Origin of the sequence: Vibrio splendidus, from assembly GCF_003345295.1 — a bacterium.
GTDB lineage: Bacteria > Pseudomonadota > Gammaproteobacteria > Enterobacterales > Vibrionaceae > Vibrio > Vibrio splendidus_K.
Genome location: NZ_CP031055.1, coordinates 3,458,622 through 3,516,292 on the forward strand (window position 1 = coordinate 3,458,622; position 57,671 = coordinate 3,516,292).

The 57,671-nt window shown below is 44.3% G+C and carries 46 protein-coding genes, 17 tRNA genes and 1 pseudogene (2 of these 64 cut by a window edge); 46 read left to right on the top strand and 18 right to left on the bottom strand.

What is annotated here, in order from left to right; translation table 11 throughout:
* From DUN60_RS15615 to wecA (DUN60_RS15650), 8 genes are all read left to right on the top strand, one after another.
* A protein-coding gene (locus DUN60_RS15615) for an O-antigen ligase family protein (protein WP_162808226.1) crosses the window boundary here: on the top strand, positions 1–844 show its 3' portion. 278 nt of this gene lie to the left of the window's left edge; 844 of the gene's 1,122 nt are visible here — the last part of the coding sequence; its start codon lies beyond the left edge, outside the window; the stop codon is at positions 842–844.
* Complete coding sequence (locus DUN60_RS15620) at positions 810–1,790, top strand: WaaS/CpsH family glycosyltransferase (RefSeq protein ID WP_114634265.1); 981 nt, start codon at positions 810–812, stop codon at positions 1,788–1,790. The genes DUN60_RS15615 and DUN60_RS15620 overlap by 35 nt, the downstream gene beginning before the upstream one ends.
* A gap of 79 nt (positions 1,791–1,869) precedes the next feature.
* Positions 1,870–2,991 carry a glycosyltransferase gene (locus tag DUN60_RS15625; RefSeq protein WP_114634266.1) on the top strand — a complete coding sequence of 374 codons (1,122 nt, stop codon included), beginning with the start codon at positions 1,870–1,872 and terminating at the stop codon, positions 2,989–2,991.
* Between the two features lie 10 nt (positions 2,992–3,001).
* A complete protein-coding gene (locus DUN60_RS15630) occupies positions 3,002–4,039 on the top strand; it encodes a polysaccharide biosynthesis protein (RefSeq protein WP_114634267.1) in 1,038 nt (345 codons plus the stop codon).
* Complete coding sequence (wbjC, locus tag DUN60_RS15635; protein WP_114634268.1) at positions 4,040–5,143, top strand: UDP-2-acetamido-2,6-beta-L-arabino-hexul-4-ose reductase; 1,104 nt, start codon at positions 4,040–4,042, stop codon at positions 5,141–5,143.
* 17 nt (positions 5,144–5,160) lie between these two features.
* Positions 5,161–6,291 carry a non-hydrolyzing UDP-N-acetylglucosamine 2-epimerase gene (wecB, locus tag DUN60_RS15640; RefSeq protein WP_114634269.1) on the top strand — a complete coding sequence of 377 codons (1,131 nt, stop codon included), beginning with the start codon at positions 5,161–5,163 and terminating at the stop codon, positions 6,289–6,291.
* Positions 6,291–7,493: a glycosyltransferase family 4 protein gene (locus tag DUN60_RS15645; protein ID WP_114634270.1), complete on the top strand. Its 1,203-nt coding sequence runs from the start codon at positions 6,291–6,293 to the stop codon at positions 7,491–7,493. The genes wecB and DUN60_RS15645 overlap by 1 nt, the downstream gene beginning before the upstream one ends.
* A 276-nt stretch (positions 7,494–7,769) precedes the next feature.
* Positions 7,770–8,849: a UDP-N-acetylglucosamine--undecaprenyl-phosphate N-acetylglucosaminephosphotransferase gene (gene wecA, locus DUN60_RS15650; RefSeq protein WP_114634271.1), complete on the top strand. Its 1,080-nt coding sequence runs from the start codon at positions 7,770–7,772 to the stop codon at positions 8,847–8,849.
* 296 nt (positions 8,850–9,145) lie between these two features.
* Here wecA (DUN60_RS15650) and wecA (DUN60_RS15655) read toward each other — a convergent pair whose 3' ends face one another.
* Entirely contained in the window at positions 9,146–10,210 is a 1,065-nt protein-coding gene (wecA, locus tag DUN60_RS15655) for a UDP-N-acetylglucosamine--undecaprenyl-phosphate N-acetylglucosaminephosphotransferase (protein WP_114634329.1), read from the bottom strand.
* A 351-nt stretch (positions 10,211–10,561) separates the two neighbouring features.
* Between wecA (DUN60_RS15655) and gpmM the strand changes: the two genes are divergently transcribed.
* Positions 10,562–12,094 (top strand): 2,3-bisphosphoglycerate-independent phosphoglycerate mutase, encoded by a 1,533-nt coding sequence (gpmM, locus tag DUN60_RS15660; protein WP_114634272.1) that lies wholly within the window; start codon positions 10,562–10,564, stop codon positions 12,092–12,094.
* 444 nt (positions 12,095–12,538) lie between these two features.
* A pseudogene (locus tag DUN60_RS15670) lies at positions 12,539–13,106 on the top strand (hypothetical protein).
* 93 nt (positions 13,107–13,199) lie between these two features.
* Here the strand turns inward: DUN60_RS15670 and DUN60_RS15675 are convergent.
* A complete protein-coding gene (locus DUN60_RS15675) occupies positions 13,200–13,679 on the bottom strand; it encodes a methylated-DNA--[protein]-cysteine S-methyltransferase (RefSeq protein ID WP_114634274.1) in 480 nt (159 codons plus the stop codon).
* Between the two features lie 119 nt (positions 13,680–13,798).
* Positions 13,799–15,142 (bottom strand): MATE family efflux transporter, encoded by a 1,344-nt coding sequence (locus tag DUN60_RS15680; protein ID WP_114634275.1) that lies wholly within the window; start codon positions 15,140–15,142, stop codon positions 13,799–13,801.
* Positions 15,143–15,498: 356 nt separating this feature from the next.
* On the opposite strand from DUN60_RS15680, the gene DUN60_RS15685 reads away from it, so the two are divergent.
* From DUN60_RS15685 to DUN60_RS15700, 4 genes are all read left to right on the top strand, one after another.
* Positions 15,499–15,789: a co-chaperone GroES gene (locus DUN60_RS15685; protein WP_004733324.1), complete on the top strand. Its 291-nt coding sequence runs from the start codon at positions 15,499–15,501 to the stop codon at positions 15,787–15,789.
* Positions 15,790–15,840: 51 nt separating this feature from the next.
* Complete coding sequence (gene groL / locus DUN60_RS15690; protein WP_017079119.1) at positions 15,841–17,487, top strand: chaperonin GroEL; 1,647 nt, start codon at positions 15,841–15,843, stop codon at positions 17,485–17,487.
* A gap of 425 nt (positions 17,488–17,912) precedes the next feature.
* Positions 17,913–18,470, top strand: coding sequence for a VC2662 family protein (locus DUN60_RS15695; protein WP_004733330.1), 558 nt, complete (start codon positions 17,913–17,915; stop codon positions 18,468–18,470).
* Positions 18,471–18,753: 283 nt separating this feature from the next.
* Complete coding sequence (locus tag DUN60_RS15700) at positions 18,754–20,232, top strand: sensor domain-containing diguanylate cyclase (RefSeq protein ID WP_114634276.1); 1,479 nt, start codon at positions 18,754–18,756, stop codon at positions 20,230–20,232.
* 141 nt (positions 20,233–20,373) lie between these two features.
* On the opposite strand, the gene DUN60_RS15705 is transcribed toward DUN60_RS15700, so the two are convergent.
* The 3 genes from DUN60_RS15705 to epmB form a co-directional block, all read right to left on the bottom strand.
* Positions 20,374–20,862 carry an MgtC/SapB family protein gene (locus DUN60_RS15705; protein ID WP_017076347.1) on the bottom strand — a complete coding sequence of 163 codons (489 nt, stop codon included), beginning with the start codon at positions 20,860–20,862 and terminating at the stop codon, positions 20,374–20,376.
* 105 nt (positions 20,863–20,967) lie between these two features.
* Complete coding sequence (locus tag DUN60_RS15710; RefSeq protein ID WP_279627914.1) at positions 20,968–21,438, bottom strand: MSHA biogenesis protein MshA; 471 nt, start codon at positions 21,436–21,438, stop codon at positions 20,968–20,970.
* A 61-nt stretch (positions 21,439–21,499) separates the two neighbouring features.
* Positions 21,500–22,522 carry an EF-P beta-lysylation protein EpmB gene (gene epmB, locus DUN60_RS15715; RefSeq protein ID WP_114634278.1) on the bottom strand — a complete coding sequence of 341 codons (1,023 nt, stop codon included), beginning with the start codon at positions 22,520–22,522 and terminating at the stop codon, positions 21,500–21,502.
* A gap of 33 nt (positions 22,523–22,555) precedes the next feature.
* Here epmB and efp point away from each other — a divergent pair, with 33 nt between their 5' ends.
* A complete protein-coding gene (efp, locus tag DUN60_RS15720; protein WP_004733338.1) occupies positions 22,556–23,122 on the top strand; it encodes an elongation factor P in 567 nt (188 codons plus the stop codon).
* 381 nt (positions 23,123–23,503) lie between these two features.
* Here efp and frdD read toward each other — a convergent pair whose 3' ends face one another.
* Genes frdD through frdA form a run of 4 tightly spaced genes read right to left on the bottom strand, consistent with a single transcriptional unit; the run spans position 23,504 to position 26,865 of the window.
* Complete coding sequence (frdD, locus tag DUN60_RS15725) at positions 23,504–23,881, bottom strand: fumarate reductase subunit FrdD (protein WP_009847918.1); 378 nt, start codon at positions 23,879–23,881, stop codon at positions 23,504–23,506.
* 11 nt (positions 23,882–23,892) lie between these two features.
* Complete coding sequence (gene frdC, locus DUN60_RS15730) at positions 23,893–24,276, bottom strand: fumarate reductase subunit FrdC (protein ID WP_017076351.1); 384 nt, start codon at positions 24,274–24,276, stop codon at positions 23,893–23,895.
* Position 24,277: 1 nt separating this feature from the next.
* The gene (locus DUN60_RS15735) at positions 24,278–25,042 is read right to left on the bottom strand and encodes a succinate dehydrogenase/fumarate reductase iron-sulfur subunit (RefSeq protein ID WP_114634279.1); all 765 of its coding nucleotides are present in this window, start codon (positions 25,040–25,042) and stop codon (positions 24,278–24,280) included.
* Entirely contained in the window at positions 25,042–26,865 is a 1,824-nt protein-coding gene (frdA, locus tag DUN60_RS15740; RefSeq protein WP_004733344.1) for a fumarate reductase (quinol) flavoprotein subunit, read from the bottom strand. Before frdA ends, DUN60_RS15735 begins: the two co-directional genes overlap by 1 nt.
* 501 nt (positions 26,866–27,366) lie before the next feature.
* Between frdA and epmA the strand changes: the two genes are divergently transcribed.
* Positions 27,367–28,338, top strand: a complete 972-nt coding sequence (epmA, locus tag DUN60_RS15745; RefSeq protein ID WP_114634280.1) for an elongation factor P--(R)-beta-lysine ligase — start codon at positions 27,367–27,369, stop codon at positions 28,336–28,338.
* A gap of 33 nt (positions 28,339–28,371) precedes the next feature.
* On the opposite strand, the gene DUN60_RS15750 is transcribed toward epmA, so the two are convergent.
* The 5 genes from DUN60_RS15750 to rsgA all read right to left on the bottom strand — a co-directional run bounded on the left by DUN60_RS15750 (position 28,372) and on the right by rsgA (position 35,376).
* Entirely contained in the window at positions 28,372–29,259 is an 888-nt protein-coding gene (locus DUN60_RS15750; protein ID WP_114634281.1) for a DMT family transporter, read from the bottom strand.
* Positions 29,260–29,435: 176 nt separating this feature from the next.
* A complete protein-coding gene (locus tag DUN60_RS15755; protein WP_114634282.1) occupies positions 29,436–31,316 on the bottom strand; it encodes a methyl-accepting chemotaxis protein in 1,881 nt (626 codons plus the stop codon).
* 254 nt (positions 31,317–31,570) lie between these two features.
* Positions 31,571–32,986, bottom strand: a complete 1,416-nt coding sequence (locus tag DUN60_RS15760; RefSeq protein WP_004733348.1) for an SLC13 family permease — start codon at positions 32,984–32,986, stop codon at positions 31,571–31,573.
* Positions 32,987–33,283: 297 nt separating this feature from the next.
* Entirely contained in the window at positions 33,284–34,195 is a 912-nt protein-coding gene (gene asd / locus DUN60_RS15765) for an archaetidylserine decarboxylase (RefSeq protein WP_114634283.1), read from the bottom strand.
* Positions 34,196–34,320: 125 nt separating this feature from the next.
* Positions 34,321–35,376, bottom strand: coding sequence for a small ribosomal subunit biogenesis GTPase RsgA (gene rsgA, locus DUN60_RS15770; protein ID WP_004733350.1), 1,056 nt, complete (start codon positions 35,374–35,376; stop codon positions 34,321–34,323).
* 149 nt (positions 35,377–35,525) lie between these two features.
* Here rsgA and orn point away from each other — a divergent pair, with 149 nt between their 5' ends.
* The 18 genes from orn (at position 35,526) to DUN60_RS15860 (ending at position 38,661) form a co-directional block, all read left to right on the top strand.
* Positions 35,526–36,071, top strand: a complete 546-nt coding sequence (gene orn / locus DUN60_RS15775) for an oligoribonuclease (RefSeq protein WP_004733351.1) — start codon at positions 35,526–35,528, stop codon at positions 36,069–36,071.
* A 179-nt stretch (positions 36,072–36,250) separates the two neighbouring features.
* Positions 36,251–36,326: transfer RNA gene (locus tag DUN60_RS15780), tRNA-Gly, on the top strand.
* Positions 36,327–36,386: 60 nt separating this feature from the next.
* Positions 36,387–36,463, top strand: a tRNA-Met gene (locus tag DUN60_RS15785).
* Between the two features lie 55 nt (positions 36,464–36,518).
* A tRNA-Gly gene (locus DUN60_RS15790) sits at positions 36,519–36,594 on the top strand.
* Between the two features lie 121 nt (positions 36,595–36,715).
* A tRNA-Met gene (locus tag DUN60_RS15795) sits at positions 36,716–36,792 on the top strand.
* 75 nt (positions 36,793–36,867) lie between these two features.
* Positions 36,868–36,943: transfer RNA gene (locus DUN60_RS15800), tRNA-Gly, on the top strand.
* Positions 36,944–37,003: 60 nt separating this feature from the next.
* Positions 37,004–37,080, top strand: a tRNA-Met gene (locus DUN60_RS15805).
* Between the two features lie 75 nt (positions 37,081–37,155).
* A tRNA-Gly gene (locus DUN60_RS15810) sits at positions 37,156–37,231 on the top strand.
* Positions 37,232–37,291: 60 nt separating this feature from the next.
* Positions 37,292–37,368, top strand: a tRNA-Met gene (locus tag DUN60_RS15815).
* 77 nt (positions 37,369–37,445) lie between these two features.
* Positions 37,446–37,521 (top strand) — tRNA-Gly (locus DUN60_RS15820).
* Positions 37,522–37,581: 60 nt separating this feature from the next.
* Positions 37,582–37,658: transfer RNA gene (locus tag DUN60_RS15825), tRNA-Met, on the top strand.
* Positions 37,659–37,717: 59 nt separating this feature from the next.
* Positions 37,718–37,793: transfer RNA gene (locus DUN60_RS15830), tRNA-Gly, on the top strand.
* Between the two features lie 87 nt (positions 37,794–37,880).
* Positions 37,881–37,957: transfer RNA gene (locus DUN60_RS15835), tRNA-Met, on the top strand.
* 77 nt (positions 37,958–38,034) lie between these two features.
* A tRNA-Gly gene (locus DUN60_RS15840) sits at positions 38,035–38,110 on the top strand.
* A 51-nt stretch (positions 38,111–38,161) separates the two neighbouring features.
* Positions 38,162–38,238 (top strand) — tRNA-Met (locus tag DUN60_RS15845).
* A 56-nt stretch (positions 38,239–38,294) separates the two neighbouring features.
* Positions 38,295–38,370: transfer RNA gene (locus tag DUN60_RS15850), tRNA-Gly, on the top strand.
* 61 nt (positions 38,371–38,431) lie between these two features.
* A tRNA-Met gene (locus tag DUN60_RS15855) sits at positions 38,432–38,508 on the top strand.
* A gap of 77 nt (positions 38,509–38,585) precedes the next feature.
* Positions 38,586–38,661 (top strand) — tRNA-Gly (locus tag DUN60_RS15860).
* A gap of 631 nt (positions 38,662–39,292) precedes the next feature.
* Here DUN60_RS15860 and queG read toward each other — a convergent pair.
* Positions 39,293–40,435, bottom strand: coding sequence for a tRNA epoxyqueuosine(34) reductase QueG (gene queG / locus DUN60_RS15865; RefSeq protein ID WP_114634284.1), 1,143 nt, complete (start codon positions 40,433–40,435; stop codon positions 39,293–39,295).
* Positions 40,436–40,682: 247 nt separating this feature from the next.
* On the opposite strand from queG, the gene tsaE reads away from it, so the two are divergent.
* The 8 genes from tsaE to hflC all read left to right on the top strand — a co-directional run bounded on the left by tsaE (position 40,683) and on the right by hflC (position 50,260).
* Entirely contained in the window at positions 40,683–41,147 is a 465-nt protein-coding gene (gene tsaE, locus DUN60_RS15870) for a tRNA (adenosine(37)-N6)-threonylcarbamoyltransferase complex ATPase subunit type 1 TsaE (protein ID WP_004735870.1), read from the top strand.
* On the top strand, positions 41,141–42,862 hold the full coding sequence (locus DUN60_RS15875) for an N-acetylmuramoyl-L-alanine amidase (protein WP_114634285.1): 1,722 nt from the start codon (positions 41,141–41,143) through the stop codon (positions 42,860–42,862). The genes tsaE and DUN60_RS15875 overlap by 7 nt, the downstream gene beginning before the upstream one ends.
* A 51-nt stretch (positions 42,863–42,913) precedes the next feature.
* Positions 42,914–45,208, top strand: a complete 2,295-nt coding sequence (mutL, locus tag DUN60_RS15880) for a DNA mismatch repair endonuclease MutL (protein ID WP_114634286.1) — start codon at positions 42,914–42,916, stop codon at positions 45,206–45,208.
* Positions 45,209–45,305: 97 nt separating this feature from the next.
* Positions 45,306–46,238 carry a tRNA (adenosine(37)-N6)-dimethylallyltransferase MiaA gene (gene miaA / locus DUN60_RS15885; protein ID WP_054548395.1) on the top strand — a complete coding sequence of 311 codons (933 nt, stop codon included), beginning with the start codon at positions 45,306–45,308 and terminating at the stop codon, positions 46,236–46,238.
* 193 nt (positions 46,239–46,431) lie between these two features.
* The gene (gene hfq / locus DUN60_RS15890) at positions 46,432–46,698 is read left to right on the top strand and encodes an RNA chaperone Hfq (protein WP_004735866.1); all 267 of its coding nucleotides are present in this window, start codon (positions 46,432–46,434) and stop codon (positions 46,696–46,698) included.
* Between the two features lie 44 nt (positions 46,699–46,742).
* A complete protein-coding gene (hflX, locus tag DUN60_RS15895) occupies positions 46,743–48,050 on the top strand; it encodes a ribosome rescue GTPase HflX (protein WP_004735864.1) in 1,308 nt (435 codons plus the stop codon).
* A 27-nt stretch (positions 48,051–48,077) separates the two neighbouring features.
* Entirely contained in the window at positions 48,078–49,280 is a 1,203-nt protein-coding gene (gene hflK / locus DUN60_RS15900) for an FtsH protease activity modulator HflK (protein ID WP_017078236.1), read from the top strand.
* A 2-nt stretch (positions 49,281–49,282) separates the two neighbouring features.
* A complete protein-coding gene (gene hflC / locus DUN60_RS15905) occupies positions 49,283–50,260 on the top strand; it encodes a protease modulator HflC (protein WP_054548394.1) in 978 nt (325 codons plus the stop codon).
* Positions 50,261–50,448: 188 nt separating this feature from the next.
* Here hflC and DUN60_RS15910 read toward each other — a convergent pair whose 3' ends face one another.
* Positions 50,449–50,637 carry a DUF2065 domain-containing protein gene (locus tag DUN60_RS15910; RefSeq protein WP_026012244.1) on the bottom strand — a complete coding sequence of 63 codons (189 nt, stop codon included), beginning with the start codon at positions 50,635–50,637 and terminating at the stop codon, positions 50,449–50,451.
* Positions 50,638–50,809: 172 nt separating this feature from the next.
* On the opposite strand from DUN60_RS15910, the gene DUN60_RS15915 reads away from it, so the two are divergent.
* Both DUN60_RS15915 and motX read left to right on the top strand, forming a co-directional pair.
* Positions 50,810–52,126, top strand: a complete 1,317-nt coding sequence (locus DUN60_RS15915) for an adenylosuccinate synthase (RefSeq protein WP_017078237.1) — start codon at positions 50,810–50,812, stop codon at positions 52,124–52,126.
* A gap of 332 nt (positions 52,127–52,458) precedes the next feature.
* The gene (gene motX / locus DUN60_RS15925; protein WP_004735859.1) at positions 52,459–53,094 is read left to right on the top strand and encodes a flagellar protein MotX; all 636 of its coding nucleotides are present in this window, start codon (positions 52,459–52,461) and stop codon (positions 53,092–53,094) included.
* A gap of 154 nt (positions 53,095–53,248) precedes the next feature.
* On the opposite strand, the gene DUN60_RS15930 is transcribed toward motX, so the two are convergent.
* Positions 53,249–54,658, bottom strand: a complete 1,410-nt coding sequence (locus DUN60_RS15930; RefSeq protein WP_114634330.1) for an amidohydrolase — start codon at positions 54,656–54,658, stop codon at positions 53,249–53,251.
* A 248-nt stretch (positions 54,659–54,906) separates the two neighbouring features.
* Between DUN60_RS15930 and rnr the strand changes: the two genes are divergently transcribed.
* Positions 54,907–57,405 (top strand): ribonuclease R, encoded by a 2,499-nt coding sequence (gene rnr / locus DUN60_RS15935; protein WP_114634287.1) that lies wholly within the window; start codon positions 54,907–54,909, stop codon positions 57,403–57,405.
* 156 nt (positions 57,406–57,561) lie between these two features.
* Positions 57,562–57,671, top strand: partial view of a 23S rRNA (guanosine(2251)-2'-O)-methyltransferase RlmB gene (rlmB, locus tag DUN60_RS15940; protein WP_004735856.1) — the beginning only. Its footprint extends 631 nt past the window's final position; the window shows 110 of its 741 coding nt (coding positions 1–110); its start codon is at positions 57,562–57,564; its stop codon lies beyond the right edge, outside the window.

Here is a 57,671-nt window from a genome sequence, read left to right on the forward strand (position 1 = left end):
TGAATCTAGATATAGTATTTTAGAATATATTTCTCAGATTATTTTTGTTTTTAGTTGCCTTTCGCTAGTTTTACTTACACTTAGGTATACCTTTGGTACAGACTTTTTGCCTATGTATCAAGTTGGTTTGGTTAAAACTAGTTTTTTATCTACCTATTTTGGTACAGATATTGGTTTTTCCAACGTAGTAAGAAATTCTTCTATTTTTTACGAACCGGGTTTGTTTTCCGTAATGTTATCCTTTTCTTTCTATTACTTTTTCACTAAAGAAGGGTTTTCCAATAGGTGTAAATTACTCTATATTTCCGCTATCTCGACGATATCTCCTGTAGGTTTTTTACTCATCAGTTTATTATTGATTGTTTTCTATTGGAATAGAAGTATTATATTAAGAGTGTTGGTTATCGTTTCTTCTGCGTTTGTAGTGTGGTTTGTAATAGAATTTTATTATATTAAGTTAGATAGTGTTTCTTTTTTATATAGAGTCGAAGATATTAAAGTTGGATTAAAAGTTTTCATCGATAATGTTTTTTTTGGTGTTGGAATATTTAATGATAATTTAATAAGTGAACACTTCTTAAATAGATATGGAAACACTAGAAGTAGCAGCAACGGATTACTAACTCTATTATATCAAACAGGTATTATTTACTCTGTTATATACTTTTATTTTATATGCAGGTCTGTCAAGTGTTATTTTTCAAATGGTTATTTTTTAGCTTTGGTATTGATTACCTTTATTTTGATATTTCAACCAATACAATACTCAAACTTGTTAATATTGCTGTTTATTATGGGGCATTTTATAGATGATAAAAAAAAGTATTCTTCTGATCGCGCCTAGTACTTATGGATTTTATAGTCATATAAAGGTAGCGCTTTCAAAACTTAATTTTGATGTACATTTTATTGATGAAAGTATTTATCCTAGTCGTTCGTTGATTGGTAAAATAATGTTGAAGTTGCCTAGGGGAGTTCAAGAACGATTACATTCAGTTTTTCTCTATAGAAAAATTAAAAAAATTGAGTGCGATTTTGTGATTGTAATTCGTGGTGAGTATATTACATCAGATTTAATTGAATTAATGAAAGATATTTATTCACAGTCGAAGTTTATTATGTATCAATGGGATTTCAAAAAAAACCTACCACTTTTAAGCGATCAGATACCTTATTTTGATATTATTTACAGTTTTGACAAGAACGATAGCGATAAATACTCATTCAAACATAAACCACTTTTTTATAATTCTTTTCACGAGCAAGCTGCTATATCTAACGAGAGATACCTTTTTAATTTTATTGGGACTGACCACTCTGATAGAAATGAGGTATTATCTCGATTCTTGCGAGAAAATGAAGTATGTCCAGGGAAGGTTTTCCTACATCTTTATCGCCCGATAAGGTCCATTATTTTAAATTCTATTAAAATGCCTGCATTCCTTTTTAATCGAGATCTTAGTATTTATAAATACTATCCGCTAAGTGAGATTGAAACAATTCGAGCTATGTCTGAATCTAAGATCATAATTGATATTACGCAACCTGGGCAGGGTGGATTGACGATGAGAACTCTTGAGGCTTTAGGGTTAAGAAAAAAGCTTGTGACAACGAATAGAGACATTGTAAATTATGATTTTTATCACCCTAATAATATCTATATTATTGATCGAGACAACTTAAAGGTTCCTGAATCATTTATAGATGACGATTATGTAGAGTTAAATGAGGATGTATATGATCGTTATCATGTTGATAGTTGGGTGAAAGAATTTGTAGAAACTAACTAAAGAAGTAATTAGTTGCCTCAGTTAATCAATAAGATTAACTGAGGCATGATGTAAAAACGATAGTAGGTATATGTAATACGTGAAAATATTAATTAATGCATCGAATCTCCATGTTGGTGGTGGAGTTCAGGTCGCAGCATCATTCGTTAATGAACTATCGCTAATTTTAGCTAAGAAAGAATCATTAGGAAATAAATACTTCTCTGTAGATATAATAGCATCAACTTCAGTTAATAATAGTTTAGGTATTAGCTTCAACTCAAGATGTTTTGATGAGTATAGTGTTTTGGACTCATATGGTTTTAATATAAATAAGAATATAAAGTTAATTTTTAAGCGTGATTATGATGTGGTGTTTAATGTATTTGGTCCTGTGTATTACAATTTTAGTCGAACCCAAGTTGTTACTGGTTTTGCACAAGCTTGGATCGCCTATCCAAATAATTTAGCTTATAATAAAGTCGACTTGTTTACTAAATTAAGATTAAAACTGTCATTTATAATTAAAGAACTATATTTTAAAAGAAGCAACAAATTGATAGTTGAAGCTAGCCATATTAAAACTGCATTAGTTAATAAAGGGTATTCTGGGAAAAATATCGAAGTAGTTCCCAATGCTGTATCTTCTTTATATGATGATAAAAACGTATGGAAAAGTATAGATTTTAATAAAACTGAAAAGTTTACTCTGGGTTTTTTGGGTAGAAACTATTCACATAAAAATATTGCTATACTTAAAGAAGTAAATACGATTTTGAATTGTGAATTTAATGTGGAATGTGATTTTATATTTACATTTTCAAGTGAGGAGATGTTAAGTGCTGGATTTGAAGAATTGAGTAACTTTAAATCTGTTGGAGAATTACATGTTGAGCAGTGCCCTAATTTTTACAAAATTATTGATGCATTGATATTTCCAAGTTTGTTAGAGTGTTTTTCATCAACACCTGTAGAGGCGATGATGATGGACACGTTAGTGATTGCTTCAGACTTACCTTTTGTGACAGAAGTTTGTAAAGATAGCGCTCGTTATTTTGATCCAACAGACCCGAGAAGTATAGCGGTTGAAGTAGTTAACGCAATTAACGAACCACATTTAAATTTAGAACTAGTCGAAAAAGCAAGAAGTTATGTTGCTCAACAGTTTACAGCTAAAGAAAGAGCTTGTAACTATCTCAGTATTTTATTAAATAGTAAATAGGTTTGATTGTATGTTTGAAAATAAAGTTTTATTGTTAACTGGCGGTACTGGTTCATTTGGTAATGCAGTGTTGGATCGGTTTTTAGAAACAAATATTAGAGAGATTCGTATATTTTCTCGAGATGAAAAGAAACAAGACGATATGCGAAAGAAATATAATTCATCGAAACTGAAGTTTTATATCGGAGACGTCCGAGACTCACAAAGTATCAACAATGCAATGCGCGGTGTGGATTACGTATATCATGCAGCGGCTCTCAAACAAGTGCCTTCTTGTGAGTTTTATCCTTTAGAAGCCGTAAAAACAAATGTTTTGGGTACTGAAAATGTTTTGGAAGCTGCGATTCAAAATAACGTAGAGCGTGTGGTTTGCCTGAGCACCGATAAAGCTGTATACCCAATTAACGCCATGGGCATTTCTAAGGCGATGATGGAAAAAGTGATTGTTGCAAAGAGTCGCAATTTAGAGCATACGAACACAACGATTTGTGCTACTCGCTATGGTAACGTAATGGCGTCTCGTGGTTCGGTAATTCCACTGTTTCTTCGCCAAGTCTTTAGCGGTGAACCAATTACGATTACAGACCCAAGCATGACTCGTTTTATGATGACACTTGATGATGCGGTAGATCTAGTGATTCACGCCTTTGAACACGGCTCTAACGGTGATATTTTCGTCCAAAAAGCACCCGCAGCCACGATTCAAACACTGGTAAATGCATTGTTAAAAGTTTCTGAGAAGCCTGAACACACTGTCAACGTAATTGGTACTCGTCACGGCGAGAAGTTGTATGAAGCACTTTGCAGTCGCGAAGAGATGTTCGTCGCTCAAGACCAAGGCCAATACTACCGTATCCCGTCGGACAATCGTGACTTGAACTATTCGAAGTTCAATGAGGAAGGTGAACAAGACCTGTCGGCGGTTGAAGATTACAATTCTCATAACACTGACCGTCTGGATACAGATGGCATGGTTGAACTGCTGCGCAAACTGAGTTTCATCCGTGACATTGAAGCGGGTAGCACCGTCGTACCAGAGGGCGTATAAATGAACATTGTAGTTACTGGCGCACAAGGATTTATTGGTAAAAACCTGTGTGTGATGTTGTCAGAAAAAGGATATGACTCTGTTATTCAGATTGATCGAGACACTCCACAAGATGACATTAAAAGGGCACTTGAAAGTGCCGATTTTGTTTACCACCTAGCGGGAATCAATCGCCCTACAAATCAGTCTGAGTTTTCTACAGGTAACGCGGACTTTACCAAATTTGTGGTGAATGAATTAAAAGCTAATGGTCGTAATACGCCCATTATGCTGAGCTCTTCTATACAAGCTAGTTTGGATAACGCTTATGGCGCGAGTAAAGCGCAAGCGGAGGCCTTGTTAGCTGATTATGGTAAAGACACTGATGCGGGTACTTTCATTTATCGTTTCCCTAATGTCTTTGGTAAATGGTGTCGACCAAACTACAACTCATTTGTGGCGACGTTCTGTCACAACATCGTGAACGGCATTGAGATCAACATCCACGACCCTAGTGCTCCAGTCACCTTGGTATATATTGATGACGTGTGTCAGGCGTTAATTACCCTACTCGAAGGCAATGTAGATAGTGGCTTGAAACAAGTTCCGGTGGAATACAACACAACAGTAGGTGAAATTGCCAATCTTCTTAACGCATTCAAAGAGAGTCGCGACAATCTAATCACTGAGCATGTGGGCACAGGCTTAACTCGCGCGTTGTACTCGACTTATTTGAGTTATTTCGAACCGTCTAAATTCCACTACACTTTACCGAAATACGGCGATGAGCGTGGTGTATTCTGTGAAATGCTTAAGACGAAAGAGTCGGGTCAATTCTCATTCTTTACGGCTCACAAAGGCATAACACGTGGTGGTCATTATCATCATTCTAAGAATGAGAAGTTTTTGGTGATTAAAGGTGAGGCCATATTCAAATTTGAGCATGTTGTCACTGGTGAGCGATACGAACTAGCTGTTAACTCTGATGAAGCGACGGTGGTAGAAACGGTACCGGGTTGGAGTCATGACATCACCAACACAGGTGAAGAAGAGTTGATAGTGATGCTGTGGGCGAACGAGATATTCGATAGAGAAGCCCCGGACACGATAGCTAAACCACTGTAATGATTAAGAGAACTATAATGAAGAAATTAAAAGTTATGTCGGTAGTGGGGACCCGTCCTGAGATTATCCGGTTGTCACGTGTATTGGCTAAACTCGATGAGCATTGCGAACACATTTTGGTTCATACTGGTCAAAACTACGATTATGAACTCAATGAAGTTTTCTTCAACGACCTTGGTGTCCGTAAGCCAGATTATTTTTTGAATGCAGCTGGTAAAAATGCAGCAGTGACGATCGGACAAGTCATCATCAAAGTCGATGAAGTATTGGAAGAGGTGGAGCCTAGTGCAATGCTTGTGCTTGGTGATACTAATTCATGCATCTCGGCTATTCCTGCTAAACGTCGTAAGATCCCTATCTTTCATATGGAAGCGGGTAACCGTTGTTTTGACCAACGTGTGCCGGAAGAAACGAATAGAAAGATAGTTGACCACACTGCTGATATCAACCTGACGTACAGCACGATTGCACGAGATTACCTCATTGCGGAAGGTCTGCCTGCGGACCGAGTGATCAAAACGGGTAGTCCTATGTTTGAGGTTCTGAACCATTATATGCCTGAAATCGATGGTTCAGATGTACTTGAACGTTTAGATTTAGAAAAAGGCCAATTCTTCGTAGTTAGCGCACACCGTGAAGAAAATGTGGATTCACCAAAACAGTTGCTGAAACTTGCAGATACGCTGAACACAGTAGCTGAGAAATATAATCTTCCTGTTATTGTGTCGACTCACCCTCGAACGCGTAATCGCATTGAAGCACAAGGGCTAGAGTTCCATCCTAACATTCAACTTCTTAAGCCTCTTGGCTTCCATGATTATAACCATCTGCAAAAGAACGCTAAAGCGGTTCTTTCTGATAGTGGAACAATCAATGAAGAAGCTTCGATCATGAACTTTCCTGCATTGAACTTACGTGAAGCGCACGAACGTCCTGAGGGTATGGAAGAAGCATTTGTCATGATGGTTGGCCTTGATGTTGAACGAGTGTTACAAGGTTTGGCTATATTAGAGTCTCAACCGACGGGTGATGAGCGCTTGCTAAGAGAAGTTTACGATTACTCAATGCCGAACGTCTCCGATAAAGTAGTTCGCATCGTTCATTCTTATACTGACTATGTTAAGCGTGTTGTCTGGAAAGAGTACTAATGAGACTCGCGTTAATCGTTGACGATTATTTGCCCCACAGTACACGTGTTGGGTCAAAGATGATGCATGAACTTGCTCTAGAGTTAATAGCGCAAGGGCATGAAGTCACGGTTGTCACCCCTCACTTTGATAAGGATATGCCAACTCTTATTGAAGAACAATTTGATGGGGTTGCAGTTTGGCGCTTTCTTTCTGGTCAAATAAAGGATGTGCCTAAGGTTAAACGAGCCATCAATGAAACATTGCTTTCCCACAAGGCTTGGAGTGCTATTCAAGGTAAAGTCGGTAAAGATACATTTGATGGGGTTGTTTACTATTCTCCCTCAATTTTTTTCGGGTCATTAGCATCAAAACTGAAAAAGCGCTGCAAGTGTTATAGTTATCTCGTTTTACGTGATTTCTTTCCTCAATGGGCTATTGACTCGGGTTTGATGAAAGAAGGTTCTTTAATTGAGCGTTACTTTAGGTTTTTTGAATCTTTTTCTTATCGCCAAGCCGATACCATTGGCGTTATGTCGGAAAAAAATCTAGAGATATTCAATTCTAATACTGAGTTGCGCTATCCAACCACCATACTGCGAAATTGGGCCAACCTCTCCCCTCATTACCTTCCAGGTAAGGTAAGCAACTTGAGAGAACGATTAGGATTGAATGACGAAGTCATTTATTTTTATGGTGGTAACATCGGTCACGCTCAAGATATGGCGAACTTGATGCGCCTAGCTAAAAGTATGCAATGCTTCGATAAAGCACACTTTCTTTTTCTAGGACAGGGTGATGAAGTCAAGTTAGTGAATGACTTAATGAAAGAGTGGGATTTAACCAATTGCTCTTATCTCCCTTCTGTTTCTCAAGATGAGTTCAAAGATATTCTAGCTCAAGTCGATGTCGGACTCTTTTCTTTATCTGCCCAGCACAGTGCTCATAATTTCCCTGGCAAGCTACTAGGGTATATGGTTCAGTCATTGCCCATCTTAGGTAGTGTGAATAAAGGGAACGACTTAATGGATTTAGTGAATGCAAATCATGCCGGGTTGATTAGTGTTAATGGCGACGATGGTGTTTTCTTTGAAAATGCGAGCAAACTACAAAGTGATGTAGAGTTAAGAAAGAGTATCGGAGATTCAGGCTATCAGTTACTGAAGAAAGAATTTGCAGTAGGGAACATAGCGCGTTCAATCGTTGAGTCGTTGAGTCGTTGAGTCGTTGAGTCTTTCCCAATAGTCTTATGTAAAAGAGAGGATCCTTCGCGATCCTCTTTTTTATAATAAAAACGACAACTTAGTTGGGTGTCCGTCTCAGTGCTGAGACGAAATTGAGACGGTTTACTTTATGTTGATCCTTCCCAATAGGTGAGGACTCTTGGCTTACTAGGGAGCGCTGCCTTCTTTCAGTACCACGCAAGTTCAAAACAGCTTACCATTCATAGCTACTCAATAATAACGGAAATAAAATAACAACTAAAAAGGTTTAACCCCATGTCACTGTTTGAATACGTTATCGAACTCTCTATGTTTTTCTTTCTCTCCTTTTCGGTGTTGTACTGCATGCGTAAAGTGGGCTATGTCATTGGCTTGGTCGATAAACCGAATACCAGAAAACATCATGAAGGTGTGGTTCCTTTGGTGGGTGGGATCTCTCTCTGCATTACCGTGTTGTACTTCCTTTACGTGAATGCGGATGAATTCAAGAGGGTTGAGATAGCCGCAGCGTGTTTGACGGTATTGGTATTGATTGGGGTGGCCGACGACCGTTTTGACATCAGTTTTAAGCTCCGAATGGGCGTTCAAGCTATCTTAGCTTTGGTCATCATGAACTATACGGGGTTAACCCTCTCTCATGTAGGTAATGTGTTCGGATTGGGTGTGCTGGATTTCCCTATAGTGGTCGATAGCATTGTTACTGTCATTGCCGTGATCGGTGCCATTAACGCCTTTAACATGGTCGATGGTATTGATGGGCTATTGGGTGGTTTGAGCATGGTGGTCTTTGCATCGTTAGGTGTGGTGTTCTTCGCTTATGAACTCGAGTTTTATACCTTTTTTATGGCAGTGATGGTGGTGATTCTATTGCCCTTCGTTCTGTTCAATTTGGGTTATTTTGGCAAATTGCGTAAAGTGTTTATGGGCGATGCCGGTAGCATGATGATCGGCTTCATTGTCATCTGGGTTTTAATTGGAGGGACACAGTCTGAAGAGGGGCCTTATATTATTCGCCCTGTAACAGCCTTATGGTTAATCGCAGTGCCTTTGATTGATATGATGGCCATTATGATCCGTCGGATTCGTAAAGGGCACTCTCCATTCAAACCCGACCGTGAGCATTTTCACCACATTATGCAACGCATCGGTTTTACACCGCGTGAGTCTTTAGTAGTGATTTGCTTGGTGCAGTTGGTCTATTCTACTTTGGGCCTCTTAGGCGAATACTTCCAAGTGCCTGAATATGTTATGTTCTACACCATTGTGGCGTGTTTCTTATTCCACACTTACGCGATGACGCACTCGTTTAAGATGGCGAAGATAGTAAGAAAGTGGAAGAAGCTAGAAGCGAAATAGTTTGATGTGTCGTTAACGGACGGGTCTACTATCGCAGTACTTAGCTGGTTAAATTATAGAGTTATAGAGTTATAGAGTTATAGAGTTATAGAGTTATAGAGTTATAGAGTTATAGAGTTATAGAGTTATATCAGTTAAGTCACAATAGTTTAGACTAAGACAAACATAAAAAAAGGGCCCAATTTCATATCGAGATTGGGCCCTTTTTTCGTTTAGCTTGAGAAGTTTTAGATGTGAGCGCTTTTGCTCTGAATCATCTTCACTTGAAACCTAAGCCATTAATACACTTCTAATTATTAGTACACTTTCTCAGGAAGGTTACGATAACTTCTAATCCAACTTGTGATGCGCCAAACATAGCTCATGGCTACAGTGTATGAAGCAAAACACATCATAAACAGGATGAACATGGTCGATTCAGCTATCTCTAGGAACTCTCCGTAGATACCGAAGCCTGCAAAGCTACTTGCGATAGCACAAATGATGGCGAGCGTTTGTCGTGATGTAAAACCAAGACGCTGGAAGATGTGGTGTAGGTGTTCACGGTCAGGCTTGAAAGGGGAGTCACCGCGGCGCACGCGTCGGAACATGATCGCAGTCATATCCATCAGTGGCACTGCAATCAACCACAGTGCAGTTATTGGTCTCATCATAGCTTCTGATGGATCTTGGCTTGCGCCCAGCAGTAACCAAATCACAGTAAAGCCAATCATCATGCTGCCAGCATCCCCCATGAAAACTCTACGCTCTCGTCCAAGAATACCAAGATTCATTAAGATATAGGGAATAGTCGCGGCAATGAATACAGCACACAAGTAAGCTAAGCCGTGTTGACTGTCGATTTTGAGCAAAATGGCGATACCCGCAAAGGTCACAATCGCAAGGCCACCCAACAGGCCATCAATGCCATCGACCATATTGAACGCATTGATAGCACCAATCACAGCAAGTACCGTAACTACAGGGCTAAGAAACCCTAAGTGCAGTTCTCCGGTTCCAAAGAGGTTACCAATGTGCTCTAGTCGGATATCGGCGAAATACATCATGCAAATGGAGAGGATCGCTTGAACCACAAGGCGAATCTTGAAACTGATATCGAATTTGTCATCAAGAGCGCCGATAAAAATCAGCGCGGCGATAGAGGCTAAAAAGAGCTGGCTATGGGGGATCACATCGGAGTGCGTGAGGATAAACTGGCCTATCGATAAACTGATAGCGATACCGCCGACAAGTGGGATAGCGCCCTTGTGCAGCTTTCTTTCATTGGGTTTATCTACTAAGCCGATGACTTTTGCTACTTTTCGCATTAAAAAGAGTGAGGAAAAGGAGAAGAAACCAACAAATGATAGCTCTAATAACATGATGAACTCTAGCCAATTTTTTGTATGAAGTTTAATTGCGTGCATCTTACGTTAAAAGTATCAATATGTACACTCAGTTGAGTATGTTTTGTTCGTTGTTTTTTGAGTGTGACATTTGGTTTTAGTATGCAATTTAATGTTAATTAAGAATGGTGGCTACGCTGCTTTAGTCAATATTATTGCTTAGTCTTTGTAGGTGCCTTAAACACAAAATGACGCTTTTTTTCACATTCGATTATCCTACCTGCGCCCTTTCTTGATCTTCCACTACAGTTTTGACTGTAAACTGTAGTAAAATTACGCTAATTTGTTTTTATACCGATTTATTTTGAATTGAACGAGGTCAGTCCTATGTCAGCTAAGAAGCCAATGGCTCTAGTGATCCTTGACGGTTACGGTTACCGTGAAGACAACCAAGACAACGCTATCGCGAACGCTAATACACCCGTATTAGACGGTCTTATTGCTAACCAACCTAACACGCTAATCTCGGCTTCTGGCTTAGATGTAGGCCTACCAGATGGCCAAATGGGTAACTCCGAAGTGGGTCACACCAACATCGGTGCGGGTCGCGTGGTATACCAAGATTTAACGCGCATTACTAAATCAATCGCAGACGGCGAATTCGGTCAAACTGAAGCGCTAGTAAATGCTGTAGATAAAGCGGTTAAAGCAGACAAAGCCGTGCACATCATGGGTCTTATGTCTCCAGGTGGCGTTCACTCTCATGAAGATCACATCTACGCAGCCGTTGAAATGGCAGCAGAGCGTGGCGCAGAGAAAATCTACCTACACGCATTCCTAGACGGTCGTGATACACCGCCACGTAGCGCAGAAAATACACTAGCACGCTTCCAAGAGTTGTTCGCTAAGTTAGGTAAAGGCCGTGTGGCTTCGCTTATTGGTCGTTACTACGCAATGGACCGCGACAACAACTGGGATCGCGTTCAAGAATCTTACGACCTACTGACTCAAGCGAAAGGTGAATTCACGTTTGATACAGCTGTTGCTGGCCTAGAAGCGGCTTACGCTCGTGATGAAAACGATGAGTTCGTGAAAGCGACGGAAATCAAAGCAGAAGGCGAAGAATCTGCCGCTATCGTTGATGGCGATGCGGTTATCTTCATGAACTACCGTGCTGACCGTGCGCGTGAAATTACTCGTGCATTCGTACCTAACTTCGACGGTTTTGAGCGTAGTGTATTCCCAGCAATCGACTTTGTGATGCTGACTCAATACGCAGCAGACATCCCACTGCTTTGTGCATTCCCACCGGCTTCTTTAGAGAACACCTACGGCGAATGGCTATCGAAAGAAGGCAAAACGCAGCTACGTATCTCTGAAACAGAGAAATACGCGCACGTGACGTTCTTCTTCAACGGCGGTAAAGAAGACGAGTTTGAAGGCGAAGAGCGTCAGCTTGTTGCTTCTCCAAAAGTAGCGACTTACGACCTACAGCCAGAAATGAGCGCTCCAGAGCTAACTGAAAAGCTAGTTGCAGCAATCAAAGGCGGTAAATACGACGCTATCGTTTGTAACTTCCCTAACTGTGACATGGTTGGCCACACTGGCGTTTACGATGCAGCGGTTAAAGCGGTAGAGTCGCTAGACGAATGTCTGGGTAAAGTGGTTGAAGCAATCAAAGAAGCCGATGGCCAATTGCTAATCACAGCTGACCACGGTAACGCGGAAATGATGGTAAACCCAGAAACGGGCGGCATCCACACGGCGCACACGAACCTACCTGTTCCACTTATCTATGTAGGTAGCAAAGACGTTGAGTTCAAAGAAGGTGGTAAGCTGTCTGACTTAGCACCAACGATGCTTTCTCTGTCTGGTATTGCAATTCCGGCTGAGATGTCAGGTGACGTGATCGTTAAATAGCTTTTAACTTTCATCGAATACTAGAACGGCTGCACGCGAGTGTGGCCGTTTTTTTTTGTGATTTTTTTGGACTCAATATTATACCAATCGTAGTAAATAGCAGGTCACCCTCACGTGTTAAAAACTTCGATAACTTCGTTAGAATTTTTACTTGTAGAATAACCACTTATCGAAACTTCCTATCGAAAAAATCAGCCTTGTTCTCAAGCTTTTTCCTGCTTCTATTTTATGGCTGATATGGCCGACCCCGATCTTGATGAGTCTGATTATGATCATAAGCATGAGTCTTGAGTCTGCTTATAAACATGAGCCTTCTTATAAACATAAGCATCGAAGCGAAATCTATTCATCCCCCATTGTTTAGCAAATGAACAAAACCTTGCACATCAATTTTGTTAGTGCTAATTTGCTAAGTATTGAACGATCGTTCAGTTTCAATCTAATATGATTGGTTTGATGAAGATAAACGCGATAAACCTTGGGGTGTTTTTCTATTCAAACTGTTCTATTTCTCATGGAAGTCAAAAGTATGAATAAAAAGACGCTTATTATGACATTTGTTGTCGGCTTGATGGCTAGTATCGCCTTTATCCTGATTCAGCCTTTGTTTGGTATGTCGACCCTGACATCTCGACACGCTGCTGCGTACGTGACGTTAGGTGGCTACGATCCAACGAGTGCATTGGTGTTGTCGTGGGTTGTGCATGTTGGCGTTTCATTGTGTTATGCCTTTCTTTCGAACCTTATTTTTATCTTCAATTCATCGCTTTCCGTCAACCTCATCCAAATCGCCGTATTGGGTTGGATAACCACGCTTATTGCAACGCCAGCCAATGAATGGGTGGTGAAACTGGTGACGACAAAACAATTTCCGCCTATCAGTTCGTTATCTGCACTGAACACCGATGTTGGGCCTAAGTTATGGCTGCATATTTTGTTTTTTGTTCTTATCGTTGGTGGGTTATGGCTGACGAAAAAACAACGTTTCGCTATGGCTGTTGCGAAGATTTAAAGGGCTGTCGCGAAGATTTAAAGAGCACTTAAATAGCTATCTTGGTTTATTCGGCTACCTGTTTGTTTGCCATTTTTAGCTCGTTGTCTACTATTACTCGCTGTTTATCATTCTCAGCTCAAAGTTCAACAACCACTCTTTGCGGTTCATGCCGCCGGTGTAGCCCGTTAATGTACCGTTCGCACCAATCACTCGATGGCAGGGGACAACAATGCTAAACGGGTTTTTACCGTTCGCACCACCGACTGCCCTTACGGCTTTCGGGTTGTCCATTCTTTTCGCTTGCTCGCCATAGCTGATGGTTTCCCCGTAAGGGATGCTGGTCAATGCGACCCAGGCTTTGAGTTGAAAATCGGTACCTTTGGGTTCTAAAGGTAAGTCAAAACGGGTGCGTTGGCCTGCAAAGTATTCGTCTAACTGTTTCGCCGCCAGTTGGCAAAGTTCATCTGGATTGCTAGTCATTAGCTCTTCGTGATTTACATGGTCAATTTCAATAAGCGATACACCATTACTCACAATGATCATCTTGCCAATCGGCGCGTCGTAAAGCATTTTGTAAGTGGTGTCTTCCATGGACTGTTTCTCTCTTTTTCGTCTTTAGTATTTCTTATCTGTTCTTATCTGTTCTTATCTGTTCTTATCTTAAAGCCTTTCGTATCTCGAAACTCTCATCTCGCTGGCTCGCACCTAGCTTATTCGCCTCTCGCATCTGCTTTAGCCCTTACACGAAGCGCAAAGCAATACCCGGATATACCGCCCATGATGTTTCCTAGTGCTAAGCCAACAAACATCCCTTCGACACCATCGACTTGGCTGCCTATCCACGCAAAGGGCAAGGTAAACACAAACAAGCGCATGAAGCTCCATTGGAAGGCTTTAAGTGGTTGATGCATTGCGTTCATGCCGCTGATCAACATCATCACAATGCCTTGAAATCCATAGCTAAAGGGCACTACTAGCAGGTAATGCCACAATATGCCTCGCACCGACTCTTCTTGAGAGAATAGGGCGGCTAAAGGAATGCTCAGTGGCACCATCATTAAGAAGACTAACCCTTGGAATAATATGGCAAAACGCATGCTTAGAAACAGTGCCTTAAAGCTGCGTTGAGGGTTGTTCGCGCCAAAGTTCTGCGCCATGAAAGGTGTAAGAGCAGAAGTAAGAGACATCAACACAATGATCAGAATGGACTCAATACGTTGCGCTGCGCCATACGCCGCCACCGCTTCAGTACCTTGCTTGGCCAGCATCATCATGATGATAGCGCCAGCAAGTGGATTCAGAGCGTTAGACAGAGCGGCTGGTGTGCCTATTTTTAGGATCTGTCGCCAGTCACTGACGATGTTTTTCAGCTTAGGAGGAGCAAGCAGTTTTTCTCGTACGGTCAACACGTACAGTGAGCCACACAAAGCACCAAACCAACTGAAACCACTGGCAATGGCTGCGCCTTGAATCCCCAGTTCAGGGAAAGGCCCATAACCGAAGATGAGCAGCGGATCTAAAATTCCATTGATAAGCCCAGCCAGTAGCATGATCTTGGCGGGCGTTTTTGTATCACCGGTCGCTCGAATCGCGCTATTGCCTGCCATGGGAATGACCAACAATGGGATCGCGAGATACCACACCGACATGTATTCCGATATCAGCGGCAGCAACTCTTGCTTTGCCCCTAACAGGGTGAACATAGGCTCTAAGAAAGTAATACCTAGCGTAGAAGCGCAGCCGACAAGAAGCAGAGCCAACAATAAGCCATGACAGGTAAAGCGCGCTGCATTTTGTGCGCTGCCTTGGCCAAGTAACCGACCGATACATGTCGATAAGCCAATACCAATCCCCATGGTGATGCAGTTGATGGCAAAGGTGACTGGAAAGGTAAAACTCACCGCTGCTAAGGCTTGGGTGCCCAGCAATGAGATGAAGAAAGTATCGACGAGGTTAAACATCAAGATCGCCACCATACCGAATATGGTCGGTATGGTCATGGTACGCAATGTACTCTCAATAGGGGCAGTTAATAGCCCGTGCTTATCTTGCATGTAAAACGCCGATAGAAACCAAAAGCGTAGGATAAACAGATGCGGGCGGGAAGGGAATAGCTTAAAAGCAGATACGAGATGCGGGTAAACGAGTATCGAAGAGCTAAAAGCGGAGAAAAGAAAAGCAGCCTTCTTTTGCTTAACCCCCTGACATTTACACAAGATTATTCGCAGGGGCGTTTTTGCTTTTCGTATCTCGCATCCCGTTTACTCGCATCTGCTCTTATCTGCTCTTTGGATCACAATTTTTATCTTTTCCCCCTTGGGTTCTTCCACATCGCCCCAACATATTGGGTAACCCCATGCCAATCGTGGCAACTATCAAATTAAATGGAAATTATCAGGAGATCCGACCGATGAATATCCGTCCTCTACACGACCGAGTTATCGTTGAGCGCCAAGAAGTTGAATCTAAATCTGCTGGTGGCATCGTTCTAACTGGTTCTGCCGCTGAAAAATCAACGCGCGGTACTATTCTAGCTGTTGGCAAAGGCCGCATTTTAGAAAATGGTTCAGTACAACCATTGGACGTTAAAGTTGGCGATACTGTTATCTTTTCTGAAGGCTACGGCACTAAAACTGAAAAGATCGACGGCAAAGAAGTTCTGATCATGTCTGAAAACGACATCATGGCGATCGTTGAGTAATCCGCGCCACACATTGAACTGATTTAATAAAGAATTTTAAAGGAAATTAAGATGGCTGCTAAAGACGTTAAATTTGGTAACGACGCACGTATTAAAATGCTAGAAGGTGTAAACGTTCTGGCTGACGCAGTAAAAGTAACGCTAGGTCCTAAAGGCCGTAACGTTGTTCTAGACAAATCATTTGGCGCACCGACTATCACTAAAGATGGTGTTTCAGTTGCACGTGAAATCGAACTTGAAGACAAGTTCCAAAACATGGGCGCACAAATGGTTAAAGAAGTGGCTTCGCAAGCGAATGACGCGGCGGGCGACGGAACAACTACAGCAACAGTATTGGCTCAGTCGATTATCGCTGAAGGCCTAAAAGCGGTTGCTGCGGGTATGAACCCAATGGATCTTAAGCGCGGCATCGACAAAGCGGTTATCGCGGCTGTTGAAGAGCTGAAGAACCTTTCTGTTCCTTGTTCAGACACGAAAGCTATTGCTCAAGTAGGTACTATCTCTGCGAACTCTGATTCGACAGTAGGTAACATCATTGCTGAAGCGATGGAAAAAGTAGGTCGTGATGGCGTTATCACGGTTGAAGAAGGTCAGGCTCTACAAGACGAGCTAGACGTAGTTGAAGGTATGCAGTTCGACCGCGGTTACCTATCTCCTTACTTCATCAACAACCAAGAAGCCGGTTCTGTTGACCTAGATAGCCCGTTCATTCTTCTTATCGACAAGAAAGTGTCGAACATCCGTGAACTTCTTCCGACTCTAGAAGCGGTTGCTAAGGCATCTCGTCCACTTCTTATCATCGCTGAAGATGTAGAAGGCGAAGCGCTAGCAACTCTTGTTGTGAACAACATGCGTGGCATCGTTAAAGTGGCTGCGGTTAAAGCACCTGGTTTCGGCGACCGTCGTAAATCTATGCTGCAAGACATCGCTATCCTAACGGGCGGCACGGTTATCTCTGAAGAGATCGGCCTAGACCTTGAGAAAGTAACGCTTGAAGACCTAGGTCAAGCTAAGCGCATTACGATCACTAAAGAAAACTCAACCATCATCGATGGTGCGGGTAATGAAGAGATGATCAAAGGTCGCGTTTCTCAAATTCGTCAACAAATCGAAGATGCGACGTCTGACTACGACAAAGAAAAACTTCAAGAGCGCGTAGCTAAGCTAGCTGGCGGTGTTGCAGTAATCAAAGTTGGCGCTGCGACTGAAGTTGAGATGAAAGAGAAGAAAGACCGCGTAGAAGATGCACTTCACGCAACTCGCGCTGCTGTTGAAGAGGGTGTGGTTGCTGGTGGTGGTGTTGCACTTATCCGCGCTGCATCTAAAGTTGCTGGCCTTGAAGGCGACAACGAAGAGCAAAACGTAGGTATCCGCGTTGCACTACGTGCAATGGAAGCGCCTATCCGTCAAATCACGACCAATGCTGGTGATGAAGAATCTGTTGTTGCTAACAACGTTCGCGCTGGCGAAGGTAACTACGGTTACAACGCAGCTACTGGCGAATACGGCGACATGATTGCTATGGGTATCCTAGATCCAACTAAGGTAACGCGTTCGGCACTTCAGTTCGCAGCATCAGTTGCTGGTCTTATGATCACAACAGAAGCGATGATCACTGATAAGCCACAAGATTCTGGCCCTGCAATGCCTGATATGGGTGGCATGGGCGGTATGGGTGGCATGGGCGGCATGATGTAATCATCCCCCTTTCTCGTAACAGAGAAAGCTATACATAAGCTTTAGAACGGAGACCTCGGTCTCCGTTTTTTTTGCTCGTTATAATTGGATTCGTCGTTAAACTGAGATTCCAGATACTTCGTTCCTCAGTTCTGGAATGACGGTTGTTATTACTGGAGTTATTTTGCGTTTCGTCATTCCCTACAGCGAGGCACGAGCGTGATAGGGAATCTTTACAACCTTCAAATAGAAACATGGGCCTAGATCGCTACTCTTACCTCTCACCGTATCCCTTTCTTTATATTGCTCTTTATGATTTTGCGTCTTATATTCAACAGTACAGTTATGACATTGGTCTAACATGGATAGCTGTTGAATAAAGGATAATAAATGCTTGATTGAAAATGGATTAATCAAGTCAACAATAAGTCAGTGGAGACTCCCCAATGAAAAAACTACTTTCAGTACTTGCTGTTTCTGCAGCGGTAATGGCGCCAGCAGCATTTGCTTCTTCGCCTGTTATGTTTTCAACGATCAACGGCTTCAATGCTCCGGATTCAGATGCGGTTGGTGGTGTACGTTTGGCTCTGCTTCACGGACAAGTGAACGACGTTAAAGGTGTCGATCTTGCGGTTGTGGGTATGTCAGAAACACAAACCACGACGGGTGTGAACCTGGGTATTTTTGGGGCGCATAAAGTAAACCAAGAAATGACCGGTGCTTCTTTGGGTATATTCAACTGGAACCCAGGAAAAACAACAGGCTTGAACTTGGGTGCAGTGAACATCACCAATGATGTGAAAGGCGCGAACGTGAGCTTCGTCAACTACTCTGAAGGCAACACTATGGTTGATGTTGGTGCGGCGAACCTTTCAGAAGTGTCGACGGTTCAGGTTGGTATCTTCAACAAAACCAATAAAATCGAAGGCGTACAGATTGGTCTGATCAACTGTGCTGATAACGGTTTCTTCCCGTGCTTCCCGATTGTCAATTTCGCTAAATAGAATATGAATTTCACGAAATAGAACGCGGTTGAGCCTCTAGATTCACTATTGGTGAGTTAAGTGATTTATTAGTGCTCAAGCCTATCAATGCCTAAATTCTTTTGTTTAGGCATTATTCTTTTGTTTAGACACTGTTCTTTTGTTGAAGCACTGTTGTTTCAATCCCTTTTCCGATTTACCTACCTCAAATTAGTTAATAAGCACTTGGTTTTATACTTTCTATTGCAGTATTTTTACTTATAAGTACAATGTGCGCTAAAATCACAACGTCGACTTATATGCTTTGATAAAACACCATACCATCGATTTTAAAAAGGCTTTCTTAAGCCTTACCGCCAGTTTTTTAGTCGTTTTGGGCTTATTGCTCGTTGATTCAGCGGAAGAATCAGATAAACAGTATGGAATCGAAAACCAAGGTGTCACGCGCTCTCTTGCTGAGCTCACAAAGATCATTAATGCCCTTGAATACAACATCACGGCACTTTACCCACTGCATGGCGATACTTATGTGTTCTCGCATGAAAAAAAGGTAGAGGGTGAGACGTGCTATTTCATCAGTGAGGAGCAACAAGCCCCTCGTTTTGACTTCATGTTCTCAGGCCCTAGCGAAATGTGTGATCCGAAGTCAGAGCTTAACTCTGAAGCCGGTAAGCGCTTATTCATCGCTCCAACCATGGCTTATTTTGCCAATACTATTGATACCATCTCTGCGATTTACTTTATCTCGAAAGAGAAGTTTATTATCTCTTCGCCTTCTGATTTTGCTCGCACGATTAAGGGCGATACCTTTGACTCTGTGGTGAACAGTCGTCCGTACTGGGTGAATACGATTCGTTTTGGCTTAGCGCAAGGTCAAGACCAAGTTGTCTATACGGGCCAATATGATGATTACCTGACGGGTAAAAAAGTCGTGACGTTAACCAAAGGCATTTACGTTAATGGTGAGTTTAAAGGGGTATTGGGTGTCGATGGCTATGTTTCTAACCTCGTATCGAACCCTACTCATGGTTATAAAGTCACCAGTACTCGAGGCGCAAACAAGTACGGGGTTATGGACTTTACCTATTCCAAGCCTTTGTATGTTGATGACATTAACACTCAGTTATATCTCAGTATTGAAGAAGAGAAGAGCGAGCACTTTCTGCATGTATTGGAGATGGAGAAGATTCAGCTTTCGATACTGTTTGTTTTGTATTTGCTCTCGGTTTTATGGCTATGGCGTTTTTATACAAGACAAGAACACCAGCGTTTGAATGACCTAGCAATGTGCGACCCATTAACTGGTTTACTGAATCGACGCGGCTTTGAAGCTCGATTACTGGCTCAGGACGAACAGCCGATTATTGGTGTTGGCGTGTTTGATATCGATGATTTTAAAGTGGTTAATGACCGCTATGGCCACAAAACAGGGGACGAGGTGATTTGCCATGTGGCTCAGTTGATGCTGAACAGCGTTAGGCAGCAAGATATCGTGGCACGGTTTGGTGGTGAGGAGTTTGTTGTCGCGATCACGGGTGAATCCTCAGAGCTGCTCTCATCGATCTTTCAACGAATCCAGAATGACATTAGCCTGCAAAGTTACCGATGTCCGACGGGTGATAAGGTGAATATTTCTGTCTCTGGGGGAGCGACGCTCTATTCTCTGTACAAGTTCGACAGTGTTGGTCACTTGTGGGAAAACCAGAGTATTCGTTCTTCGGATGAGCAACTTTATAAGGCGAAAGCCGCGGGTAAGAATCAAGTGTGTATTCACGTGCATTAAGCGCTTGTCTAAAAACTCAAAGCCTAGTCGTTTGACTAGGCTTCTTTTTCGTTTCTAAGAATTCGTTTCTAAGAATTTGCCTCTAAGAAATAGAATCTAAGGACAAAATGTCTTTAAGATAAACGCATCTAAAATTAGAGGTTACTTCTTCACGCGACCTTTATTCATCCACTTCTGATGCACACCACGACGCAGGCTTTGGAAACTGTTTTCCACCTTGTCGACACCAAGCAGTATGACAAGCGCCATTAGAGTGATGATGACAGACTGAGAAAGGTGTCCTAAGGCAATCATCATCCCCAACGCAGCCAACACCCAAATAATCGCCGCAGACGTGACGCCATGAATCTTGCCATCCAATGTCATCATTACCCCGGCCCCAAGAAATCCCACCCCCGTTATTATCTGACCAAGCACACGGGCTTGATCGAGTGTGTTGGGAGATAAGCTAATCGCCATGGTGAGAAAGAAATAAGTACCGCTGATAATCAAAATGGAGGTTCGTATTCCAACGGGTTTACCGCGGGTTTGCCTTTCGATTCCGATTAATGATCCACACAGCATACATGCTGCGAGGCCTGCCCAGCTAAAGGGGGCAAGGTTGAGAGTTTGTTCTATAAATTGTGGCATATCACCCCTCCTAAAAATTTAGAATAGAGCCGAGTATGCTAATAATAGACCGGACGATCGAACAAAAAATTTTTGTCTTAACGGTTGATAGAGGTGACTTAAAAGCTAGCAGCCGCTTGTCGTTAATTCAAAGCTAGGCGCAGAAGAAGAGGTTGCTTCGTTGTAAAGTAAGAAGCAGTCTTCCGAAGATTTCTTCTTACTTTGGGTCATGAAACGAATCCATGGTATTTCTTTAGAAGTATTATGGAAATACCATTCAGCAGGATCATTCGCATTAAATATGGAATCTGCGAAAGTACTTTCAATCAACAGACTCCAAGCATTTGCTGAGTCTGCCGCTGGGTATCCATATGCAAGTTCTATGTTGTCACCTTCGATTGTAATTTTAGCAGCGCTTAACTTTTCTAAACCTTGCTGAATTGCAATCGGGTAAACCATGTCAGCAGCACTTTGCATACCGCCTCTCAAACCTTGAAGGGCTGAAATACGAGCATCACTCTGTAGATTGAGAAACTTAGAAGCGGCAGTCACCGACACAATACCCAGAATGACAATTACGATAACCAATTCGATCATGGTAAAGCCTCGGTTAGAGGACCAGTTATTGTTCGGATGCGTCTTCATTTTGGTAACTTCTTTATTCAATATGTAAGTCGAGTGGTGTCTTGCTGCTACGGCCGCCAATCTCGCGAGTTAACTTAGGTACGAGGTAGCCAGAAACCTCAGAGATCAAACCCTTAAAGTGCATCTTTGCTTCTTCATCGGAGATATAGAAGTGAGCGGCGCCCTGAACTTTATCAAGTACATGCATATAGTAAGGTAAAACACCGGCATCGAATAGCTTTTCGCTTAATTCTTTCAAAGAGTTAGCGCTGTCATTTACGCCTTTTAGCATCACGCCCTGATTAAGCAGAGTCGCCCCAGTTAGCTTCAACTTATGGAAAGCTTGTTTGAGTTCTAAATTGATTTCATTGGCATGATTAATATGGCTGACCATCACCACGTTGAGGCGAGTTCGAGCTAACAATTGGCATAGCTCATCCGTCACTCGAGCAGGGATCACAACCGGTAATCGGCTATGAATTCGAACGGTTTTTACATGCGGAATCTGTTCGATGGCATTGATCAGCCATTCGAGTTCGCTGTCTTTGGCCATCAAAGGGTCACCACCGGATAAGATAACCTCGTTGATCTCTGGATGAGTGGCCACATAGTCGAGGCTAGTTTGCCACACAGACTTAGAACCCTTGTTGTCTTGGTAAGGGAAATGACGGCGGAAGCAGTAGCGGCAGTTGATGGCGCAGCCCCCTTTTACAATCATTAGCGCGCGACTTTTGTATTTGTGCAGCAGTCCTGGAATCGCGTTTTCTTGCTCTTCTAGTGGATCGGCTGAATAGCCTTGATGAACCTCGAACTCTTCGTTGAGTGGTAACACCTGACGCAATAGAGGGTCGTGTGGGTTGCCTTTTTCCATTCGCTCAACAAAGCTAAGAGGGACTCGAAGTGAAAACAGCTCACGTGCTGCGAATCCTTTTTGCCACGGTGTTGGGTCTATTTCCAATGCTTGAAGCAGTTTTGTCGGGTCAGAGATCGCATTCGATAGTTGTTTGAGCCAGTTTTGCTCAACAGATTCGACTTTTCGGGTTATGATATGCGGCATTGAAATTAACTCAAAGATGTGGAAGAGAAAATCATGGCGTCAGTAAGCACCAATGAATTCAAAGGCGGTTTAAAATTCATGTTAGATAATGAGCCTTGCGCAATTATCGACAATGAATACGTTAAGCCAGGTAAAGGCCAAGCGTTTAACCGTGTAAAACTTCGTAAACTGCTGTCAGGCAAAGTGTTAGAGAAAACATTCAAGTCAGGCGAAAGCTTTGAGCTTGCAGATGTTGTTGACGTTGAACTAGGTTACCTATACAACGATGGCGAATTCTACCACTTCATGAACAACGAAACATTTGAGCAAATCGCAGCAGACGTAAAAGCAGTCGCTGATTCAGCAAAATGGTTAGTTGAAAATGACGTTTGTACTCTAACGTTGTGGAATGATAACCCTATCACTGTTACTCCGCCAAACTTTGTTGAGATCCCAGTAACTGAAACTGATCCTGGCCTGAAAGGCGATACACAGGGTACGGGTGGTAAACCTGCAACTCTAGCAACAGGCGCGGTTGTTCGTGTACCTCTGTTCATCGCTATCGGTGAAGTTGTTAAAGTTGATACTCGTACTGGCGAATACGTTGGTCGTGTAAAATAATTTGATTGTGTCCATCTTGTTTAGGATGGCTCAGTGAAATAGAAAAGGTCGCTCATGAGCGGCCTTTTTTGTATCTGGCGATCAGGAAAAACAGAAGAGCAGAAGAGCAGAAGAGCAGATACGAGTAAACGGGATGCGAGATACGAAGAGCTTGAAGAGCAGATACGAGTAAACGGGATGCGGGATACGAAAAGCAGGAAGAAAAGAGCCGAGTCAGAGAGATAAGATATTCGACAAACAACAAAAAAGCAGAGCTGGATAACCTAGCTCTGCTTTTGTTTTCTGCTCTTAAGCTCTTCGATACTCGTTTACCCGAATCTCGAATCTGCTCTTAAGCTTTTCGATACTCGTTTACTCGAATCCCGAATCTGCTCTTAACTGTTAGATCATAAAGATGAAGATAACAGACAACGCGCTAATAAGGCCTGCAACGAAGTAGCAGCCCACTTTACCTGCAACGCCGACGTGGAACTTAAGGTCGTGCATGCCGTGGTGAAGACGGTGCATTGCGTGCCACATTGGCAGTGCTAGTGTACCGATGATGAATAGCGCACCGATAATGCTGGTGGCGAATTCAGAAACACGTTCGTAGCTCATTGCATCCGCATCGATAATACCCATAGGCACTAAGATACCCAGCACTAGAATCGTGATTGGTGTGATCATCGCGAACCAAGTACCGCCAGCGCCGAATAGGCCCCACCAGATTGGTTCATCAGAGCGTTTCGGATTGTGGTTAACATTGTAATTTGTGTTCATAACGAAGCTCCTTACACCACCATAAGAACGATTAAAGAAATAAATGCCACCGCTGCCCACTGGGTCAGTACGATGATTCTTTTATCTACCAATTTGCCTTTAAGACGGATTGGCATTACTTGAGGCATCATGCTGAAGAAGGTCTGAGCGTGAAGTAAGCTGCCTAGCAGTGCCACGATATTAATACCGATAACGATAGGGTTAGCCATAAAGCTTAACCAACCTTCCCACGCTTCAGGACCTTTCACTAGCGAACCCAAGCCGAAGGTTAGGAACAGAGTGAATAGAATCAAAGGCAGTACAGTCGCTTCACGTAGCATGTAGAAACGGTAGAACGGATGGTTGCTCCACCACGTTCTCTTCATTTCACGAACATAAGGTTTACGATTGCTCATATTACGCTTCCTCCGTCGCTTTAACCAGCTCGCCATCAGGTTTGAACATCGAAATAACGAAGTCCATTGAAGACTCAACTTTACCTTGGTTTACTGCAGCCGCTGGATCTACTTTCTTCGGACATACATCAGAACAGTAACCTACAAACGTACAGCCCCAAGCGCCATTGTCGCCATTGATAAGCTTCATACGTTCAGCTTTACCATTGTCACGGCTATCTAGGTTGTAGCGGTGAGCAAGAGCAAGTGCCGCAGGACCGATGAACTCAGGGTTTAGACCAAACTGAGGACACGCTGCGTAACACAAACCACAGTTGATGCAGCCAGCGAACTGTTTGTACTTCGCCATTTGCTCTGGAGTTTGGATGTTAGTGCCGTCTTCTGGCTTGCGGTCGTTACCAATGATGTAAGGCTTGATTGCTTCAAGGCGCTCGATGAACGGCGTCATGTCGACAATCAAATCTTTCTCGATTGGGAAGTTAGCCAATGGTTCAATCTTGAAGCCATTCGGGTAGTCACGTAAGAAGCTTTTACATGCCAGTTTTGGCACGCCATCAACCATGATGCCGCAAGAACCACAAATCGCCATACGACAAGACCAACGGTAAGACAGGTCTTTATCTAGGTTATCTTTGATGTAACCAATAGCATCAAGTACTGACATGGTTTCATCAAACGGAACTTCAAAGGTTTGAAAGTGAGGTTCTGCATCGTGCTCAGGGTCATAACGCAGGATTTCAATTTTTTGGATTCGATTCGCTGACATTATGCTTGCTCCTCTTCGCTCTTCTTAGCATTCTCTTCTGCCGCTTTTTCAGCAGCAGCGGCTTTCTCGGCTGCTTCACCGTATAGACGAGCTTTAGGTTGAGACTTAGTAATCTTAACGCCGCTGTAGTCGATAGTTGGTGCTGCATCTTCGTTGTAGAAAGATAGAGAGTGTTTCAGGAAGTTCACATCATCACGTTCTGTGCAGTTGTCGTCTAGACGTTGGTGTGCACCGCGAGATTCTTTACGAAGGATCGCTGAGTGAACCATTGCTTCTGCAACTTCAAGGCCGTAACCCACTTCGATAGCGTAAAGTAGGTCAGTGTTGAACACTTTGCCTTTGTCTTTAATGCTGATCTTCTTGTAGCGCGCTTTCAGTTCAGTGATTTTGTCGATGGTTTCTTGCATCAAGTCTTCTTGACGGTAGATACCACAACCCGCTTCCATGGTGTGACCCATTTCAGTACGGATGTCAGCCCAGTTCTCATCGCCTTCTTGAGCCAAGATACCTGCGATGCGATCTTCAACCGCTTTAATTTGCTTAGTGATGGCTTCTTCATTCCAGCCTTTGAATTCAGCTGCACGTTTCACGGCTTGTTCACCGGCTACGCGGCCAAATACTACGAACTCAGCCAGAGAGTTAGAACCTAGGCGGTTTGCACCGTGCAGGCCAACTGAAGCACATTCACCAACGGCGAATAGGCCTTTAATGCGAGTCTCACACGTACCGTTAGTTTCAATACCACCCATGGTGTAGTGAACGGTAGGGCGAATTGGGATTGGCTCTTTTGCTGGGTCTACGTTTACGTACGCTTTTGCAAGCTCACAGATGAACGGAAGACGTTCTTGCAGATACTCTTCACCAAGGTGGCGAAGGTCAAGGTGTACGACATCACCAAGCGGGTGCTTGATGGTGTTGCCTTTCTGCTGCTCGTGCCAGAATGCTTGAGAAACTTTGTCACGAGGACCCAGTTCCATGTATTTGTTTTTCGGCTCGCCCACTGGAGTTTCAGGGCCCATGCCGTAATCTTGCAGGTAACGGTAGCCGTTCTTGTTGACGATGATACCGCCTTCACCACGACAACCTTCAGTCATCAAGATGCCAGTACCCGGTAGGCCTGTTGGGTGGTATTGAACGAACTCCATATCACGCAGTGGAACACCGTGGCGATAAGCCATTGCCATACCGTCGCCAGTTACGATGCCGCCGTTGGTATTGCAGTGGTAAACACGACCTGCGCCACCCGTTGCTAATACAACAGATTTCGCTTTGATCGTAACAAGCTCACCTTCAGACATATGAATCGCGATTAGGCCTTGTACTTCGCCATCTTCAACGATCAAATCCACCACAAAGTACTCATCAAATCGTTTGATTGTGTCGTACTTCATCGAAGTCTGGAACAGAGTATGAAGCATGTGGAAGCCGGTTTTATCCGCTGCGAACCACGTTCTCTCTACTTTCATACCGCCGAATCGGCGTACGTTTACTTCACCGTTTTCTTTACGACTCCATGGGCAGCCCCATTGTTCCATTTGGATCATTTCGCGAGTCGAGTTTTCAACAAAGTATTCAACAACATCCTGTTCACATAGCCAGTCGCCACCGCCAACAGTATCGTTGAAGTGGTTATCTAGGCTATCTTCGTCTTTAATTACTGCTGCTGAACCGCCTTCTGCTGCTACCGTGTGCGAACGCATTGGGTAAACTTTAGAAATCAGTGCTACTTCCAATTCAGGATTAGCTTCAGCCGCAGCGATAGCTGTACGAAGACCAGCGCCGCCTGCGCCGATGACTGCGATATCTGTGGTAATTGTCTTCACAGTTATTCTCCAGTGTGATGCGGAGTATTCCGCTTGTTATTATAAAAAGCTTATTGGTAGTACTTACTAATTGGCAGTACTTACTTATTGAGAGCACTTACTAATCGATAGTACGTAAACGGCATCAACCGTTTATCACCCCTAAGCCTTAAGTGGTAGGTTCAGTGTACGAGAGGAAGGTATTTGAAAAGTTGATGTATTTGGGTTTTTAGGTCGGTAATGCATATGGAGGCATAGAAATTATAGGTTATGTGACTGCAATCACGGCAATGAATTGTTGATAACGATTAACCCACAGGACTGGTGTTAACGGCTTGTTGAGTATGATTTTCGTTATCAATGTTGATGTGGAAGCTGTATTGATAATTGTATTGTAGAACGTAATTTTCTGGCTTCATTAAAACAACATTTTGCTTTCATCAATAGACAGATAGAAGCTTACAAAAGAGACGAAAGGTGGTAATTTTCGTCGCCTAGAATTCAGTGATATGGAACTTAATAATGCACTCTACATGGCAACCGGCCGCAACCATTAAGCACTTAAAGCAACGTGCTGATATCCTTAATCAAATTCGTCAGTTCTTTACAGAACGAAACGTGATGGAGGTGGATACGCCTGCGATGAGTCACGCTACGGTGACGGATGTGCATTTGCATACGTTCAAAACTGAATTCGTAGGGCCGGGTTATGCGCACGGCCAGCCATTGTTCTTTATGACCAGCCCTGAGTTTCATATGAAACGACTGTTAGCGGCGGGCAGTGGCTGTATCTACCAAATTTGTAAGTCTTTTCGTAATGAAGAAAACGGCCGTTACCATAACCCTGAGTTCACCATGTTGGAGTGGTATCGCGTTGGCTTTGATCATCATGACCTGATGGATGAAATGGATTTGCTGTTACAGCAGGTTCTAAAATCAGGTGTTGCGGAGCGAATGACTTACCAACAAGCCTTTATTGATGTATTGGGTGTGTGTCCATTAGAAGATTCTATGGATACTTTAAAGCAGGCTGCCGCGAAACTAGGGCTCAGCGACATTGCAGATCCAGAAGACGATCGTGACACCTTGCTGCAGCTGCTGTTTAGTATTGGGGTTGAAGCTAAGATAGGGCAACAAGTACCTGCGTTTGTTTATGACTTTCCGGCTTCACAAGCTGCACTAGCCAAGATTAACCCGAATGATTCACGAGTGGCGGATCGCTTTGAGGTGTATTTCAAAGGGATTGAATTAGCAAACGGCTTCCATGAACTCGATAAACCACAAGAACAACTTCAGCGCTTTGAAGGTGATAATGCCAAACGTATTGAGATGGGCTTATCGCCTCAACCGATTGACCATCACTTGATTGAGGCATTAAAAGCGGGCTTACCAGACTGTGCCGGTGTTGCTTTAGGTATCGATCGTCTGATCATGTTGGCTTTGGGCTACGACCATATCGATGACGTGACGGCTTTTCCGTTCCCGCGTTCTTAGCTTTCTGTTCAGTTAGTCCTACTTACTGCTTGGCTAACTGACCAAAATACCAGTACCCACGACGGCAACAATAGCACCTATCCAAGCGTAGGCATTCGGCCTTTGCTTGGTGTAAAGCCAAAGTATTGGTAACAACATGATTGGCGTGGTCGAAGATAACAGTGCGACCATACCGACATTGCCTTCCTGCAACGCATACAAAATCAGTGTCATTCCCACGGCCATCGCTAAAAAGCCATTAACCGCAGTAATTGCGAATATTTGTTTATTCATTGGATTGATCGCGCGCGAAAGCTTAGCGCCTGTTAAACGAAACAGCGAGTGAGCAACAAAGGCGGTGATCATTCGAATGGCAGAGGCTGCAATTGGGTCGATACTGGTTTGCATCACGGGTTTGGCAATAATGCCGCCCAATGCTTGGCAGATCGCGGCGGTGATTCCCAGCGCTACACCAATCCACACCGTGCCCTTAATGGTTTCGAGTTGGTTATTCGATTGCCCTCGACGACCAAAGAAGATTGCGGTTAATACACCACTAAACACCAATGCCGAGCCAATCAGCTCCACCGAAGTCATGCTTTCGCTAAACAGGAAGTAACCAAGAATCGCCGAGAACACGGCGTGACAAGAGAACAGCAAACCGGCTTGGCGTGGCCCCATGCGATTCAAGCACGCGAATAGAGCGGTATCACCAATGAAGATGCCAATTAGGCCAGATAGCATCATCGGCGTGACTAGGTCGGCTTCGACACTTGACCACCCACCTGTAAACCAAGCCATGCTTGATAAGATGATCGCGGTACAACCCATTCGCCAGCGGCTATAGGCGAAAGAACCTAAGTGTTGAGCAGGTTTTACTGACATTAGGCTCGCAATCGCCCAAAGAAAAGCGGCAGCTAGAGCTAACCATTCGAATCCCATCTGAATAACATCCTTGTGTCTGGGATAAATTAGCTCATCAATATGCATCAAACCGAACTGAGAACAAAGTGATTCTTATGAAAGAACGACTTTGTTTCAGTTATTAGTTTATGTCAGCTGTCGCTTGCTGGTGTGGTCCAACTTACTTTGCTTGAGGCGCGCTATACCTCAAAGTGCTATACCTTAAAGCGCTCTACGTCTTGGCGCATTGACTCTGCAGCGCCGCTCATTTCATTTGAGCTATTGCGGCTGCTTTCCGCTTGTTGTGCTAGATCGTCAGAGGCATCTTTGATTCCTTGCGTATTACGGCTGATGTCCTCGCTTACGGCGCGTTGCTCTTCTGCAGCACTCGCGATTTGCAGCGCCATGTCGTTGATTTCAGTGATCGCTTGCGTGATTTTAGTCAGGCTGCCATGGGCTTGTTCTGCGAAGCCAACACTGTTCTCTGCCAGTTGAGTGCTGGTGGTCATGCTTTCAACGGCATGTTCAGTATTCTTTTGCAGCGTATCAATCATCACGCGGATTTCTTCGGTCGATCCATGCGTTCTCTGACTTAACACGCGCACTTCATCGGCCACAACCGCAAACCCACGACCTTGTTCACCCGCACGAGCGGCTTCAATCGCTGCATTCAATGCCAACAGGTTGGTCTGTTCGGCAATGCCTTGAATGGTGGATAGGATCTGATTGATGCTTTGCGCATTGCTCTCTAATTCACGAATAACATTGGCTGCATCTTCAACTTGAGTCGCCAAGCCAGTAATCGCATCGCGGTTTTGTTGGATTACCTCTTGTCCTTCGTTACAAGCGGTAGCGGATGCCTGAGAAGCGGATGCTGTTAATTCGGCATGACTAGCCACTTCGGCTGCGGTGGCGGACATCTCATGAATCGCGGTCGCAATTTGGTTGATATCGTTTTGTTGATTCTCAACGCTAATCGAAGATTGGGTCGCCAGTTGATTGGCTTTCTCTGCATGATTGTTGAGATCGTGGCTGTGTTCTATCACGCCCTTCAACATGCTTTGCATTTGACTCAAGAACTGGTTCACAAGCTCGGCAAGTTTACCAATCTCATCCATACGTGTTATATCAATACGCTGAGTGAGGTCGCCTCTGCCTTGTGCGAGCTGAGTCAGCGCTTCTGACAAGGTTTGTAATGGAGAAAGTAGGCGGTTGATGACCATTGTGCTCGCAATTGAAATGATGATGTACAACACCAAAGAGGTCAGCGTGATGAATTGAATGGCATCGGATACAGCAGAAAACGCCATGTCTTTATCGATAACGATACCTAACGACCAATCAGTATTCGGGACATTGGCAATATAGACCAGCTTATCGCCTTGACCAGGCCAAGTGAGAGTGGTGATTATTTGGTTTTGGAGCAGTTGTGACACCTTGTTGGTTGTGAGTTCCGGATTCAAACTGGTCAGTGGTTTTTGACTCAGTTCTTCATCACTGTAGGCCACAATGTTGTTATTGCCGTCGACTAAAAACGCAAAACCATCGTTCTCGAGTTTTACATTAAGCACGGTATCAATAATGCTGGTTACGGTTAGATCGGCCGCGAGAACACCTTGTCTATCGCCACTGAATGCTTTCGCAAAGCTGATGACAATGCTGCCGTCAAAATCTTGATAAGGTTCGGTAATGATGAGATCTGATGTTGCGTTTGCATCTTTATACCAAGGGCGCGTGCGCGGGTCGTAGCCTGCTGGCCAATCTTCACCTTTGTCACCATAGGCGATAGTGCCATCGCTGAACCCTGCATAAACAGACAAGAATTGTCCGGCTTGCTTGGTGATCAATAACTCGCGATCAGAGTTGCTATTGCTTGAAATGGTCGATTCATTGGCAAGCATCATATCACTGCGGATTGAGAGCCAATCGGCAATGTAATTGGTGGTGCCAACACTGACATTTTTCATTTCTTGGTTAATCGCGACTTCAGTCTCTTGAGTCAGCTGATTAACTGATATCCAAGCTTGAGCGCCACTCACGACGGCGATAATGACCGCAATCGCGATCTGAATTTTAAACTTAATAGTATGTCTCAAGGTCTATTCCTCTCTATTAGACAAAAACCTAATTACGTACTTGATGGTGAATTGGTGTGTCTCTGATGCGTGTATAGTGCCGTTGTCTTGATGTTGGTAAATGTGTTTAAAATCAAAAATTTAAAATGACCTATCGTTATTTTTAATAAACCGTGAAGTAGAATCACAATTATCTATCGATTAAAAACTGCTAAACCCTCCAGATAGCGAAATCACGATTGCTATCTGGAGGGCTATAGTGAGAATTTAACGTGCTAGGTGATAATAAACAGTGCGAGGTAGACCATCAGCAAGCCGACGATCCCTAAGATGATACCCATCTTCGCCATGTCTTTACTTTCGATGAGCCCGGTCGAGTAGGCCAACGAGTTTGGTGGTGTCGATACGGGTAAAATCATACCTAGCGATGCAGAGAAGGCGACCACAACCAGTAGTCCTTGCAGGCCTCCTATCGCAACCAAGCTTTCCATGGATGCGCCAATCGCAGCGGCGATCGGCATCAACAAGTTGGCAGTCGCGGTGTTCGACATGAAGTTCGCCATTAACCAACATACGATTGATAACGTTAGCACTACCGCCGTTGGTGAGAGCGACTCATAATCAATCGCGTGTGCGAGTGCCACGGCTAAGCCTGTTTTATCTAGTCCTATACCAATCGCAATACCACCTGCTACTAGCCACAATACATCCCAGTTAATCAGCTTAAGTTCTTCTTTGCCCATGATGCCCGTTAGGGTAAAGACAGCCAGTGGAATGATAGACACCACATAGGTGTTCATACCATGCAGTTTGGTGGTCATCCACAATAGGATGGTGGCGGCGAAGGTGACGTAAACCACAATCGCACGCCAGCTTTTTCTAAATTGGCCATCAAGCTTGAGCACCATGTTTCTTTCCTTGGACGGGAAAAATTTCTGTAGAAGGAACCAAGCGATGGTCAGTTGAATGATTACGAAGGGCAAGCCCATCATCATCCAGCTAAGGAAGTCGATACTGTTCTCACCCGTCAGGTATTGAAGTGCGATGGCGTTGGGTGGTGTACCTATGGGTGTCGCGATACCACCGGTGTTAGCAGCAATTGGAATACACAACACCAACGCCTTGATCCCCATGTCGCCTTTTGGTGCTGACGCCACGATTGGGCCTAGCAGTGCGAGCATCATTACCGTTGTTGCGGTATTTGACATGAACATTGAGAACACGGCGGTGATCAGCATTAAGCCGAGCATAATGAAGCGCGGTTCTGTACCAAATGGTTTGAGCAATACTCGGGCTAAGTTGTTGTCGAGTTCGTACTTAGATGCCGATATCGCGAGCGCAAAACCACCCATGAAGAGGATGATGATTGGTGACGAAAATGCACCGAATATGTCGGTATATTTGATTAACTCACCGAGATCGTGCCCCGCTGGTGGATTTCTAAATAGGTGTAAGCCTTTGTCGGAAATCATCACCAGTTCAAGCGCAATGATCAAAATGGAAGTGGCGAATACCGGAACGGGTTCAAGCACCCACAGTAGAGCGGCCAACAAGAATATTGCCAACAAGCGGTGTTGAATCAGCGTGAGATCATCGATTGGTATTGAATCTATCGGCATGAATAACACGCCCAAGGGAATCGCAAAACAAATCAACAGCTTGGCTAGAACGCCAACATTGAGTTTAGGCATGTACAAAGACCCTATGAATAAAATATCTTCAAATAGAGTAAGTTATCTGGATTTTTGGTACTTGGAGACGGGTTGTAAAATCGGAAAGTTGTTTAAGGTTTCGACAGTTGTTTTGTTTTTGGTCAATCTTTTTATGAGGTAATTCGACGTACTGCTCGTTGAGAATAAGGTTATCGGTAGTTAGATTGGTTGAAACCTTGAAGGGAAATGTCTCGAACTAGATAAGAAAAAGGCGCGTTATTCTCTAAAAATAGAAAACTAACGCGCCCTTAAAGCTTACTAAGTTAACTCAGAGAGTTAGACTTGGTCTGTGTTCTCTGTTGAATCAACAGCTTCAGTCTCAGCGTCTTTGCCCGCCATATGCGCGAAAGGGGTGCCTAGAACGGTTTTCTCGCCATTTTGCATCGTTTCGTCAAACTTGATTGCGTCTTTAGCGAACAGGTTGATAACCGTTGAACCAAGCTTAAAGCGGCCCATCTCTTCGCCTTTCTTCAAGACGACGGCTGTATCACCTTGTGCAGGGTAATCCCATTTGTAAACTGAGTTACCACGAGGTGGAGTAATGGTGCCAGCCCATACTTGCTCGATGCTGCCAACGATAGTTGCGCCAACCAGCACTTGTGCCATTGGGCCAAACTCAGTATCAAAGATACAAACCACTCGCTCGTTACGTGCGAATAGGTTTGGAACGTTCTCTGCCGTTAACGGGTTAACTGAGAAAAGGTCACCCGGAACGTAGATCATCTGACGCAGTGTGCCGTCACATGGCATGTGCACGCGATGGTAATCACTTGGCGACAAGTAAAGCGTTGCGAACTCGCCGTCTTTAAATTCATCCGCTAGAGCAGCATCACCACCAAGCAACTCACGTGCTGAGTAGTTGTGGTTCTTAGCTTGAATCAGTTGACCGTCAGTAATTGGGCCAAACTGACTTACGCGAGCATCAGCGGGGTGAACAATCACGGATTCGCCTTCAGCGACAGGGCGCATGCCTTCTTTTAATTCACGTACGAAGAATTCATTGAATGTCTTAAAGTGTTTTGGATCGCTATGCAGAGCTTCATCCATGTTTACTTTGTATTGCTTGATGAACCAGTTGATGATCGCTGTCGTTAAGCCACCCGCTTTAGCAGATGCCAGTTTACCGACGAGGCGAGTTAGCCCATGCTGTGGGATCCAGTACTGCAATCCAACTTTAATCTTATCCATTGTATTAATTTTCCAATGCTAATTGTTTTTCAATTAAATCTGTCGATGACGGTTTAGGGCGCGAGATGTTACTTAAATTCGCGCCAATTGTCAGTAAATGCACACATTTGTTCACAAAAACGCGATTAGAGATCGGCTTTCTTACTTCGTGAGTACTGACGGTTATCTTTGTTGTCAGCCATTGTTTCAATAATGCGATGGTAGCTAGCAAAACGTAAGCGGCTAATTTTACCGTCTTCAACGGCTTCACGTAGAAGGCATCCAGGATCGTCATTGTGTTTACAGTCACGGAATTTACAACCACCTAGGTATGGTTTGAATTCAATGAAAGCATCAGTGACTTCATCGGGTTCTAAATGCCATAGGCCGAATTCACGTACCCCTGGGGAATCGATAAGATCACCACCAGAAGGGAAGTGATACAAACGCGCTGCAGTCGTAGTGTGTTGACCCAGTCCTGAGTTTTCAGAAACCGCGCCTTCTTCAATGTCTAATGTTGGCATGAGTGCATTCACTACGCTGGATTTACCTACGCCAGATTGACCAACGAAAATGTTGATACGATCTTTCAGTTCGGCTTCCAACTCTTTGATGCCGTAACCCGACTCTTTACTGACGAACATGACTTTATAGCCGATTTTCTCGTATATTTTCAGCGTTTCGCGGTATTCGCTAATTTGTTGTTCTGTCAGCAAGTCGACTTTATTGAGCACAACTAACGGGGCAATATTCACCGTTTCAGAGGCGATCAAGTAACGGTCGATGATATTAAGTGATAGCTCTGGCAGTACAGCTGAAACGATAACCATTTGGTCAACGTTTGCGGCAACCGGTTTTAGGCCGTCATAGTAATCAGGGCGAGTTAGCATTGACGTTCTTGGCTCAACGGCTTCTACAACACCAGAGATGCCGGCCATTGATTCAAGTCCTGCGCGCCAAATGACTTTGTCTCCAGAAACTAACGTTTCAATACTGCGGCGTAAGTTACAACGGTGAACTTCGTTGGTTTCAAGATCTTCGATATCGGCATGTTGGCCAAAGCGCGTAATTACGAGTCCGCTTTTTGTTCCGCCAAGCATGTTCTCATCCCACTGGATAGAATCTTCTTTCTTGAGTCGCTTGTTCTGGTTGCTACGTACACGACGCACTTGACCTTTGGTTAACTTCTTTTTTTTAGCCACAATTTTTCACTTAACACATCTAACTTGATGATTGAGGACTCAAACGGAATGTTGTTGGTACCATTGATTTCGATGGCCCTAAAGCTAGTTTGAGTATAGTTATTTGGGTATAGTACCTCTTTTATACATAAACAAATAGGCGACGCCTTATGTCCTTTAGCGATCAGAACCTTATTTGGGTTGATCTAGAGATGACAGGACTTGATCCTGAAACTCATAAAATCATTGAAATTGCTACTATCGTTACTGATAGTGAGCTTAACATCCTGGCTGAAGGACCTGTTTTGGCTATTCACCAACCTCAGAGTGAACTGGACAAGATGGACGAGTGGTGTACAACCACCCACACCGGCAGCGGCCTAGTAAAACGAATTCAAGAAAGCACGGTTTCAGAGCAAGAGGCTATTCAACAAACGATTGAGTTTCTTGAGAAGTGGGTACCAAAAGGCAAATCACCGATTTGTGGTAACAGCATTGGCCAAGATCGCCGTTTCTTATACAAACACATGCCAGAGCTGGAAGAGTACTTCCATTACCGTTATGTCGATGTAAGTACCCTGAAAGAGCTGACTCGTCGCTGGAAACCCGAAGTACTTGATGGTTTTTCAAAGTCGGGAAGTCACCTTGCATTGGATGATATTCGTGAGTCGATCGCTGAACTGCAGTACTACCGAAAAACGATTATTAACATCTAATCAGATCAAATGATCACGTTTATCTAACTTTTCAGGGACATAAGAGCTGATTTTTTTGCAAATCTGCGTGCTTTTACAGCAGTTGAGTAAAAACTTTCGTAATTTTGCATTAAGGACTTGCATCACAAAAAAATGCTCTTATAATTCGCAGCCCTGAACGACGAAAGACGTTTCAGATTGCGATACTAGCTCAGTTGGTAGAGCGCAACCTTGCCAAGGTTGAGGTCATCGGTTCGAACCCGATGTATCGCTCCAATTTCTTTCTTAGGATTGATGTTGGGAAATAGACTCATTGACTTAAACAATGCATCCGGACGCGGGATGGAGCAGTTTGGTAGCTCGTCGGGCTCATAACCCGAAGGTCGTCGGTTCAAATCCGGCTCCCGCAACCACATTACAGTTAAGCGCCATTTATTGCCAAGGCAGTAAGAGCAGCGATTAGCTAATGCGATACTAGCTCAGTTGGTAGAGCGCAACCTTGCCAAGGTTGAGGTCATCGGTTCGAACCCGATGTATCGCTCCACTTTTATTCGAACAAGAAGTCATATTCTTAGAAGTCATCTCCTAGAGAAAGTACTCAGAATGAAAATGGTTTAGTCTCATTGTCCTTAAACGGTAATGATGCGAAAAGAGAAACATCCGGACGCGGGATGGAGCAGTTTGGTAGCTCGTCGGGCTCATAACCCGAAGGTCGTCGGTTCAAATCCGGCTCCCGCAACCACATTACAGCTAAACGTTGATAGCTTCTTTGCAGTAAGAACTTAGCTTCTAGCAGATAAGTTTAACGGTTAACTAAGCGATACTAGCTCAGCTGGTAGAGCGCAACCTTGCCAAGGTTGAGGTCATCGGTTCGAACCCGATGTATCGCTCCAATTTCTTTCTTAGGATAGGCGTTGGGAAATAGACTCATTGACTTAAACAATGCATCCGGACGCGGGATGGAGCAGTTTGGTAGCTCGTCGGGCTCATAACCCGAAGGTCGTCGGTTCAAATCCGGCTCCCGCAACCACATTACAGCTAAACGTTGATTGCTTCTTTGCAGTAAGAACTTAGTTTCTAGCAGACAAGTTTAACGGTTAACTAAGCGATACTAGCTCAGCTGGTAGAGCGCAACCTTGCCAAGGTTGAGGTCATCGGTTCGAACCCGATGTATCGCTCCAATTTCTTTCTTAGGATTGATGTTGGGAAATAGACTCATTGACTTAAACAATGCATCCGGACGCGGGATGGAGCAGTTTGGTAGCTCGTCGGGCTCATAACCCGAAGGTCGTCGGTTCAAATCCGGCTCCCGCAACCACATTACAGTTGAACGTTGATTGCTTTCTTGCAGTAAGAACTTAGCTTCTTAGCAGAAAAGATGAATGGTTAGCTTATGCGATACTAGCTCAGTTGGTAGAGCGCAACCTTGCCAAGGTTGAGGTCATCGGTTCGAACCCGATGTATCGCTCCAATTTCTTTCTTAGGATTGATGTTGGGAAATAGACTCATTGACTTAAACAATGCATCCGGACGCGGGATGGAGCAGTTTGGTAGCTCGTCGGGCTCATAACCCGAAGGTCGTCGGTTCAAATCCGGCTCCCGCAACCACATTACAGTTAAACGTTGGTTTGATGCTTCTTAGCAGACAAGATGAACGGTTAGCTTATGCGATACTAGCTCAGTTGGTAGAGCGCAACCTTGCCAAGGTTGAGGTCATCGGTTCGAACCCGATGTATCGCTCCACTTTTATTCGAACAAGAAGTAGTATTCTTAGAGCCTTGCTCAGAATGAAAATGGTTTAGTCTCATTGTCTTAAACAATGCATCCGGACGCGGGATGGAGCAGTTTGGTAGCTCGTCGGGCTCATAACCCGAAGGTCGTCGGTTCAAATCCGGCTCCCGCAACCACATTACAGTTAAACGTTGATTACTTTCTTGCAGTAAGAACTTAGCTTCTTAGCAGACAAGATGAACGGTTAGCTTATGCGATACTAGCTCAGTTGGTAGAGCGCAACCTTGCCAAGGTTGAGGTCATCGGTTCGAACCCGATGTATCGCTCCAAATTCTCTCTTTTTAGAGAACAGAGTCATTAACTTAAATAATGCATTCGGACGCGGGATGGAGCAGTTTGGTAGCTCGTCGGGCTCATAACCCGAAGGTCGTCGGTTCAAATCCGGCTCCCGCAACCACATTACAGTTAAGCGCCATTTATTGCCCAAGGCAGTAAGAGCAGCGAATAACTAATGCGATACTAGCTCAGTTGGTAGAGCGCAACCTTGCCAAGGTTGAGGTCATCGGTTCGAACCCGATGTATCGCTCCAAATTCTTTCTTAGGATTGATGTTGGAAATATAGAGTCATTAACTCAAATAATGCATCCGGACGCGGGATGGAGCAGTTTGGTAGCTCGTCGGGCTCATAACCCGAAGGTCGTCGGTTCAAATCCGGCTCCCGCAACCACATTACAGTTACACGTTAGTCACTGCTTTACAGTAAGCACTTAGCTTCTTAGCAGACAGAATTAACGGTTAACTAATGCGATACTAGCTCAGTTGGTAGAGCGCAACCTTGCCAAGGTTGAGGTCATCGGTTCGAACCCGATGTATCGCTCCAGCTTTCTTCTAAAAAGCTATTAAGACTCTTTAAGCCACCGTGTTTTTCTTTAGATCACAGAGTTTAAAGACGACCTTAAAGGTCACGCTCTTTCTTTAATGCTGCGAAGCATAATCCCCCCAAAAAGCAAATAATCCTCCATCATGGTGGATATTTTTTTGTCTTAAATTTTTCTTAGCAACTGGAATGCTAGTAAACATCAGGTCTCTGAAGCAGATACTTGAGGTTTTTCACATCTATAAACAGACTTATCCACAAAATGTTAGGTGTGGATAACTTGGTTGATAAAGTTATTTCAGACTTAATTCTTTACATATCCCCAAAAGATCTTTCTTGTTTTCAATATATTAGCTGAATTACAGTGATCGTAACTTGTTGTTTTTTATCAGTTTGAGTGTTTATCTTGAATTTGATAAAAGATCGTTAACTTGTTGTTTTTTGATCTTAATCATTTATCGGTACTGTGTTTAACTTTGTGAGAGTGTCGGAAGTTTACGAGAGTTCTGAATTTTTTCCACATTGCTGAAATTGAGAACAAGGTCAAACATTGTTCTAAAATTATGTGCAACGAGTTGTCTTAAATCTTGGACTGTTGGCGTCCGTTAGTCCGCCAATCGTTGGTACCTAAAGGCTAGGCGTCTCTCGGTAGTCCTTTTTCCACGATACGGATAAGTCTGTGCTTTTTGGTGGAGACTTTATTCTTGCCTTCTTGGATGCTACTGGCATTCGGCAACTGTTGTAGTTGTTTATTCAAAGCCCACTCAATATGCACATCTAGCATTTCATTTTTGCCTTGATGAGATTCTAGTGTTTCAACAATGCGTTGTTGAAATGGCGCATTGCCCATAGCAACAAAGATATTGCGCAACCACTGGGTGTGGCCGATACGTCTTATTGCTGAGCCTTCCATTTTCTTTAGGAAGGTTGCTTCGTCCCAACTTGAAAGTGAAACCAGATCGGCTTCTTGGAAATCTTCTCTACGATGAAAGTCTGTTTGCTCTGTGAGTTCCGCATGACGATTCCACGGGCAAACTAACTGACAGTCATCACAACCATAAATACGGTTACCAATTGCGTTTCTAAATTCTTCCGGGATCACACCATCGTATTCGATGGTTAAGTACGAAATACATTTTCGAGCATCCACTACGCCATCAGCAATAATGGCACCCGTTGGGCAAGAAGTGATACATGCGGTGCATTTGCCGCACTCATCAACACTGGGCTCATCAACAGGAAGCGGGATATTAACCAACAGCTCTCCTAGAAAGAACCAAGAGCCCGCGTCTTTATCGAGAATTAACGAGTGTTTACCTGTCCAACCCAGCCCCGCTTTTTGAGCGAGCGGTCTTTCTAAAATAGGCGCTGAATCCACGAAAGGACGTGAGTCTAAACCTTCGACCTCTTTTTCGATTCTTTGTCCCAGCTTTTTCAACTGGTTACGGAACAATTTGTGATAATCGCGGCCTAAAGAATAACGGCTGATATAGCCTTGAGTGGTATCGCTTAGGTTAGAAGCAAACTGAGCTTCTGGTGGCAGGTAGTTCATTCGGGCGCTGATCACTCGAATGGTGCCTGGATGAAGTTCATCAGGACGTGCACGCATCATTCCATGTCGAGCCATCCAATCCATTTCGCCGTGGTTGCCAGCATCTAGCCATGCTTGAAGAGGGGCTTCGTGTTCACTTAAATCAACATCGCAGATGCCAACTTTTTGAAAGCCGAGCTCTTTTCCCCAGATTTTAATTTTTTCAGCAAGATGGTCTAGATTCATGGCTTCATTCTTAATTCTTATTTTCTCTGTTTTACAATTAGAGATAAGGCTAATTAAAACTAGGTTCGGCAAAAATGGGGGCGGATCTTAACGGATCTTAGTGATATTGACCAGAACTGACGTGTTTTGATCAGTATTTTTCATAGAACTTACACTTGAGTGCTTGTCTACTAAAAGCATCACGGTTTACTATTCTTGTTCTTTTGATTTTTATATAGTCAACGATCGATTTTTAGAGAACGTATTCATGAGCACGAAACAATTTACTTTGAAAGATGAACAAGCAACGATTCAATTAGGGACGGAGCTTTCTAATCTTTGCTCACAGCAGACGACTATTTATCTGCATGGTGATCTTGGCGCAGGTAAAACGACCTTCAGTCGTGGCTTTGTAAAAGCACTTGGCCATCAAGGAAATGTAAAGAGCCCAACGTATACTTTAGTTGAACCTTATCAACTTGCCGATTGGCAGGTATATCACTTCGATCTTTATCGCTTAGCCGATCCTGAAGAATTGGAGTTCATGGGGATTCGTGATTACTTCACACCAGATGCTATCTGTTTGGTTGAATGGCCTGAGAAAGGCTATGGGATGCTACCAGAAGCCGATTTGGACATTGATATTCGTTACCAAGACGACCACCGTATTGTTTCTTTAACCGCTAATAGTGAATACGGACAGCGCTTACTTAGTCAGTTGGAGTTATGTTGATTTCTAGACGCCTTATTTCAGCAGTAGCCATGATGGCTGCTGTTTTTTCTATACTGTTTTCTTCACTTGTTTCTGCAAACTCACTGAAAAGTTTAAGGGTTTGGCCTTCCCCAGAAGAAACTCGTGTGGTTATTGACTTAAAATCAGAAGCGGACTTTAGCTATTTCACCTTGAGTAGCCCGAGTCGTTTAGTGGTCGATTTAAAAAAGACCAACCTTGCAACTAAGTTACCGGTCGTGGTGAAAGATAGCCCCGTTCTATCTAAGATTCGTAAGAGTTCTCCGCCAGACAAAAACACCTATCGCTTGGTTTTTGAGTTGAAGAAGTCCTCTACAGCGGAGTTGTTTAAACTCAGCCCGACTCCTGGTGGTCAGTACGGACATCGTCTGGTGATCGATCTACCTCATGGTGTGGCAAGCAAGGGGACTACGACGTCGAAGCCGAGTAAACCAACGGTGAGCAAAAATATTAATCAGGTTAAACGTCAGAAAGACATTCTGATCGTGATTGACCCTGGTCACGGTGGTGAGGATCCAGGCTCTATTGGTCCAAGTCGTAAGTATGAAAAGAATGCGACTCTGAGTATTTCTCGTAAGCTTGCTGCACAGTTGAATGCGGTTCCTGGGATTAAAACTCGTATGACCCGTAACGCCGACTACTTTGTAAACCTTAACCGACGTGTCGCGATTGCTCGTGAAAACGAAGCTCATCTGTTTATCTCTATTCACGCGGATGCTTTTACGACCCCTCAACCAAGAGGTGGTTCGGTGTTTGTGTTGAATACTCGACGCGCAAATACTGAGATCTCTCGATGGATCGAGAACAAAGAGAAGCAGTCTGAATTACTCGGTGGTAGCGGTGCGGCTTTCACTGGCAATATTGATGATAAGAACGTAAACCAAACTCTGCTTGATTTGCAGTTCAGCCACTCACAGAAAGAGGGCTATAAGCTCGCAACCACCATTCTGTCTGAGATGGGTAAGGTTGCTAAGCTTCATAACAGTAAACCAATCAATACCAGTTTGGCGGTATTACGTTCACCACAGATACCATCGGTCTTGGTCGAGACGGGTTTTATTTCGAATCCGACCGAAGAGAAGCTGCTCTTCCAACGTTCGCACCAAGATAAATTGGCACGAGCAGTGACCAAAGCGGTCGTTAAGTATTTGAAGGCTAACCCGCCAGAAGGGATTATCTTGTCTAATGCAACGTCGTCAACGGGTAGCGTGAGCCAACATAAAGTGTCTCGTGGTGAGTCTCTGTCTGTGATTGCGAGTAAATATGGCACCTCGACACAGACGTTGATGAAATTCAACAATCTGAAATCGAGCAGCCTAGCGATCGGCCAAGTGCTTAAGATCCCAAGCAGTGCTTCAGGGTCATCATCAAGCAGCGCAGTGAAAACCAAGACCATAACCCACACGGTTAAGTCTGGAGAGTACCTAGGCAAGATAGCCAGCCGTTACAAAGTACGGGTAGCTGATATCAAACGTGAGAACCGCTTGAAGTCTGAAACATTGAAAGTGGGTCAGAAGCTACGTATTACGGTTGAAGTGAAAGATGTCCCTCTGCGTAAACATAAAGTCGCAAGAGGTGATTATCTTGGCAAGATTGCTTCGAAATACGGCGTGAGTGTTAACAGTATTCGCCAAGCGAATAAGCTACGATCTGACAGCCTAGCGGTAGGGCAGGTGTTGATTATTCCGCACAAGTAAGCTTTTTAACGCAGACATGTTTCCATCAATGGCAGTAAGGTAGCTGTAAATATGACGATCAAAATACTGCCAGCTCGGTTAGCTAACCAAATCGCAGCGGGTGAAGTGGTAGAAAGACCAGCCTCTGTTGTAAAAGAGTTGGTTGAGAACAGTTTGGATTCAGGTGCCACACGTATCGATATTGATATCGAGAAAGGTGGCGCTAAGATGATCCGCGTTCGTGACAACGGCAAGGGCATCGTCAAAGATGAGCTTGCCTTAGCGCTGAGCCGTCATGCTACCTCTAAGATTCATACCCTTGATGACCTTGAGGCGATCGTCAGCCTTGGTTTCCGTGGTGAGGCGCTCGCGAGTATCAGCTCTGTTGCGCGCTTAACCATGACTTCACGCCCTGCCACTCAAGATCAAGCTTGGGCAGCACACAGTGAAGGCCGTGACATGCAGGTGAAACTGCAGCCTGCGGCGCATCCCATTGGTACTTCGGTCGAGGTGTTGGACCTGTTCTTCAATACGCCAGCACGCCGCAAGTTCTTACGCACCGAGAAAACCGAATTCACGCATATCGATGAGCTGCTTAAACGTATCGCATTGAGTCGCTTTGATGTGACGATTAACCTTCGTCATAACGGCAAAATGATTCGTCAGTACCGCGCTGCCAAAACACAAGTTCAAGCAGAAAAACGCATCGCTGCGGTATGTGGCAATCCTTTTGTTCGTCATATGCTTAAGATCGAACTTGAGCATCAAGGCCTAAAACTTCATGGCTGGATCACCACGCCAGAAGGAGCAAGACAACAAAGCGATCTACAATACTGCTATGTGAACGGCCGTATGATGCGTGACAAGCTGATCAATCATGCGATTCGTCAAAGCTATGAGACTAGCCTGCGTCCAGACCAATTCGCAACTTATGTACTGTTTATTGAATTAGACCCGCATCAGGTGGATGTGAATGTTCACCCTGCAAAACATGAAGTGCGTTTCCACCAAGCTCGCCTTGTGCATGATTTCATTTATCAGGCATTGAGTGATGGACTAGCCCAAAGCAAACAGATTAATGCGGTACCAATCAAGCAGTCTGCGTTTCATCAATCAGAAGCAACGAATTATCAGCAAGATAATGCAATTCCTGAATCTAGTTATGTGACGAGTTACCCAACGCAAGAAAGCACTGTCCCTGCTTATTCGGATCAAAACCCAGTATCTGATCAAAACCCTCCATCTGAAAGGGCGCGACATGCTATTGAGCAAACGCCAGCCTACCCGAGAAAAGCTGAGTCTGAGCACGCTTATGAGCAACGTCAACACAACGTTAATGATGGTGGGCAGCACTATGGCTCAACAGCCAACCGAGGTTCATCGTCTAGCAGGGGCTCTTCAACCAACTTAGATTCGTCTACTAACATGAGTTCAGCTAACACAGGCTCGTCGCCTCGCGAAACCAGTTTTACCGGGTCTCCTCGTCAAGAGTGGATCGAGTCTCGACCTGAACCTAAAAAAGAGAAAGAGCCACACCAGCATCATGGTGAACCCGCGCCCTCTAAGCGAGAAGTGAAAGCCTACAAAGAGCTTCTGAAAACGCCAGATTTGGATGATCAAGTTGTAGCTCCATCATCTCCTCAAGAGCATGTGGCACCAGTAGGAACCAGAGAAAACATAGAAAATAGAGAAGCTAAGCCTGCTCAACAGAATCCTGTTCATTCAAAGCCAAGAGCACCTGTGACGGACTTAGGCAAAGCCGTCTCGGTAGTGGAACGCCAATATTTGGTAATGGGAAACAAAAACGGCAGCGTATTGGTGTCTCTAGCCAAAGCGGAATTGCTACGTGTGATTGGCCAACTTGATACTCGAGAAGGGGCGTTAAAAAGCCAACCGTTATTGGTGCCTTTATCGATTAAGCTTGGTAGTGAACTTGTCGAGGTTGCTAAGGCGTTGAGCCAAACACTGGCGTTATTGGGGATTGAGCTTAAGGCGCGAAACAGTGAAGCGGTAATGGTGATGGGCGTGCCTTCTCCTTTGAGGCAGCAAAACTTACAAATTTTGATCCCAGATCTGTTATCTTACGCGGCTTCATTAAACGCTCAGATTGTCGATAATCACGCTGCTACTGTTTTTAACGCAGATAATGTTTCTAACGCTGCTAATGTTTTTAACGATATGTTGCCATCATTGGTCAACTGGATCGGGATTCAAACGGCACAAGTAAAAAGCGACTACACTTTATCTGAAGCGGTTCAACTAGTTGGGGAACTTGAACAGCTTTGGCATGGTCTACTTCCATTAGATGATCCAGAGTTTGTCAATCCTATCGACTTTTCAGCGACCATAGCCGCGTTTACGGTTTAACTTTTTCGCGATGGCATTTGTCTTTTTAGCTGAATACGTCGCGACACAAAGCCCTTTTTTATAAAGCGCTCTAACAGAGAAACAAATACAAAATATCATGACTGAAAAATTACCTTTAGCGTTGTTTTTAATGGGCCCTACGGCATCAGGAAAAACAGATTTAGCTATCCGCTTACGTCAGAAATACCCAGTAGAGATCATCAGTGTCGACTCAGCATTGATCTACAAAGACATGGATATCGGCACCGCTAAACCGGATGCAGGAGAGCTCGCGCTCGCGCCCCATCGTTTGATTGATATTCTCGATCCAAGCGAAGCGTATTCTGCGGCAGATTTTCGTCGTGATGCGATCAATGAAATGAATAAGATTGTAGCGGAAGGAAAAATTCCGTTACTGGTTGGTGGCACAATGCTGTACTACAAAGCATTGTTGGAAGGCTTATCGCCATTACCGGCCGCGGATCAAGAGATTCGTAAGCAGATTGAAGCGGAGTCTATTGAACAGGGTTGGCAGGCATTGCATGATCAATTAAGAGAGATAGATCCCGTATCCGCTGAAAGAATACACCCAAATGATCCACAAAGGCTTTCAAGGGCATTGGAAGTTTACCGAATTTCGGGTAAAACATTAACAGAGCTAACTCAAACGAAAGGCGATAGCCTGCCATTTCGTGTAAAACAATTTGCAATAGCTCCCAAGGAAAGGAAAGAGCTCCATCGCCGTATTGAACTTCGCTTTGAGAAGATGATAGAGGCGGGGTTTGAAGATGAGATGAAGGCGCTATATGCCAGAGACGATCTTCACCCTGAACTGCCATCGATCCGATGCGTTGGTTATAGGCAGATGTGGGATTATTTAGATGGGAATTGCGATTTAGACGAAGCGGTTTTCCGTGGTGTCTGCGCAACCCGTCAATTGGCCAAGCGACAAATCACCTGGTTACGCAGTTGGGATGATTTAACTTGGTTGGATAGCGAAAACATTGATCAGGCGTTAGAAACTCTTTCAGATGCAATAGCATCTGATTAGTATTGCTGTGTATAATGTGATCGCTTTTTGCGTGAATATACTCTGAAAAGGATCAGTTATTGAGGCTTTTAAAAATCACAGCCTTTCAATAACAACGGAGTTTTTTTATTCGTTTAGCTCAGATGCAAAGGCCGCACCTTTTTGTGCACCACTAGCTAAATAATTACAACAAAATATAAATAAGGAAAATAAAATGGCTAAGGGGCAATCGCTACAAGACCCATTCCTAAATGCACTCCGTCGTGAGCGCATTCCAGTCTCTATCTATCTTGTTAACGGCATCAAGCTGCAAGGTCAGATCGAGTCTTTCGATCAATTCGTGATCTTATTGAAGAACACAGTAAACCAAATGGTTTACAAGCATGCGATTTCTACTGTGGTTCCTGCTCGTGCAGTTAGTCACCACAGCGGCGAGCAACAGCGTGCGCCATCTGATCGTCCAGAGAAGACTGAAGATTAATCGTTCAATTGATACAGCTTGCGCTGTAATAAGGAGTTGGTTGCTTGTTTGACCGTTATGAATCCGGCGAGCGAGCCGTACTTGTTCATATCAACTTCACGCAAGAGGGAGAATGGGAAGACCTAAGCGAATGTGAAATGCTGGTCTCCTCAGCGGGGGTAGAAACGCTACAAGTGATTACTGGTAGCCGACAATCCCCACTCCCTAAATACTACGTTGGAGAAGGTAAAGCCCTAGAAATCGCTCAAGCCGTTCAGCTGACCGGTGCTGAAATTGTGATTTTTAACCACTCTCTCTCTCCTGCCCAAGAGCGAAACCTCGAGCAATTGTGTAAATGTCGTGTGATTGATCGCACGGGTTTAATCTTAGATATCTTTGCACAACGTGCGCGAACTCATGAAGGTAAGCTACAAGTTGAGCTCGCTCAGCTTCGTCATATCTCTACCCGATTGATTCGTGGTTGGACTCACCTTGAAAGGCAAAAAGGTGGTATTGGTCTTCGTGGTCCAGGTGAAACTCAACTGGAAACCGATCGACGTTTGTTGCGTGACCGTATAAAAGCGATATTACGTCGTTTAGCGAAAGTGGCTAAGCAGCGTGAACAAGGACGACGTGCTCGTAATCGAGCTGAAATCCCAACAATTTCTTTGGTTGGTTATACCAACGCAGGGAAATCAACACTTTTCAATCAAATCACTAGTGCAGGTGTTTATGCGGCAGACCAACTGTTTGCAACTCTAGACCCAACACTACGTAAGATTGAATTGGCAGATGTCGGGCCTGCAATTCTCGCAGATACCGTAGGTTTTATCCGTCATCTACCACACGACTTGGTCGCTGCGTTCAAGGCTACGTTACAAGAGACGCAGGAAGCTGACATTTTGTTACATGTTGTTGATGCCAGTGATGACCGCTTTCGTGAGAACATTCAGGCTGTTCATGAAGTATTAGAAGAAATCGATGCTCATGAAGTGCCAACCCTTGTAGTCATGAACAAAATTGACTGCATGGAAGACCAAAAACCTCGAATTGAAAGAGACGAAGAGGGCGCACCACGCGCTGTTTGGGTTTCTGCAATGGAAGGAGAAGGGATTGAACTGCTGTTTGAGGCTTTAACTGAGCGTTTAGCGAGTCAAATGGTTCAATTCCGGTTGTGTATTCCACATCAACATCAAGGCCGTATTCGCAGCTTATTCTTCGAGATGAAATGTATTCAACAGGAAGAGTATGATGAAAATGGTAACTTGTTGATAGATATCCGAATGCAACAAATAGATTGGTCTAAACTTGAAAAAAGAGAAGGGGCGCTCTTAGGTGACTTTATCGTTACCAAAGAGACTGCTACAGTATAACGTCATATCAAATGATGGAGCTTTCTAATGGCGTGGAATGAGCCTGGAAATAATAACAACGGCGATAATAACGGCCGCGATAATGACCCTTGGGGTAAGAACAATAATCGCGGCGGCCGAGATCAAGGACCGCCAGACTTAGACGAAGTGTTTAGTAAACTAAGTCAAAAGTTAGGTGGCAAGTTTGGTAAAAAAGGTGGCAACGGTAACGGGCCATCTATTGGTGGTGGCGGTGCGATTGGCTTTGGTGTCATTGCTGTCATTGCGATTGCTATCTGGTTCTTCGCTGGTTTCTACACCGTTGGCGAAGCAGAAAGAGCCGTTGTACTTCGACTGGGTCAATTCGACCGTATCGAAGAACCGGGTCTTAACTGGCACCCACGCTTCATCGATGAAATTAAAGATGAGCAACTGGTTAACGTTCAAGCGATTCGTTCTCTACGTGCTTCTGGCACCATGCTAACGAAAGATGAAAACGTTGTGACGGTTGAAATGGGCGTTCAATACCGTGTTTCTGACCCGTACAAGTACTTGTATCGTGTAACGGATGCGGATGATAGCTTACGCCAAGCAACCGATTCTGCGCTTCGTGCGGTAATTGGTGACTCACTAATGGATAGTATCCTAACAAGTGGTCGTCAGCAGATTCGTCAGAGCACTCAAGAAACGTTGAACCGTATTATTGATAGCTACGACATGGGTATTCTGATTGTTGACGTGAACTTCCAGTCAGCACGTCCACCTGAGCAAGTGAAAGATGCATTTGATGATGCTATCGCTGCTCGTGAGGATGAAGAGCGTTTTGAACGTGAAGCTGAAGCTTACCGAAATGACATTCTTCCAAAAGCAACAGGTCGAGCTGAGCGTTTGAAGAAAGAAGCGGTCGGTTATTCTGAGCGTATTGTTAATGGTGCTTTGGGTCAGGTTGCTCAGTTCGAGAAGCTTTTACCTGAATACCAAGCTGCTCCTGAAGTAACACGTAACCGTATGTACCTTGATACAATGGAAAAAGTGTACTCAAGCACATCGAAAGTCCTGATTGATTCTGAATCAAGCGGTAACTTGCTATACCTACCAATTGATAAGCTAGGCGCACAAGGTGGTTCTCAGTCGGGCACTCGCCCTGCAAAAGCATCATCAACTTACGATCAAATTGAGTTAGAAACTCAAGCGGATCCAAAGTCTAGCACTCAAACTCGTTCAGACAGTTCACGTCAAGGGAGATACTAATAATGCGTAAATTAATGATCCCTGTATTAGTTGTGACGATTGCCCTTCTATTGATGTCACTATTTGTGATTCAAGAAGGCGAACGTGGCATGGTAATTCGTTTTGGTCGAGTTCTCGATGACAACGGCGTATCACGAATCTATGAACCAGGCTTGCATTTTAAACTGCCACTGTTTGATCGCGTAAAAGTACTTGATGCTCGTATTCAAACGATGGATGGTCGTTCTGACCGTTTCGTAACATCAGAGAAAAAAGACGTTCTAATTGATACCTACGCAAAATGGCGTATTGCTGATTTTGGACGTTTTTATCTGAGTACCGGCGGCGGCAATATCATGACGGCAGAAGCACTTCTTGAGCGTAAAGTGACAGATGTTCTTCGTTCTGAAATTGGTGCGCGTGAAATTAAGCAGATCGTGTCAGGCCCTCGTAATAAGGACATCCTGCCAGACTCTGCTGATAGCGAAGTTGTTACAACGGTAGCGGCTGCAGAAGCTCTAGAAGTTGATGGCGAACGCGACAAGATCATGGAAAACGTTTTGTCTGGAACGTCAGAAAGTGCGATGGCTGATTTAGGTGTTGAAGTTGTTGATTTCCGAATGAAGAAGATTAACCTTCCTGACGAAATCAGTGAATCTATCTACCGCCGTATGCGTGCAGAACGTGAATCGGTTGCTCGTAGACACCGTTCTCAAGGTCGTGAGAAAGCCGAAGTTATCCGTGCTCAAGCTGAGCTAGAAGTAGCAACAGTTCTTGCAGAGGCTGACCGTACAGCTCGAATCACTCGTGGTGATGCAGATGCAGAAGCAGCGAAGATCTACTCTGATGTGTACAGTAAAGATCCTGAGTTCTATGGCTTCATGCGTTCATTGCAAGCTTATGAGACATCATTTAGCGATAAGAGCGACATTCTAGTACTGGATCCGAAGACTGACTTCTTCCAATACATGAATCAAGCGAGCGGCGCTCCAGCAAAATAAGCTGATGCGTTAGCGGATGCTTAGCTCAATAAGCAAAATACGTTAAAACTTAAAAGGCTCCCATTATGGGAGCCTTTTTGTTTTCTATTCTTTGCAGACTAAAGACTAAAGACTAAAGACTAAAGACTGAATATTGGCCATTGCGTCCTCGAGGGAAATCAAGCGACAGAGCCTTGCTTTGAGAGAGCCTAGCGGTAGGTCATGAAAGCGATAACGACGCCGGCAACCACAAGGCAACCGCCAATTCGACGCAGTTGCGTGTCTGGCTGTTGGCTTAATTGAGCAACCATGTTTCTCCAGCCATTGGGTGCAATCAAGGGCCCCAGCCCTTCAACGATAAGAACAAGCCCGATTGCGAGCCAGATAGAATTAGACATGTTGCTGCCTTTTGCCTGTAAAAAGATAATAATATCAGCATCTTTACGGATCTTCGCGGTGTCATTGCAAATTTGCTTGTCGTTAGCTTTAACAATTATGAACAAAAAATGACTGCAAGAAATGTGATTCGGTGCTAGAATCCATTTTTAATTAGCAACAGAAATTGGAAAGATGGGAAATAACGTAGTCGTTCTAGGCACCCAATGGGGTGATGAAGGTAAAGGTAAAATCGTTGACCTTTTAACTGAAGATGCAAAATACGTGGTTCGCTACCAAGGCGGTCACAATGCAGGTCACACACTTGTAATTGACGGTGAAAAAACCGTTCTTCACTTAATTCCATCAGGTATCCTACGCAATAACGTTAAATGTGTTATTGGCAACGGTGTAGTATTATCGCCTGACGCACTTCTTAAAGAAATGAAACCTCTTGAAGATCGCGGTATCCCAGTACGTGAGCGTCTTTTCATCTCTGAAGCTTGTCCTCTAATTCTTCCGTACCACATTGCAATCGACAACGCGCGTGAAATCGCTCGTGGCGCTAAAGCTATCGGTACAACGGGTCGTGGTATCGGTCCTGCTTACGAAGATAAAGTTGCTCGTCGCGGTCTACGCGTTGGCGACCTTTTCGATAAAGAAGCATTTGCTGAGAAGCTAAAAGAAGTTATGGAATTCCACAACTTCCAACTAGAGCACTTCTACAAAGCTGAAACAGTAAGCTACGAAGAAGTTCTTGAGCAAGCGATGAGCTACGCAGACATGTTAACTGCGATGGTTATCGACGTAACTGACGAACTAGACGCAGCACGTAAGCGCGGCGATAAGATCATGTTCGAAGGTGCTCAAGGTACGCTACTAGATATCGACCACGGTACTTACCCATACGTAACGTCTTCTAACACGACTGCTGGTGGTGTTGCTGCAGGTTCTGGTTTTGGTCCTCGTCACATCGGTTACATCCTTGGTATTACTAAGGCTTACTGTACTCGTGTTGGTTCAGGTCCATTCCCAACTGAGCTATACGATGGCCTTGAAAAACAAGACCCAGTTGGTAAGCACCTAGGCGATGTTGGTCACGAGTTTGGCGCAACGACTGGTCGTCTACGCCGCACTGGTTGGTTCGATGCTGTTGCTATGCGTCGTGCAATCCAAATCAACTCTCTATCTGGTATCTGTCTAACTAAACTAGACGTTCTAGATGGCCTAGAAGAACTAAAAATCTGTACTGGTTACAAGATGAAAGATGGTTCTATCCTAGAAGTTTCTCCAATGGCTGCTGAGTCATTCGAAGAAGCGACGCCAATCTACGAAACAATGCCTGGTTGGTCTGAAAACACATTTGGTGCTAAATCTATCGACGCGCTTCCACAAGCTGCTCTAGATTACATCAAGCGTATCGAAGACCTAACTGGCGTTCCAATTGATATCGTATCAACTGGCCCAGATCGTAACGAAACTATCATCAAGGTTCACCCATACGGCGCATAATGCCCGCTGAGTGATTACCAGGCACTAACCGTGCTGTGGTAATTAAAGTGCTTTGTTAATTAAAGTGCTCTGATAATGAAATAGTTTTATAAAAGCCGACTTTATTAAGTCGGCTTTTTAATACCTGCAATTTAGCCACGCACTCTTTGATGGTGATCTTTTAAGCGTCATCAGGCAAAATATTGCCCATTAGCGGCAAGTTTTGTCTAAAGCCGTCAGGGTTATTGCCGATACAGATATCATGGAAAGTGAAGTTCACCCTGTTTTGTGCGTGTAGAAATCCTCTGCGGCCCTCAATAGATAACTTTAGCGACAGATAATAGAGTGCAGGTATGAAGCTACGAATTGTAGCAGCTTCATTAATAATGGCGCTGAGCTCACCCTTGAGTCATGCAAATTTGACTGACGTGGGAGAGCCCGTTCCAATATATACAGAAGCTGAACTGATTAATTTAATCGAGAATAATCAACATCTAGAGCGAGTGAAAGCTGATAAGTGCCAGTTAGTTGAAGATATCGTTGCTCGTGCGACGCGTATTAGCTTGCCTTCTTATGAGTTTTTATACGGTGATATGTTGGCTTGGGGCGTGTGTGTTCCACAAGATGTCGAGCTTGGCATTTACTATATGGAAAACGCGGCGCATCAAGGTTTACCGGCTGCACTAGAGCAGCTAGGTCGTTATTATTCTCGTGGAACCTTGGTTCAACAAGACAAAGAGCGCGCGATTCCGTATTTACGTGAAGCGGCCTCTATGGGTAATCTAAGTGCAAGCATTCACTTAGCGGAACTCTTGCTGCGTGATTACGGTAGCCCGTTAGATTATGAAGATGCTTACCGCTGGTTATACAACTCGGTGACTGCGGATGATAGGCAACACAAACGCATCACCGTGCTTCGTAGCGGTCTGGAACAGAGAATGCCGGACAACATTATCGCTCGAGCAAAACGTCGAGACGTGTTCTGGTAAGAGCGATTATTGAATGAGCGTTGATGATTAATGACTGCACTCGTTAGCCATCTACTTGATATAGAAAGATATCGTATTAAAAAGGCCTCGTAGGTAAATACCTATGAGGCCTTTTTTGATCTTAACGGTAAACCGCTTATCTTACTCAGTGGCGTTACTTAACAACTTCACCAGATTCAATCACGGTTTCGCGAACGACTTTGGTGAAATCGAGTGCTTCTTGGCGAATCTTATCTTCATCGACTGTTAGCATGTCGCGGTCTTGCATGATGATCTTACCGTCAACGATGGTGTGGCGAACGTTACCCGAGTTAGCTGAGTAAACTAATGCCGAGTATGGGTTGTAGACTGGAACCATGTTTGGCGCTTTCGTATCGATCACTATGATGTCGGCGAGTTTACCGGCTTCAAGAGAACCGATTTTATCTTCCATGTGTAGCGCTTTTGCTGCGCCCATTGTTGCCATGTCGATCACTTTGATCGGCGGCATTGCGGCACGATCTTTATTCACCAGCTTGTGAACTTTAGCGACTTGGTTGAACTCATCAATGGTGCTCAGTGTGTTACCAGACATCGGGCCATCAGTACCTAAACCAATACGAACGTTTTCGTCATACATCTTAAGTGCAGGAGATACGCCTTTTGCTGACTTGATGTTAGCACTCATGTTGTGAGCCACACCCATATCCGATTTTTTCACCAGCTCGATATCATGATCGTCAACAAGGATCATGTGTGCACCCACCAAGTTTTTGTTGAGTGCGCCAATGCTGTCCATGTATTGAACCGGTGATAGCCCATCTGAACGCTCGGCGATTTTCTCTTCTTCACGGTGTGATTCTGCTAGGTGAATCATTACTGGTACATCGAGCTCTAGAGAGAGCTTAGAGATCTTCTGCAGTATCTCTGTGGTGTTGGTGTAAGGCGCGTGTGGTGCAAATGCGGGTGTGATACGCGGGTGGTCTTTGTATTCTTCAATGAAATTCAGCGCGTATTGGATGCCTTCTTCCGCGTTGGCAGCGTCTGCGACTGGGAACTTAATAACGGTTTCACCAAGAATGGCACGCATACCGATCTTATCGACAGTTTTCGCAACTTCATCTTCGAAGTAGTACATGTCGGCGTAAGTCGTGACACCGCCTTTTACCATCTCAACGTTACCGAGATTAGCGCCAATGCGTACCATGTCTCGCGATACCAGTTTCTTCTCTAGAGGGAAGATATAACGGTGAAGACGGTCAGGCACATCATCGGCCAACGAGCGGAAAACCGTCATCGATACGTGAGTATGAGTATTGATGAGACCTGGCATTACGATATCGCCATCCACGTCTAACACTTGTTTCGCTTGGTACTGCTTCTCTAGTGAAGCATCACCAACGGCAATGATTTTGTTGTCTTTTACGACAACAGTACCGCTCTCATAAACCGTTTTGTCTTGGTTCATGGTTAGAACCATCGCATCGGTAATCATCAAGTCAGCTTTTTCCATTGCTGAACTCGCAAATGGAAATAGAGCGAGGCTTGCCATTGCTGAAGCCAATAGGGTGCGTTTTAGTTTCATATCAATACTCAGAACAGGAGTTGGTAAAGTGTCAGGATAATAGTGTATTTCATTCATGGCGCAAACGTTTGTTTTATCGTTTGCTTGAAATTTTGATGATAGTCCGCCTCTATGAAGCGATGTTTCACAAAGTGAAGATATGTATCAATCTTAGGTTATTTTAGGCTTTTCCAAAGCATATCTGTAGCTTACCCCTAGCATCAGATATACTAGGGGTATATACATTCCTTGCTTAAGCAGGCCCGCCTATGTCAGAAAACACACCAATGTCAGAAAACACGACAGCGACAACCACTGTTGATCCTTTTGCCGACCGAGAGTCGAAAAATTACGAAAACCCAGTACCAAGCCGAGAGTTCATTATTTCGTTTCTAACAGACGCGAATATCCCAATGAACCGTAACGATCTATTCGAAGCTTTGGGTTTGGCTGGAGAGGAACAATATGAAGGGCTGCGTCGTCGTTTACGTGCAATGGAACGTGATGGACAGCTTATCTTTACCCGTCGTCAGTGCTACGCATTGCCTGAGAAGATGGAATTGATTAAAGGCTATGTGATTGGTCATAAAGACGGTCATGGTTGGGTTCGCCCAGACGGCAGTGTGGGTAAAGACAATGATATCGTGTTGCCGCATCACCAGATGAAAACCATCATGCACGGTGATTACGTACTGGCTCAGCCTACTGACAACAGTAAACGTGGTCGTCGTGAAGGTCGTTTGGTTCGTGTTCTTGAAGAGCGCAAAACCCCACTTGTTGGCCGCTTCTTTTTAGAATATGGCCATTCTTACGTGGTTGCTGATGATTCGCGTATTAGTCACGACATCCAGATCCCTACCGAGCATAAAGGCGGTGCTCGAATGGGTAATGTGGTTGTGATTGAAATTACGGATCGTGGTGGTCGTTCTCGTAACATGATGGGTAAAGTGACCGAAGTTCTTGGTGAAAACATGGCTCCGGGTATGGAAACGCAGATCGCGATCCGTACTCACCAGATCCCACAAGAGTGGCCTGAAGCGGTAGATAAGCAAATCGTAAACCTCGGTGAGCACGTTCCTGAAGAAGCAAAAGAAGGACGTGTTGATCTACGCAAACTGCCATTGGTTACCATTGATGGCGAAGATGCGCGTGACTTCGATGATGCGGTTTACTGTGAAGCGAAGAAAGGCGGAGGCTGGCGCCTGTGGGTAGCGATTGCTGACGTAAGTTACTACGTTCGCCCAGACACTGCGCTAGACAAAGAAGCGATTAACCGTGGTAACTCGGTATACTTCCCGTCACAAGTTGTGCCAATGCTGCCAGAAGTCCTTTCTAATGGCCTATGTTCATTGAACCCTCAAGTCGACCGTTTATGTATGGTGTGTGAGATGACTATCTCAGACAAAGGTAAACTGTCAGGTTACAAGCACTACGAAGCGGTAATGAACTCTCATGCCCGTCTGACTTACAACAAAGTTGGCGCTATCTTAGATGGCAATGAAGAACTTCGTGAGCGTTACGAGCCTGAAGTACCACATCTTGAAGAGCTTCATAAGATGTACAAGGTACTTAAGAAAACGCGTGACGAACGTGGTGCGATTGAGTTTGAAACGGTAGAAACTAAGTTTATCTTCAATGCGGATCGTAAGATTGACCGTATTGAGCCAGTCATCCGTAACGATGCACACAAGATCATCGAAGAGTGTATGATTCTTGCGAATATCGCATCGGCGTCTTACGTAGAAAAAGCGAAAGAACCTGCACTGTACCGTGTTCACGATACTCCGGGAGAAGAGCGCTTAACGGGCTTTAAGAGCTTCCTGAGTGAGCTAGGTTTAACGCTGGAAGGTGGTCTGTCGCCATCACCAGTAGACTATGCACAACTGATGCAACAGATTAATGAGCGTGAAGATCGTGAGTTAATCCAAACCATGCTACTGCGCTCGATGAAGCAAGCGGTATACAACGCGGACAACGCGGGTCACTTTGGTTTAGCTCTTAAACGCTATGCTCACTTTACCTCGCCAATTCGTCGTTACCCAGATTTGCTGTTGCACCGCGCGATTAAGTACCTTATTGCGAAAGAAGAAGGCCGTCAGAGTGAGCGTTGGACGCCAACGGGTGGTTACCACTACACTTTCGATGATATGGACTTCTACGGCGAGCAGTGTTCAATGACTGAGCGTCGTGCTGATGATGCTACGCGTGAAGTGAACGACTGGCTGAAGTGTGAGTACATGCAAGACCATGTCGGCGAAGTGATGGATGGCGTAATTGCTAACGTGACTGGCTTCGGCTTCTTTGTTCGTCTCACTGAACTGCACATTGATGGCTTGGTACATATCTCAGCGCTAGCGAATGATTACTACCAATTTGATGCTGTTGGTCAGCGTTTAGTCGGTGAAAGCTCAGGTAACATCTACCGCTTAGGTGATTCGGTTAAAGTGAAGGTTTCTGCGGTTAATCTAGAAACTCGCCAAATCGACTTTGATTTAGAAGACACCGATCGTCAGCCGCGTGGTAAAGGTAAAACGGCCAAGAAACGTGCAGCTGAAGCGATGAAAAAGGCGAAAAGCAAAAAGCGTTCAGCGGTGAAGAGTAATAAGCCGGGTGTACCTGCGACGCCTTTAGTTGAACCTACTAAGCGACCAGACGGTAGCTCTGAAAGTTCAGCTAAGAAGAAGTCAGCGAATAAAACCGGTGCTGCGAAGGCGCGAGCTAAGAAAAAGCGTACCGCAAGTCGTAAGCCAAAGGCTGATAAGTCTTAAGTTATCGTTTTACAATGACAGCAAGGCTTAACGTCTAACGAATTTAAATGCGAGAGTATCAGGCGCAAGACGCATACTCTCGAAATAAACAACACAGGGGTGGGTGCATCGGGTTTGATGTCATTCATCTCTGAGCAATAAGAGTAACCAGAGACAATGAGTAACGAATTTATTTACGGTATTCACGCGGTGAAAGCCGTACTAGAAAAAGATCCAGCGCGCTTTATTGAAGCGTACGTGCTTAAAGGTCGTCAAGACGATCGTCT

What these genes read in the sequence shown, in the direction of transcription:
- DUN60_RS15710 (WP_279627914.1), bottom strand. Translation starts at nt 21,438, where the DNA reads ATGATCGAATTGGTTATCGTAATTGTCATTCTGGGTATTGTGTCGGTG.
- DUN60_RS15735 (WP_114634279.1), bottom strand. Translation starts at nt 25,042, where the DNA reads ATGTCAGCGAATCGAATCCAAAAAATTGAAATCCTGCGTTATGACCCT.
- queG (WP_114634284.1), bottom strand. Translation starts at nt 40,435, where the DNA reads ATGAATCTAGACCATCTTGCTGAAAAAATTAAAATCTGGGGAAAAGAG.
- groL (WP_017079119.1), top strand. Translation starts at nt 15,841, where the DNA reads ATGGCTGCTAAAGACGTTAAATTTGGTAACGACGCACGTATTAAAATG.
- DUN60_RS15915 (WP_017078237.1), top strand. Translation starts at nt 50,810, where the DNA reads ATGGGAAATAACGTAGTCGTTCTAGGCACCCAATGGGGTGATGAAGGT.
- DUN60_RS15875 (WP_114634285.1), top strand. Translation starts at nt 41,141, where the DNA reads ATGTTGATTTCTAGACGCCTTATTTCAGCAGTAGCCATGATGGCTGCT.
- DUN60_RS15930 (WP_114634330.1), bottom strand. Translation starts at nt 54,658, where the DNA reads ATGAAACTAAAACGCACCCTATTGGCTTCAGCAATGGCAAGCCTCGCT.
- motX (WP_004735859.1), top strand. Translation starts at nt 52,459, where the DNA reads ATGAAGCTACGAATTGTAGCAGCTTCATTAATAATGGCGCTGAGCTCA.
- hflC (WP_054548394.1), top strand. Translation starts at nt 49,283, where the DNA reads ATGCGTAAATTAATGATCCCTGTATTAGTTGTGACGATTGCCCTTCTA.
- wecB (WP_114634269.1), top strand. Translation starts at nt 5,161, where the DNA reads ATGAAGAAATTAAAAGTTATGTCGGTAGTGGGGACCCGTCCTGAGATT.
- wbjC (WP_114634268.1), top strand. Translation starts at nt 4,040, where the DNA reads ATGAACATTGTAGTTACTGGCGCACAAGGATTTATTGGTAAAAACCTG.
- hflK (WP_017078236.1), top strand. Translation starts at nt 48,078, where the DNA reads ATGGCGTGGAATGAGCCTGGAAATAATAACAACGGCGATAATAACGGC.
- DUN60_RS15695 (WP_004733330.1), top strand. Translation starts at nt 17,913, where the DNA reads ATGAAAAAACTACTTTCAGTACTTGCTGTTTCTGCAGCGGTAATGGCG.
- frdC (WP_017076351.1), bottom strand. Translation starts at nt 24,276, where the DNA reads ATGAGCAATCGTAAACCTTATGTTCGTGAAATGAAGAGAACGTGGTGG.
- DUN60_RS15675 (WP_114634274.1), bottom strand. Translation starts at nt 13,679, where the DNA reads ATGGAAGACACCACTTACAAAATGCTTTACGACGCGCCGATTGGCAAG.
- epmA (WP_114634280.1), top strand. Translation starts at nt 27,367, where the DNA reads ATGCACTCTACATGGCAACCGGCCGCAACCATTAAGCACTTAAAGCAA.
- gpmM (WP_114634272.1), top strand. Translation starts at nt 10,562, where the DNA reads ATGTCAGCTAAGAAGCCAATGGCTCTAGTGATCCTTGACGGTTACGGT.
- mutL (WP_114634286.1), top strand. Translation starts at nt 42,914, where the DNA reads ATGACGATCAAAATACTGCCAGCTCGGTTAGCTAACCAAATCGCAGCG.
- rnr (WP_114634287.1), top strand. Translation starts at nt 54,907, where the DNA reads ATGTCAGAAAACACACCAATGTCAGAAAACACGACAGCGACAACCACT.
- DUN60_RS15705 (WP_017076347.1), bottom strand. Translation starts at nt 20,862, where the DNA reads ATGCCACAATTTATAGAACAAACTCTCAACCTTGCCCCCTTTAGCTGG.
- DUN60_RS15685 (WP_004733324.1), top strand. Translation starts at nt 15,499, where the DNA reads ATGAATATCCGTCCTCTACACGACCGAGTTATCGTTGAGCGCCAAGAA.
- miaA (WP_054548395.1), top strand. Translation starts at nt 45,306, where the DNA reads ATGACTGAAAAATTACCTTTAGCGTTGTTTTTAATGGGCCCTACGGCA.
- DUN60_RS15680 (WP_114634275.1), bottom strand. Translation starts at nt 15,142, where the DNA reads ATGCAAGATAAGCACGGGCTATTAACTGCCCCTATTGAGAGTACATTG.
- DUN60_RS15750 (WP_114634281.1), bottom strand. Translation starts at nt 29,259, where the DNA reads ATGGGATTCGAATGGTTAGCTCTAGCTGCCGCTTTTCTTTGGGCGATT.
- DUN60_RS15760 (WP_004733348.1), bottom strand. Translation starts at nt 32,986, where the DNA reads ATGCCTAAACTCAATGTTGGCGTTCTAGCCAAGCTGTTGATTTGTTTT.
- wecA (WP_114634329.1), bottom strand. Translation starts at nt 10,210, where the DNA reads ATGTTATTAGAGCTATCATTTGTTGGTTTCTTCTCCTTTTCCTCACTC.
- DUN60_RS15910 (WP_026012244.1), bottom strand. Translation starts at nt 50,637, where the DNA reads ATGTCTAATTCTATCTGGCTCGCAATCGGGCTTGTTCTTATCGTTGAA.
- frdD (WP_009847918.1), bottom strand. Translation starts at nt 23,881, where the DNA reads ATGAACACAAATTACAATGTTAACCACAATCCGAAACGCTCTGATGAA.
- DUN60_RS15620 (WP_114634265.1), top strand. Translation starts at nt 810, where the DNA reads ATGATAAAAAAAAGTATTCTTCTGATCGCGCCTAGTACTTATGGATTT.
- epmB (WP_114634278.1), bottom strand. Translation starts at nt 22,522, where the DNA reads ATGCCGCATATCATAACCCGAAAAGTCGAATCTGTTGAGCAAAACTGG.
- wecA (WP_114634271.1), top strand. Translation starts at nt 7,770, where the DNA reads ATGTCACTGTTTGAATACGTTATCGAACTCTCTATGTTTTTCTTTCTC.
- DUN60_RS15645 (WP_114634270.1), top strand. Translation starts at nt 6,291, where the DNA reads ATGAGACTCGCGTTAATCGTTGACGATTATTTGCCCCACAGTACACGT.
- orn (WP_004733351.1), top strand. Translation starts at nt 35,526, where the DNA reads ATGTCCTTTAGCGATCAGAACCTTATTTGGGTTGATCTAGAGATGACA.
- DUN60_RS15630 (WP_114634267.1), top strand. Translation starts at nt 3,002, where the DNA reads ATGTTTGAAAATAAAGTTTTATTGTTAACTGGCGGTACTGGTTCATTT.
- efp (WP_004733338.1), top strand. Translation starts at nt 22,556, where the DNA reads ATGGCGTCAGTAAGCACCAATGAATTCAAAGGCGGTTTAAAATTCATG.
- hfq (WP_004735866.1), top strand. Translation starts at nt 46,432, where the DNA reads ATGGCTAAGGGGCAATCGCTACAAGACCCATTCCTAAATGCACTCCGT.
- tsaE (WP_004735870.1), top strand. Translation starts at nt 40,683, where the DNA reads ATGAGCACGAAACAATTTACTTTGAAAGATGAACAAGCAACGATTCAA.
- asd (WP_114634283.1), bottom strand. Translation starts at nt 34,195, where the DNA reads ATGGATAAGATTAAAGTTGGATTGCAGTACTGGATCCCACAGCATGGG.